This is a genomic window from Paenibacillus sp. Soil766 (assembly GCF_001428105.1).
GTDB lineage: Bacteria > Bacillota > Bacilli > Paenibacillales > NBRC-103111 > Paenibacillus_E.
On the sequence record NZ_LMSJ01000004.1, the window covers coordinates 1 to 52,373 of the forward strand.

Here is a 52,373-nt window from a genome sequence, read left to right on the forward strand (position 1 = left end):
GGGATCCACGCGTTCCCATCTCGAACACGACCGTTAAGCCYTCCAGCGTCGATGGTACTTGAACCGCAGGGTTCTGGGAGAGTAGAACGTTGCCAAGCAGTTTCCTAATATAGGGATCTTTTAGTGGAGCTAAAAGTCTCTCTGCATTAGGTATTTTTTTTGTCCGGGGCCATAGCTCAGCTGGGAGAGCGCCTGCCTTGCAAGCAGGAGGTCAGCGGTTCGATCCCGCTTGGCTCCACCATTATTCCCTGATAGCTCAGTTGGTAGAGCACTCGACTGTTAATCGAGTTGTCACAGGTTCGAGTCCTGTTCGGGGAGCCATTCTTTTAAGGCCCGTTGGTCAAGTGGTTAAGACACCTCCCTTTCACGGAGGTAACAGGGGTTCGAGTCCCCTACGGGTCACCATTAATTCCTTAATCCCATGGAGGCTTAGCTCAGCTGGGAGAGCATCTGCCTTACAAGCAGAGGGTCGGCGGTTCGATCCCGTCAGCCTCCACCATTTAATTTGGTAGAGATAAAGATTTCGGCGCTATAGCCAAGTGGTAAGGCAGAGCTCTGCAAAAGCTTTACCCCCAGTTCGAATCTGGGTAGCGCCTTTATATACAAGCCGGAGTGGCGGAATCGGCAGACGCACAGGACTTAAAATCCTGCGGTAGGTGACTACCGTACCAGTTCAAGTCTGGTCTTCGGCATTATTAACCACATAGATGCGCCCTTAGCTCAGCTGGATAGAGTATTTGACTACGAATCAAAAGGTCGGGAGTTCGAATCTCTCAGGGCGCGCCATTTTTGCTTAAACAACTACGCGGGCGTAGTTTAATGGTAGAACTTCAGCCTTCCAAGCTGATCGCGCGGGTTCGATTCCCGCCGCCCGCTTACAAAGAAAAAGACCACCTTCGGGTGGTCTTTTTCAATGCGCAGGCAGGGAAGAGAACCTGCGGACGTTCGAGCGTCCAAATATATCACTAGTTGCTTCCGAAGGAAGCTTTAAAAATCCGAATTTGGAGTATCCGCGCCGTCTTTTCATCAAGTTTGTTGAGCGCAATTGTTAAAGTAACTAAAGGGTATCACTTTTTGTGCAATTTATTGCGAGGCTCTATTTGTCAATTACAGTATTTACTACTCATTTCGTGATATATTAATAGTGAATATTCGTAAAGTGAAAACGACATTACAAGTTAATAGAGTATGTGCGGGGGGATGTTTAAAATGAAAGATAGCCAACAATCAAATAACACCTTTGAGCTTGTTTTAGTAAATGCTTTGAAGGTACCAGGAGTTAAAGTGAATCGTAAAGAATTTCTTGCTCATACACTAGCAGATTACGCTAACTCTGAACAGTTTGCTGTTGTGTTAGATAAAGGGCCGGTGGAGGCTGGGATTCCACTTAACATAATTAACAAGGTTGCCAAATCATTAATTGAGAAACGTACAATGCAAAGTACAGCTGTCTCATTTGCTGCAGGTCTCCCTGGTGGGCTTGCAATGGCAGCTACAATTCCAGCAGATACACTGCAATTTTTCGGTGTAGCTCTACGTATGGCACAAGAACTAGCGTACTTGTTCGGTTATAAAAATATGTGGGATCAAGACAAACTCGATAGCGAGCGGGTAAAAGGAGAACTTACGATATTCTTAGGTGTGATGTTTGGTGTAGGTGGTTCTGCTTCTGCATTGAAAATTTTATCTGCTAAACTTTCACAGCAGGTGTTAAAGAAACTTCCGCAGCAGGCGTTGACCAAAACAGTTTATTATCCAATCATTAAGAAAGTAGCTGCTGCAATTGGCATCAAGATTACCAAGAAGACTTTTGCACAAGGGATTTCGAAAGCGATTCCGGTAATCGGAGGAATTATCTCTGGTGGACTGACTTATGCTTCGATGAAGCCGATGGGAAATAGATTAAGAGAAACTTTATTCGATGCAATTGGAAACTATTCAAATGAGGACTTTGAGAAAGACTATCAGGACGTCAAAAATGAAGTTATAGATATCACTGCTGATGTCACTGAAGTGATCGAGGAGCCAGTCGAGGAAGCGACAATAACGAAGTCGGAAAAACCAGAATTCAGCGTGGCTGACGAACTACTTAAATTCAAACAACTGCTGGATATGGGTGTGCTGACTCAAGGTGAATTCGATGAGAAGAAATCGGAGTTGTTAAGTTTAAAGAGAAACTAGTTATTATTGTTTACGGATTGAGCAGTATGTAAGGTAACAAGATCTCTAGCGCCCGCTTACAAAGAAAAAGACCACCTTCGGGTGGTCTTTTTCTTTGTATATAGTACATTTCAATGTCATGCAGTCTTTTGATATACTAAAAGATAAGATTTTACGCGTGTAACGGAGGGTTACTATGCAAAAAGGTGAAAGAACTCGCAAGCATATTATCGCTCAGGCCGCGGAGCTGTTTAACCAGAAGGGATACGCAGGTTCATCCTTATCGGATATTACGGAGCTGACGGGTATTAAGAAGGGCGGGATTTATCGCCATTTTGCCAGTAAAGACGAGATTGCTCTGGAAGCCTATGACTATGCAGGCAGCGTAGTTAGTGGAAAAATGAACGAAGCCATTCGTGCCGAGGAAACCGCTTGTGGCAAGCTGATAGCCTATTTGCGGGTGTATGAAAATGTGGTGGAAACGCCGCCTTTTATCGGAGGCTGTCCGCTGCTTAACTTAGCTACGGAGAGCGATGATAGTCATCCTATTTTGCGAGAACGAGCTCAGCGGGGACTGAAGAGTACGCTGCAGGATATGAAAGAGATTATTTCTGAAGGCATTCAAAATGGTGAATTTAAAGCGGACCTCGATAGCGAGGCATTGGCGACTTTCACGCTTTCTGTTATGGAAGGCGGTATTATGATGAGCAAGCTTGAAGGGGACAACCGTCATATTCGTAGGAATATCGAGAGCCTCACCCAGTATCTAAAGGGAGTTTGCACCCGCTGAAGATCGGTTAGAACAGATAGAGATGGTAAGAAGATGAATGGGGATGAACGTATGGCGCGGCAGCGATATAGTAACGTAGATCCAAATGCGAAGACGAAAACATGGAAAGAAGTACGTCGCTGGCAGAAAGAGCGGAAGGGGAAAGTGAAAGACCTCTCCTACCGAATTGGGCAAGCGGAACACAAGCAGCAGGAATTGCTGAGAAATAATCAACATGAGGTCACGATCACTTGGATCGGTCATGCAACCTTTGTACTGCAAGTAGCTGGTATGACGATAGTAACTGATCCGGTCTGGGCCACTCGAATGGGCTTTACACCAAGGCTCGAGGCGCCAGGTTTAACTATAGAAGAGTTACCGCCTGTCGATGTTATATTACTGTCACACGCCCATTACGATCACTTGCATGTGGGGTCGTTGAAAAAGCTGCGAGGTGCGCCATACGTGCTGGTGCCCGAAGGGCTTGGCTCTAAGGTGCGGAAGCTAGGCTTCAGCACGGTCTATGAATTGCCATGGTGGGGGAGTCAGACCATCGGCCAGCTGGAGTTTCATTTCGTTCCTGCGCAGCATTGGACAAGACGTACGTTAACCGATACGAACACCTCGCTTTGGGGTGGATGGGTGATTGAGCGGGCTGGAGCGTCTAGGGCAGTGGAAGGATCGGAACAAGATACGATCTACTTCGCTGGCGATAGCGGGTATTTCGCAGGTTTCCGAGAGATCGGAGCGAGATTTCCGAGTATTCGCTACGCATTGATGCCGATCGGCGCCTATGAGCCGGAGTGGTTCATGGGGATGCAGCACGTTACTCCCGAGGAAGCGGTGCAGGCGTTTCTTGATGTCGGGGCGAGACAGTTCATTCCAATGCATTATGGGGCATTCCGACTTGCCGATGATACGGCCAAGGAGGCGTTGGATCGGTTGCTGGCGGATTGGCAGCGAAGAGGGCTTGACCCAAGCTTGCTGCGCCTTTTAAAGCACGGAGAAACATTGATAGCAGAGTGAACTGAGAGTCTATATAAATTTTCTAGGCGCCAAGTCCAAGTAATCTTTAATTGGAACGGCGCCTTTTTCGATTACCGTGGAATGGAACTTTGAGGTTGGGGGATTCCACCGGTGGGAGATCCTATTGATTAACTATATTAACGAATGACAAAAATCAAATAATGTCATTTGATTTTTGTCATTCGTGATTTTATAATAAAGGTAATAAGGTTCGGGGAAGGCGACGCTGTCTTCTCATCGAAAAGGGGGATTGTGCATGGAGCAGAAATTAACGGGTAAAGTAGCTTTGGTTACTGGTGCATCGAGAGGGATCGGTCAGAAGATTGCAGAAGAGCTGGCGCTGTACGGGGCTAAGGTTGTCGTGAATTACGCGAGCAGTCTAGGTAAAGCAGAAGAAGTTGTTAACGGCATTAAGCAACGAGGCGGGGAAGCAATCGCAATTCTTGCGGATATTAGCCAAGTGGCGGAAGTTAAGCTTTTGTTCCAGAAGACACTGGAGGCGTATGGGCAGGTTGATATTCTAGTCAATAATGCGGGGATTATGATTACGAAGCCGATTCTCGCCATAACAGAAGAGGATTTCGATAAACAGTTTAATATTAATGTAAAAGGGACGTTCTTTGCGATTCAGCAAGCAGCGCTGCATATGAAGGAAAATGGTCGGATTATCAATTTCTCTACTTCGGTTAATGGGCAAATGTTCCCTGGGTACAGCTCCTATGCGGGTACGAAGGGGGCTGTTGAACAGTTCACGCGCCAGCTCGCCAAAGAGTTAGGACCTAAGGGTATTACGATTAATGCCGTTGCACCAGGTCCAGTCAATACCGAATTGTTCACAGTGGGGAAATCCGAGGAACAAATCAAAGCGATCGCGAGCATGAATTCGTTCGGACGCTTGGGCGAAGCGGAAGATATTTCGCGAGTCGTACTGTTCCTAGCAAGTGAGGAATCGCAGTGGGTAACGGGACAAACATTACGTGTGAACGGCGGTTTTGTATAACATGACGAAGAATGAGTTGCCGTTATCGAAGGATGAGATTTTGGATGCTGCGGAGCAAGTACTGCGGCGGTATGGACCGGACAAAACGTCCGTTGTGGACATAGCCAAGATACTACAAGTGAGTCACGGGACATTGTATCGACATTTTGAGAGCAAAGTCGCGTTGAGGGAAGCAGTGACATCGCGTTGGTTGCACAATTGCATCGTTATGCCTCTGGAGGCTATTGCGAGCAAGACTGGTGGGCGTGCCGAAGAACGTTTGCGTTTGTGGGTCGAGACGTTAATTCAAACCAAGCGAAAATTCGCTGCTGAGGATACGGAAATGTTCGCCATGTATGCGACTGTTACGGTCATTGAAGTTGAAATGATTAATACGCATGTGTACCGATTGATTGAGCAGATTGCACAGATTCTTGAACGAGGGATGGCTAACAGGGAATTCAAGCAGGGTGATTCAGATTCGCTTGCCAGAGCCATATTCTTGGCTACTTCGCGCTTTCATCATCCATCGCATGCTGCGGAATGGGGAGTGGGGAGTATGACTGAAGACTTCGAAAGCGTTTGGAAGTTATTGCTAGGAGGGTTAACATGAACATGATCAAACCCAAACGATTAAAGTCCGGATCCAAGATAGCCATTATTTCACTTTCCAATGGATTGCCCTATTTATTTCCGGATATTTATGAGATGGGCTTGAAGAATCTGATGGAGACTTTTGCCCTGGAAGTTGTTGAAATGCCCTCGGCAAGGATGTCACCGGAAGAGTTGTATAAGAATCCGCAGCTGCGTGCTCAGGATCTTAACGATTGTTTTGAGAATGAAGAAATAGATGGGATCATCACTTCAATTGGTGGATATGAATCGGTAAGGATTTTACCTTTTTTAAATAAGGAAGTGATAATTAACAACCCTAAATTCATTATGGGATTTTCGGATGCGACGACATTCTTAACGTACCTAAATAATTTAGGGATGGTAACGTTCTATGGGCCTTCTGTTATGGCTGGATTCGCACAGTTAAGAAATCTACCTGAAGCTTATACCGAGCATCTCAAAGCAATATGGTTTGAAGAGCAGTTCCCTTATCGCTATGCGCCATATCAAGCATGGACGAACGGCTATAAAGATTGGAGTCAACTGGCAACCTTAGGTGAGTGTCAGCCGTTTGTAGAGAACGAGTATGGATGGGTGTTTATACAAGGAGAGGCGATTGAGCATGGGAATCTGTGGGGCGGTTGCATCGAAGTGCTAGAGTTTATGAAATCGACGATCTATTGGCCGAGGGATGATTTCTGGCAGGATAAGGTCTTATTCTTCGAAACATCGGAAGAGAAGCCCTCGCATATGCAAGTAGGCTATATGCTGCGGAATTATGGGATGCAGGGCATCTTTTCACGTATTAAAGGCGTCATATTTGGTAGAGCGAAGGATTATAGCGCAGCTGAGAATGTAGAGCTTAGAGAGATTTTAGTGAGCATTATTGCAAAAGAGTTTGGAGCGAATCATGTGCCGATCGTTGTTGATTTTGACTTTGGGCATACAGATCCGAAATTGATTTTGCCTCTCGGTGGGAGAGTGGAGTTAAATCCGAGGACGAATGAAGTTATTTTGTTGGAGAGTCCTTTTGAATGATTGAAAGGTAGGAGGATTTGCAGAAGTGAGTAAAGTTGAATGTGGCATATATACAATGTGCCTGGTCCAAGATGGGAATAAGGTGCTTCTGATAAATCGTCCCGCGTCCAAAGGATTTCCCGGATATCTTGGTCCAGGCGGTAAGGTGGATTTGGCGGAGAGTTTCACGGAGGGAACCGTCCGAGAAGTATGGGAAGAAACGGGACTCATCGTGAGGCCAGAAGACCTCATCTATAAAGGCGTCGATGAATATTTAGTTCCCGAGAAAAACTATCGATATATGGTGTTTAATTATCTGACTCGGACATTTACCGGGGAGTTGTTAACCGATCCACCTGAAGGGGAATTAGCTTGGGTAGATATTGACGATGCTTTACAGATGCCGATGCAAGATTGGTTTAAGCGGAGGTTTCCTTTATTTTTTAAATCGGGAACTTTTGAAATTTCGGTTGTGTGGGATGAGCATAATCAATGTATAATCGAGGAAAAGGTAAGAAGATTAGGTTGATAGCATAATCCTAAAAACAACATGAGAGGTAGCAGATTACTATGAGCGAAACGGTAAGTTTGAGTCTTGGAGGCTCCTATGTTGTGGCACCAGATAATCCTAGAAAGACTAAGAATCGTGGTCGGAAATGTATGATTCTTTCCTTTGAGCTTAACGAAGAGGAACTAGACATTAGGGTTATCTATCTGGATACGAGTAGGGAAGTATTGCTGAAGTTCAGTGATTTGAAGCCGATTACAGAGAGTAATTCAGTGTGATTGGAAGCATTCCCCATGGATTCGCCTATTGTAGTTGTAGAATACGATCCTAATTGGGTTCTGATTTTTGAACAGATAAGAGATGGCTGCCTATGAGAATACAGTGGTTTCTTTTTGTGGTCATCATGGTAATCATTCTAATATGTTTCGGGTGCGGAAAAGGCGAGGCTTCAGAGAAACCTAGGCTTACAGTAAAGCAATTAGAAGAGTTCTATCCAGGTGACATTTCGAACGTTGATCATATTGAGATAAGAAGCGGTTCGACAGGAGCGCTTAAGATCGTTAATGATAAACAACTGGTTCAAGAGTGGCTGGCCAAAGTTCGTCACATGAAGCTTACGCCGGACCCTAATCAAGAAGGTAGAGTAGGTTATTTATTCTATGTGGATTTGTTCGAAGGACAAGAAAAGAAGCTCCGTTTTCTCCCTAACGAGATTGCAGGGAACTATTATGTGTACTCGGAGGAATTGGCGAGGGAGATAAGCGAGCTTGTTCAATCCAAGTAGTTTGGATAAAAAAATGATCCCTACATACATAAGGATCATCAGAACTATATGAGTTATGCGTTGATATTTCCAGCCATTTTGAGTCTCGCTGCGATTTGTTGGAAGTCTTCGGGCGAAATGCCAGGAGCAAATTCCTCATCGACAGCCGGCGCTTCAGCAATGGGGTAGCCTTGAGGCGTACCCGGGATGACTTCCAAGGCAGAGCCATCTTCGGGATGTGTACCTTTCCAAATCTGGCCAATTGTTGTGAAATCGCTGTCGCTCCATGTGTAAAGCTTAGTATGAACACCTTTCTCTTCATACTTTCTGGTTTCATTAAACGACTTGTTGCTTAAGGAAGGAATGGGAACTAATTTGGTGACATTGACCCCAGTTGCAACTTCCAATGCTTTGGCGTAAGCCACAACATGAACGCCTCCGCGAACGAGGAGGTAACCAATTACAGCCCGTGCTGCAGGGTGGTCGGTCATTTCGTACACTTTCATTTTATGGGTGCGTGCACCGCATTCTAAGAAGAAATTATGCAGTAAATCCTCTACCAAGTTGCCACTGTTAAACACATTCGCGCCTGTCCATGGATTACCCATGGAATCAACCGGCATGGCCCCTTGTGCCCCTGCAAGAAAGTGATACGACAGACGAGCATCTTTGACGACTTCCAGCGGTGTCTGGTCGGGTTCCTTATAGCTCGTTGAGCCTCTTAAACATTTATTGATCGCGTGGGAAACCAACTCTACGTGGCCCAGCTCTTCGGCCGTAATACTCATAATCAAATCGTAAAAGGGCCTTAGTTTTTCTTTCGAACGAAAATTAAAGGATTGATACAGATAATTGTTCAAAGTGGACATTTCACCGAATTTGCCACCTAACAATTCCTGTACAGCTGCTGCGGCATTAGGGTCAGGTTTCTCAATGTCAGGAATCTCAATCGAAATTTCATCCATTCGTTTAAACATGGCTTCAACTCCCTCAGAATTTTCACTCCTGTACATTGTTTACCTTAAGCTCTATAACTAACCATGCCGCAAGATTAAAAATGTGAAATACGAGGCGTTTAGCTCCTAGGTGCTCACAGCGATGGAAACACCAATAACGCAAACCGCAGCACCGATCCAATCGTACGGATCCGGTGTTTTTTTGTCGATGAGTCAGCCCCATAATAAGGCTAGAACATTGAAGACTTCCAATGGCAACTTTCCGTCAGTACTCTACGTCTAATGAATATGGGAAAAATTATAAAATCGAACAAGGATTGGTGGGTGTGATGGTCAGATTATGTTGTTTTGGATTTCTTGTATCCGCCATGCTGCTGCTGAACGCGTGTGAAGACAATAACAAAGGTTCTGCCGTACCCGTATCACCACAAGCAACTTCTCCGGAAGCAACGTCGATCCTTACCACGGCGCCTGTCGCAACTGTTGAATCCTCGACTCGGATTAAGCTTCAAAGTCTCAATTTCGCTGAACACAACAGCGCTGGGGGCAGGATATTGAAAGAATGGAAAGCAGTAGATGTACCTCAGGCACCTTTCCAGGTTATGTATCAGTTAGAGGATGTCGGTGTGAACGCGACTTTTGCCAACTTGAGCGAAGAGGAACGAAAGCAATTAACGGATCGTATTCGTGTTGATGGGAATGTAGAATGGAAGGTCACGGAAAGCACGAATGCTACGAATCAGATAAATATTCAATTTCATCATGCGAGTACCTCGTTTGTTCTCTACGTAGGGGATTTGCCTGCCGTGACGTTTATACGGAAGGAGCCTGTGAGTTTGGCCTTCAGCCCGAGCGCAGATCGCGATGTCCCGCACCTGATACTGTGGGCTCAGGAATATGCACCTAGACTACTGATTCCGGAGAGAGAAAGCTCGGTGGAGTTAGTCTTCTCCGTAGAAATGCGTGGAGACTTACCGACGAGCATGGGAGGTGTGCCGGTAGCAGCTAAATGGGTAGATGCCAAACATCTCTTGGTCCAACTAGACAATATGAGGGCTGGTGAGAATGGAAAGCAGGAGCTGTATCTGCGAATGGATAACTTGAGGGACGTAAGCGGCAATCGCTTGGGTGTGGGCCGCGAGAGTCTCTTGGTGCAACATGTGCCGCCAACTACATGGCATTACGTCCAGTCAGGTGAGATCGCTGGGGGAGGTCCGAGGGATCCATTCTACGATCAATTGGTTGTATCTAACGATAAACAAAGCTATGTAGGAGTTGTTCGCCTTGGCGGGTCCATGGGAGATGGGGACGGAACCAGTTACGCTTTTATTTTGGAGCAAAAAGGGAAGGCACCTGTTGTCATCGAGAATGTGTTCTATTCCACGATAGAACCGGATAACCAGCCCATCCATTGGATGGATGACAAAACTCTCATCTATGCGTCCTACTATGGTGTCTATGCCTATGATATTGAAAAACGTGAGAAACGCACTCTTCATGAGGCGGATCCTCAAGAGGCTCATAATATCAATTACGCTTCGTATGATAGGGCGAGAGGATTGCTTCACCTTTTAACCTATGAGAACCGACATGAAACGAGTCAACTGGAACGACTCACGTTCTCGTCAGGAGATCCCATGCCCCAAAGAACGCAAGCGTACACAACAACCGTTCTCATAGCCAAATACACCGAATTGGATATGACGATTACCCCGACGCCGGATGGGACGTATTGGACACGAATACAAAATTCCATACCTTACACGGATTACGAGAGCAATTCAGGGGCAAAGTTTACCGCCAAAGGAATTGTTCGACTCGTCACGGAGCAAGGCGTCTACCTACAGCAGTTTGAAAAAGGGGAGTTTCAGCTGGAACCCTTAGGGTGGACATTATGGCAACCAGGCCAAACCGCCAAGAAGATCGCTTCGCTGTCAGTGGATAGTTATATCTTCGCTAGTGGAACGGATTTAGTGTCGAAGCAGGATGATAGGTATGTTATTTATGATCTTCCACGCAATAAATGGGTACCATGGCAGCCGGCAAATGGGGAGAAAACAGCCGAGCCTGTACGGGGTAAAGATGGATTGTACCGCTCGAGTGTGGAACCAATCGTGAAACAATAAACGAGGGGGGAATCGTCACTGTTTAATCGACTGTATCGTACACTGTTAGGCATCATCATCATGGGCGGATTCACTTTTTTTATGTATCTGATCGTTGAATCTATTATCTTCGAGAGAGAACGCGAAATCGCGGTGACGATCTCCCCGTTGAACGAGCATGACTATGGCGAGCACTGGCAAGAGATGGCAAGCAAGCTGGAAATAGAGGATGAACTAGCGAAACTTGAAGATTTTCATTTGTTTTATAACCAGCAGGGGGACGTTCAGAAGCTATCGTACGAAGTTGTTGGGCGGCGTAGTAAGGATGATTTTATTTATTATTATGTTGATTATGACCTTGCAGCTAGCAAAGCACTTGTCAAAAAGCAAAGGATTGAGGGGCCATGGATTCAATATAATCGTTCGATTGCAGTAAATTATTTTTTTGAACGATTGGATGAAATGGATTTGACGGTCATTAAACCTAACAATAACGACCCGATACGACAAATGAGGATCCAGGAGAATGGCGGTCGTATAAATTATGCTATGAAAGGCACGTTGAAATACCGTATAGACAAGGGCCAAATCCGAGAAATCTCGGATGCGCAGCTTCCCGTTGAAGGGTATTGGCTAACTGTATGTGGTATGTCGGTGGATGCTGCACCTGATTTCGTTGCATCATGTGAGGATCGGGTCGATTATGTATTGGATGCTCGTACGAGCGATACGAAGTAAAAGGAGGCTGCCGATCGGCAGCCTTTTTCATCGAAAGAAATAGATGAATTTTGAATGCATTCTTTTATTTCTTTACAACTTGGGCATAATATCCAGAAAAAGGTGCAATTATTTACTTTCATGGGAAGTGATTGTATCTAGCGAATTATCATATTTGACACTTTTGTGTAATAAAGCGTAGTTTACGCAACTATTGACGGTTAGATTTGGATTAACTTTAATAAAGTATGTTATCATTAGGTATCATACACAATTTTAAGTTAAAGGCAAGTTTATACTTGGAGGTAATTACCATTAATACCGATACTCTGAATGATGCAATGAAGATGTTGAAGCAAACGAGCCGAACTTTTTATATACCGATTAGCAACTTGGATTTCGGATTAAAAGAGGCTGTTACATCTGCCTATTTATGTATGCGGGCCATCGATGAAATCGAGGATCATGAGGAACTCGCTGACCCTTTGAAAATAGAGCTTTTGTCTGGGGTATATGAAGCTTTCCAGTCCTCAGATATTATCGGTTCGATACAAAACTTGCTTGCACCTCATAAAGCGGCTTTACCGGAAGTTTCGATGCGACTGGATGAATGGTTGATACTCTGTCCACCAACGGCAATGCCAATCATCAAGCAGTATATTGCTAAGATGTCATTGGAAATGTCCGAATGGGTTGAGAATGGCTGGAACATTCATACGGAAGAAGATTTGGATCGCTATACCTATAGCGTCGCTGGAATGGTTGGCGAGATGCTGTCCGAACTGTGGCTATGGCACGATGGGACGCAGTCTGATCGCGATAAGGCTATTGCTTTTGGAAGAGGACTTCAAGCGGTAAATATTCTCCGCAATAAATTGGAGGATGCGAATCGCGGCGTAAACTTCTTCCCGGATGGTTGGGGATTCAAAGAGATGCAGCAATACACGCGTCGCAATTTGCAACTGGCAGATAGTTATATCGCAGACTTGAAGCAGGGGCCAGCCTTGAAATTTTGCAAAGTGCCATTAGCACTAGCGCATGCTACGGTAAATCTACTAGCTGCTGGGGGGAACAAGTTGACGAGGGATGCAGTTCTCAAAATTGTGAGTAAAGTGACGTAGATCAGTGAGATACATAGAGGAGGAGAGGCCTGCAGCGGTGCTGTGGGCTTCTTTTTCGTTTTGGCAAGTTAAGGCACTTCTAGGTAACACAGGAAGACTTCTAAAAGAGGCTGGTCCACTGTCGATTCGTGTTAGATGTATAAACTACAGCTAATACGTTCGAATTTGACGTAATTTTAACGAAAAAAGAGGCTGTTTCATAAAGTCGAATTGACTTTTGAGACAGCCTCTTATCTAAGATCGAACTTCTCTTACACCTTACAATGCCCTCTTAATCACCTTCCGATAATGCTGCACAGACAGCACCCCGAACACAGAGTAGAGTGCCGTGTACAGACCCATCACGATCATCATCGGCGTCCACAGCTCGGTTCCGAAGAAGAACCAGCCTGACTGGATTGCGAAGTAACTATGAACGAGCCCGACAATTAATGGGATACCGAAATTGAAAAGTTGTTTAACCTGAATCCCTTTTAGCAGATCGCTTTGGGTAAAACCGAGTTTGCGTAGAATGGTATACGATGATTTCTCATCTTCGCTCTCATCCATTTGCTTGAAATAAAGAATGCAGCCTGAAGTGATTAGGAAGGTGAGCCCGAGGAAACCGACAATGAACATCATCAAGCCCATGCGATTTTTCGATTCACTAGCCATATCTTGGCGAGAGTCACGGGTATCTCGATCTTCCCATTTTAGGTCATGGAAGAGTTGATTGGCTTTCTCAAGTTGCTTCTCATCCACGATATCCATACCGAAATATAGGGATGATGTTCCTTGAATCTCAGGGTCGAGATCTTGCTTAATCCGCTGAAAAATGGAATCGTCTACGACGGCAACAGGCAGGCTGCTGAAGGAGAAGCGCCTCGAAATGTAGGATTGTTCCTCAATGCCGATATAGGTTAGTGGAATAGTGGCATTAAGGGTGATCAGCTGGGCTTGGCTGTTCGGTTTGAATTGAAGAAATTTCTGCATTTCATCGTTAGCCCCGGTGAAAAAGGTTTGGTCCGCAGCCAAATCCATGCCTATCGAGGTATCGTTAATAACAGCCATTCGATTGACATCTGGGCCTACATACAGTTCATTTTTCGTTTCCATCACTTGGCTAAGATCAGCTTTAATTTGAATAACCTCAATTGTTGTATCACGGTGTTTAATGCCATCCTTGTCTAAGGCTTGCGTAAAACTCTCCGCATAATGACGTTCCGTCACGGAGAAGTGAGCAGGCAAGTTCCTTTCAGCCGTTTTTTCAACTGAATAGTACGTAATATAACTTAAGGACAGCAAGCCAATCGCTAAGGCGGATACCGTTGTGATGACCATCAATAGCAAGGCGTTGGATTTCATCCGATACATGATAGAAGCGAGGGAAAGTACCTCTTGTACGTTCAAATAGCCATTCTTCCGCTTACGAACCCCATTTAAAATCAAGCGGACAGATCCTTTATAGAACAAATAAGTACCGATGATTACAGAAGCAAGAATGAATAGCATGCTGCTCAATAATCCGGTTGCTGTCGTAATACTTCCTGAAAACAACTTAGAAGATACAAAGTAGCCCAATAAAACGAGACAGAGCCCAATGAATCCAAGGATCGCTTCTGTCTTCGACATTTGCTTCACTTTGGCTTCGGTGGAGGTTGCAACACGGAACAGTGAAAGAATCGTCTGTCTTTGGATAAACAAATAATTGACCAGCAGGATTAATAAGTAAACGGCACTAAAAACGACAATGGTTTGAATAAATGCTTGGGCCGAAAAGTGCAGCGTTGCGTTCGCCTTAACCCCTGTAATTTGCAATAAGATCATGAGAATGAGCTTTGACACGGAGAATCCGATAAACGTGCCAACGACTAGCGAACCGAAGTAAAGGATGAAATTCTCAGTACTTAGGATGCGAAATATTTTCCCCTTCGTCATGCCGATGAGCTGCAGAAGACCGATTTCTTTACTGCGTCTTTTCACAAAAATGTTATTCGCATATAAATTGAAGATAGCAACAATGGCGACAAGCAGGATCGAGGCAGACTTCAGCGCAGCAGCGCCTTTAATCGTCCCCTTGGCTGCGTCTAGTGCAGGGTCATACTGCAATGTGACAAAAGCGAAGTAAAGCGCAACGCTAAACATTAAAGCAAATACATAAAGGTAGTAGTGCTTAATATTGGCTTTCAGATTTTGGAAGATAAGCTGATTAATACTCATTGTGCACACCGCCAAGAACGCCTTGGGTCTTCATAATGTCTTGAAAGAAGGCTTGTCTCGTTTCTTGCCCTTTATAGATCTGGGAGTAAATCTGCCCGTCTTTAATGAAGATCACCCTAGAGCTGTAGCTGGCAGCAACGGGGTCATGTGTGACCATCACAATGCTCGCTTGGCGACTTACATTCATTTCACTGAGCTTATTTAGCAAATCTGAGGCAGATTTGGAATCGAGTGCACCCGTAGGTTCATCCGCGAAAATAATATCAGGATCATGAATAAACGCTCTAGCAGCTGACGTTCGCTGTTTCTGTCCACCGGATATTTCGTTCGGATATTTATCCTTTAACTCATAGATGCCGAGCTCAGTCGCAAGGTCATGAAACCGCTGATTAGCTTCAATCTTGGACATCTTCGTAATTGATAACGGGAGCAGGATGTTTTCTTTCACAGTTAGCGTATCCAGCAAATTATAATCCTGAAAAATAAAGCCGAGATGATGCTTCCGGAACTCAGCCAATTGCTTCTCTTTCATGGTCGTCGTTTCTGCCTTGTTAATCTGAATAGAACCATGACTGACCTTGTCGATGGAGGAGAGTACGTTGAGCAACGTTGTTTTCCCGGAACCCGAAGGGCCCATGATGCTGACGAACTCCCCTTTCTCAATGGAGATATCAAGGCCGCGAAGTACCTCTTGTTTGTTATGTTTATTGCCGAAGCTTTTATGAATTTTAACGGCTTGTAAGATAGACATGAATCACACACTCCTTTATACGATTAACTTTATTATAAAAAGCTAAGCCGCATTTATCCTTCGATTGGACGAACAAAGTAGAAAGGCATGTGACATTATTGTCACATGCCTGTTATTCGCACGAGTTCGTTGGGCTGTGGGAAAGTGAGGGTGAACGTACTTCCAACGTCGACCTCGGAGTGCACAGTGATTTGGACGTGCAACGTGTCAGCTGCTTTGCGGGCTAGATATAAGCCCATGCCCGTCGCGGCGCTGTCCTGATGCCAGGTCGTGGAGGTAAAGCCCTTATCGAAGATACGGGGAAGATCCTTGGGATCTATGCCGCGTCCAAAGTCCGTTACTTCTAGGACGGTACGTTCCTGCGCGATGAAGCTCCTCACGATAATATCGGGTGAGAAACTGTCACTATATTTCACAGCATTCGTCAAGAGCTGACGCAAGATGAAAGCCAGCCATTTGGCATCACTGAGGATTTGAGTGGCGTCCAATTGAACGTCAAATCCCATGCCTTTTTGAATACACCAAGATTGCAGGGATTTAATCTCCGAATAGAGGAGATCTTCGAGCTGTACCTTTTCGATATAGAGATCATTCTCAATTGAGGGAAGTCGCAGCTGATGAAGCTGTTGGTCCAGAAGATGATGAATCCGTAGCCATTCAAAGGTGATGGAGGCTTTCGCCCTATCGTTATCCAAACGGCCAATCATCAAATGCATGGCGGTGAGAGGCGTCTTCACTTCATGAATCCAGGCTAACAGTTCGTCTTTCTTTTGTTCTAGCGCTATTTGCTGCCGCGAGGCGGTCTGGGAAAGCTGCTCGGTTTGATTGACCAGGGCTGCTTCCATGATCTTCTCAAATGGACTTGCAGCGTCAGCAAAGGCGGATACATCAAAGCTGGTTTCCCAGTCTTTTAACCGCTTAATGAAGGGCGTCTCCTTGTGATAGCGGATGATCAGGAAGATGGTGAACAGGATCGTAGTTAAGAAAACAATATATAGAACGGATCGGAATGGAATCGAGTGGTCGAGATAGGCGATGAGCAGCAGGAGGGTTTGACTGAATAGGAACATCCCAAGCCAACTTATTCGCTCTGTGAGATACGTTTTAATCATAATGAGCTGTCTCTTCTGTTGCAATGTAGCCTTGCCCGACCTTGGTTTCGATAAAGCGTCCTAAGTCCAGCTCGTCCAGCTTCTTTCTAAGCCGATTCACATTCACCGTCAACGTATTATCACTGACAAAACGCTGATCATTCCACAAGCTATTGATCATGTCTTCCCGGCTGACAATCGTATTCTTATGCTCGATAAGGAGCTTTAATATGTAGATTTCATTCTTGGTCAGTTCAACGGAACCTGACACATGACTAACGATATTTTTCTCAAAATCAATCGTAGCGCCGCACCATGTCTTGAGCTTAATTTGCTCCGTATTGTAGTTGTAGACGCGGCGGAGAATAGCATGAATTTTCGCGATCAGCACGTCAAAATGAAAAGGCTTTTGGATAAAGTCGTCCGCTCCAAGCTGCATAGACATCACCATATCCGTAGGATGGTCGCGCGAAGAGAGAAAGACGATCGGCACATTGGAATGTGTCCGAATCATGCGACACCAATGAAAACCATCGAATTTCGGCAATTGAATATCAATAATGACTAAATCAGGTTTCAATTCAATAAATGTCTCAAGTACTTTATTGAAATCAGGGATGCCATGCACCTCATAGGACCATTGGGCCAAGCGCTCTTTGATCTCTGCGAACAAGGTTGCGTCATCTTCTATAAGTAAGATCTTAAACAACGAAATTCACCCACTTCTGGTCATTCTTTGAGTTTCAAACTCATTGTATTGTAAACTGGTTAACAGAGCTTATACCAATGCCGACAGGGATGGAGAATCCCCTTATGTTCGTCCATTTTAGCAAATCATACCATAAATTCAAATGAGGAGTCATGGAGGCCATGAAACAGAATAAATACGATGAGCTTGGATTTTATGAAAAATATAGCGAGATGCCTCGCTCCATTGGCGGCCTTAATGCTGCTGGGGAATGGCCCGTACTTCGTACGATGCTGCCCACGCTGGAAGGCAAACGTGTTCTTGACCTGGGATGCGGTTACGGTTGGCATTGCAAGTATGCCCGCGAGCAAGGGGCAGCGTCTGTTGTAGGAGTCGATCTCTCGGAGAAGATGCTGGCGTATGCCAGCGCGAATCATAGCGATTCAGGTATCACGTATCAGAGATTGGCGATTGAAGACATCGACTTCGCGGCGGGCGAGTTTGACGTTGTCATCTCCTCATTGGCTCTTCACTATGTTGAGCAATTTGATGCGGTTTGCCGTAAGGTACAGCATTGTCTGGTCGCTGGAGGCACCTTCGTACTCTCAGTGGAGCATCCGGTCTTTACCGCACGTGCTGCGCAAGACTGGCATTACGGCCCCGGAGGCGAGCGTATGCACTGGCCTGTCGACGACTATCAGGAGGAGGGGCAGCGGGTAGCCAGGTTTCTAGATCATGACGTGGTCAAATATCATCGAACGATCGATTCCTATATGAATGCGCTAATTGAAGCGGGATTCCTTATTACGAAGCTCGCGGAGCCTCAACCGACGCAAGAAGCTTTGGAGAAGTACCCCGATATGAAAGACGAAACGCGCCGTCCCATCTTCCTTTTGATTTCAGCGGTTAATAAGTAACTTATGACTTATGTCCTGCTGCCCCTCGGGTAGTAGGATTTTTTTTGTATCTTTAGTCCTATAGGTGAAACATTATTTGGAAATCCACGTCAGTTAGTTTAGGAGATTTTCAATTGAAAGGAAGAAAGCTTGTGAATCGATTTGTAATGGCTCTCTCATTCGTAATCCTACTAAGTTGTATGAGCCTAGTCTTGCCAAGTAAAAGCTATGCTTGTAGCTGCGCGCTGCAAACAGATCCGATAAAGGCTGTGGAACAATCGAAGGCTGTGTTCTCAGGCAAAGTGCTTGCCATCGAACCCAAGGTTCTAGATATCAATGGCATTCTCGATCATAAAATCGCTGTTCATTTCGAGGTAGAGGCAACGTGGAAGGGGATGAATGAGACGCAGGCCATTGTCCTTACCAACTTGGGTGAACCTTCGTGTGGCTATACGTTTCAACTTGGTGAAACCTATCTGGTTTTTGCATATGACTATGACTTTAAGGAGAATATGCTGCAAACAAGCTCTTGCTCATTAACGAAGAAGCTTACCGATGCCACTTCGGAACTGAGTAAGATGGGGCAAGGTGCGGATCCGATAGATGATGTGATTTTAAAAGGCAAGATGGATACGATGACGTATACGAATAAATGGACTATTCTCAAAGCGATCTATCATCGGTTAGTACGGTATCATCTACTAGAATTCGCGCAAGTAGGCGTCATCCTAGTTATTGGAGCAGGGCTGCTGCTGATTAGGGCAAGAAGAAAATCGTAAGTATACGACATTGGCTAAGTCAAAAGATAGGTTCTAGCATTGACAAATGGCTTCGAGAAGGCTACAATATCTCTTGTTGTTTAGTAAAGTAACTGGAGGTGTTTTGACTATGGCAGTTCCTCAACGGAGAACGTCCAAAACACGTCGCGATAAGCGCCGTACTCACTTTAAACTGGCTGTGCCAGGAATGGTGAAGTGTGAACAATGTGCTGAGCTTAAAAAAGCGCATCATGTTTGCAAAAACTGCGGTTCATATAAGGGTAGAGAGATCGTACAAGCTCAATAATCATATGAATCTTGCAATGAAAAAGACACTTCTAATCGAAGTGTCTTTTTCTCATTTAAAATTTGAATGACAGCGTGCTCAATGAACCATGTTCGATGGTGTCGTGCAATACACGGATTTCTCGACCAGTGCTTCCGCTGCCAAGTGCAATGAGCAAAGGCACGAAATGCTCGGCACGAGGGACGCCTAGGACTGCATGGGGGGCTAGCGTTTCGTATTGGCTTAAGGCTTCGATATCTCTGGCGAGCACCTTCTCCCGAATCCAGTCTCTGAATTGCACAGCCCAAGCGCGAGGCGGAGCCTCTTTATTACGGTCAATTTCATTGAAGTTATGCGTCAAGAAACCGCTTCCGATGACGAGAATGCCATCTTGCTCAAGCCCTTGCAGCGCTTCACCGATCGCAATCTGCTGTCTCGCCGGCAGGAAGGGGTTGACCGAAACGGGAAGATAGGAATATCGGCTTCCGGATAAGCATGCATCATGATAGGGAATACACCGTGATCGATGCCGCGATATTTTCTTTGAACCGGAATGTGATTACGACGAAGACGTTCTTCTACCATAGCAGCAACGATTGTTGAGCCTCTTGCGGGATATTGAACCTGGTAAAATGAGGATGGGAATCCATAGTAATCATATTCCATGTCATGAACATCGTCTGTCGCGGCAATGGTCGTTATGTCGCTTTCGAAATGGGCCGAGAAGATGACGATGGCTTTGGGGCGATTCTCTTGGCCGAAGCGGTTCAGGAACGCTGTGAATTCGGATTTTTCGAAAATGGTATAGGGTGAGCCGTGAGGCAAGAAGACAGGGGCAAGCATAGTGAGACCTCCTACTCATATGTGTATTGTGTGGTATTCAACTTACACCTTACCAACGTCCGATAGCTACAAATAGTAATATCGCCAAGAAAATGATGTTCATCCCGATACCTGAGTTTTCATTCCTCTTAGCGTGAAATAGTGCTGCAAGTACCATGATTAAACCTAGTGCAATAGCGGCTATTGGCGTCAAAATAGGAGCAATTCCAGTCGCATACGGCACAATCAAACCGATTCCTCCAAGTAATTCGGATATCCCGATAAATGCAACTAAGCTTGGTGAAGAATCTTTGACCCACGGCATTCCGGCTTTGGCTTTCTCATACTGAAAAGTTTTCATAGAACCTGCCATAATAAACGCTAATGCCATAATTCCTTGTGCGATCCACAATGTGATATTCACGAAATAAAATTACCTCCTTGAATTAAGTAAGTGTATAGTCGTATAATAATCTCTAGGAATGATACTGAGAAGTAGTTACTCAAAATAAACCTAGTATACAAAAAGATACCTATATGAAATTGAGGAGGAAATGGACATGGAGGCACCTCATTGTAAATTTGAAACCGTCTTAGAAATCCTTGTAGGCAAATGGAAGCCCGTCGTTCTATTCCACTTATTCTCCAATGGCACGATGAGATTTAGTGAACTGCAGAAAGCGATCCCAGATATAACTAAAAAAATGCTAACCCAACAATTAAGGGAGCTAGAATATCACGATATTGTTCATCGGAAGATCTATCACCAGATCCCTCCCAAAGTTGAATATTCCATTACAGAACACGGCAAAGGAATGTCTACAGTCTTACAGGCCATGAATGATTGGGGAATGTCGCATCTCACCCATTTGAATGAGTTGTATGGAGAAGAAAGATCTGTGGAATCATTTGAAGGTAGATTGGACGAAGTGATCAAAGGGTGAGGAGTCATGCAGTTGAAATTTCTGTCTTATTTCATAGTAGTAACTTTCATGATAGGGTTGTCCGCGTGCCAAACAGATGAGCTTACAACGTCAGTTCCGAGCACTGTGCCAGAAGAGCCAACGGCTTCAATTCGTGTGAATAAGGAAGAGGTGGCTCCCAAGGTGAGTGAGGCTAGAAATCTGGCAGCCCTTATTCCCGAAGGGTGGCAGCAACTAGTTCGGCAAAGCAGGCCTGAGATGGTTGAAGGCGACTTGAACAAAGACGGTATCCAGGACGTTGCCATGGTCATTGAACAGCTTAGTAATAAAGATCAAGCACCTAAAAGGGCCCTTGTGATTGGTTTCGGCAATTCAGATAACACCTACACACGCTCGATCATCGCAGATAAGGCGATACTGAAAGCCGATGAAGGCGGGATATGGGGCGATCCACTAGCTGGTATTAACATCGATAGAGGCACCGTTGTCATCAGCTTTTATGGGGGAAGTAACGACAGATGGTACGGGAAATACCGATTCAGATTTCAAGATGAGGATTGGTACCTGATAGGAGCCACGGTGGGATCCTACTTTTCGGGGACGATGACGGAAACGACTGGTGACGAAGAAGACTATAACCTGCTTACAGGTGATTATGTCAAAAGAATCGTTGACGATCCGAAGGCCGAGAAGATTACTTCGCATACGATTACTGGCAACATGGGGAAGAAGAAGCTTCTGAAGCTAAGCGATTTTGTGGCGACAGGATCAACGGATCAGTTTTTAAAATAGGTCATGTCCGCGGCGGCTGGATGCGTCGGTTGACGCTGTTGGTGGCTGCTGAGGGGGAGATTCACACATAGATGGATTTCCTCCATCTATTATCGGGGCAAATCGTGCGAAACGCAGTTTAGATGGATTTTCTCCATCTAATTTGAAGCATTCTCCCCCTTTTTGCCTCGAACGGGCATATTTAACTGGAGATTTTCCATCTAATGCTCGATTGTAGTGGAGAAAACCCCGAAATTAGCGGGAGAAAATCCAGTTAGTTGGTTTAGTACGATAACACGTCACCACCCACCCTCTCGCACTACCACCGCCCAATCCCACCGGCTTTCATTCCTCATCACACAGCTCTCACCACACAGCTCTCCTTACTTTGCTCACTCCCCTCTGTTCTCTTCACTCTATATTTTTTTTCGCTCAATCCATCTGCCTTCCTCCCTCTTTTTGCCTCACAAATTCACCCTGAAATTCACCTTATACGCACTTATCCCCAGAATTACCCACAGTATCAACATGTCCACAAACCAGGCTGTGCATAATCTTTTTAATATCTTATGCACATATCCACAGAAAATGTTATCCACAGGTGGAGAATGTGATAGGATTTTAGACGTACCGCTAGTTTGCATTACATCGACATCATGGCATGCTTCTCACCATGATGCCGTAGAAGGTGCTTTTCCGCGTCTGATTTGGTATGCTGTATGAAGTTGTAACATTGTTGTAATATTGTTGTAACAGTACCAATTGGCCGACATTCTGTTAAACTGCTAACTCATATGCCTCCTCAACGCTCAACTTATATGCATCTACGGATGTGGACAACTCCGCCTTTGGTCTAGGTTTTCTTCACGACCTTTGGCTAACGAAAGACAGTACCTTGGTGCGTTTAGCAAATGGCGATCCTCCTTTATGATAGAGATAACATAGAGGAGAGCGAGGATTTGGCATGAGAACAAAAGCTTGGATGTCCTATTTGCTAGCGTGCAGCGGACTACTTATGATCCCGTTAGTAGGGCTCATTTATATACATTTAAATCAAGACCCAGGAAATGCGTACAGCTTAATGACAGATCTGGATCGACAGATACCTTTTATCCAAGGCTTCGTAGTTCCGTATTTATCTTGGTATGTCTTTCTTGCCGTAGGATTCCTATATTTAGCGTATCGAGATCGCTCGAATTATTTCCAGACACTCGTAGAATTTATTATAGGTTTGCTTTTGTGTTATAGCGTCTATGCTATATATCAGACGACAGTACCGCGACCGGACATTGAAGGTAGTGATTGGATGCTGCGGACAGTCCAGTGGGTGTATCGCTCGGATGAACCGTTTAACTGTTTTCCCAGTACACATGTATTAACGGCCTACCTCATGATGAGGGCCTATCTCCGATCGGTACCGATTGCGCTGCGATACAAAATCATAGCGACAAGCATGGCCATTCTAATTATCGTTTCGACACAGTTTGTTAAACAGCATGTGCTTTTGGATATCGTGGGTGCAGTGCTTGTGGCAGAAGGAGTCGTCTATATAGTGGACAGATGTAGAAGAACGTGGTTAACAGGATCGACCGCTGCTAGTGCGCGGCAGGATAAGCTCGAAAGGGGACTGAAGCAATGAGAAGCAAAGGAAAGCTTTTGATACTGACGGGCAGTCTTGGCGATGGGCACAATAAAGCAGCACAAGCTATTCTTGAAGCAGTACGCATGTATAGGCCGGATATGGAAGTAAAGGTAGTCGATTATTTGGCTTGGACGCATCCGTATACGCATGGGTTCAGTAAATACTGTTATATGCAGTGGGTAAAAAGTTTGCCCTCCGTCTACGGTTTTCTCTACAACAAGACCAGACATGATACCGCATTATCCCATTTGTTCAAAAGGATGAAGTCATTCAGCACCGACCGAATGCTGGATTTGTTAGATGAGGAAGCGCCCACGGAAGTCGTGTGTACGTTCCCAGGTGCTGCGGCAGCGATGTCCTATCTAAAATGTAACGGCCTTACAATCGTGCCGACCGTGACGGTTATCACCGATTACACCGATCATAGCTACTGGATTCATCCAGGGACGGATAAGTATCTGGTTGGGGCGGAGCATGTGAAGCAGGCACTTCTTAAATATGCAATCCCTGAGCAGCGTATCGTTGTCACGGGAATACCGCTTCGCATGCCTTTCACACAAACCTACAATCGTGAGGAGCTTCGTGATAAATACGGCTTGCACCGCTACATGCCAACTGTCCTAGTGATGGGCGGAGGACATGGACTAATCGGGAAGTCGTTTAAATCCGTGCTGCAATCGGATGATCTGAAAGCGCCTGTGCAATTTGTTTTCGTCTGTGGTCGTAATGAGAAGCTGAAACAGCATTTGGAAGAGGAGCTAGGCGGCTCGAATACGCATCATCATGTGATGGTGACAGGGTTCGTCGACCATGTGCACGAACTAATGGCACTGTCTGATCTGATCGTGACGAAGCCAGGCGGGCTCACCGTTTCCGAAGCGCTTGCGCTGGATCTGCCGATGATGCTGTACAAGCCAATTCCAGGCCAAGAGCAGGCAAATGCTGCCTATCTCGTTGGAATCGGCGCAGCGGTCGAAGTGAAGAACGCAGCTGAGATGAAGAGCCAGTTGCTAGAGGTCATCGCGAACCAATCCGTTCTGCTCAAGCTGAAAAAGAATGCGCAGATGAGTCACCGCCAACCTGATGTGCTTCGCACGGTGGATGCGATTTTGGAAACGGAACATCATTATCTTCCGATTCAGGATGGCTTACAATTCTCTTATGCCAATATTTAAAGCAGAAGTCAGAATAACCCTATTCCTCCCTCTTTTTGAGGTAGGGGAATAGGGTTATTTATTGTTTCCGCTGCCATGAGTTGGAGGCGAGCTACTTATCCTCCTGCATCGTCACGATGATATCCTGTGCGTAGTTGCCGAATTGCTTGCCAAACAGCGTAACCCCGCCACAATTCGTCGATGTCTCTAAAGACGCAACTCGGAAATGAATATCTTGTGAAAATGAGATGTTCAGGTCATGAATCGTGGTCGTCGATATTTGCGTGCCATCCAGAAAGGAGCCCTGCGGATTCACGGTAATAATTTTCAGCAGACCATGCTGTGTATTGCCATTTCCCCACCAATCGGGGGTGAGTACACCTCTGTGTTTACCGAAATCACCAGGGCAGGTCCATTGGCCGAGTGGCTTATCGTTGACTGAAAAAGAAATATCAGAAGGCCAATTCTCATTAAATCCAGGAGCTTCCGAGCAGATTTCAAATGAAATCTCCAATGAACGAAGTTTCTGATTGCTGTGGAAAAAATTCGGGATGCGGTACTCCACATAGCCGCTGCCGAACCAGAGAATGCCAGCTTGTACATGCTGCGGATCGGCAAAGTACCGAGGGTCATCCAGCACGCCAATCAGCTGCGTCGGTGACGCCAAGCCGCACGTCGGCTTTACGTCGAAGGCCGAGTATTGGCCGATGGGAATCGCAACCGTCGTTGTCGGATGCTCATAAGGCTTCTTTGACCTAAACTGTAACGTGGCTTGTTCAAGCTGCAGGTAGCAGATTTTTTGTGTGCCGCGCACGCCGACCACGTTCTCCGACCGCACGATGCCAGCTTGCTCCAGCTTCTGAATATGCTTCGTCACGATCGCTGATGAAATCTCTAGCCGCTGGGACAGCTGTTTAATATTTAATGGTGCTTCGCCAAGCAGCTCAATCATCTTCACACGAGTTTCCGATGAGAAGCATTCTAGGAAGGGCATGTTTTTGGATGAAACCTCAATTTGCATAGGGGAACCTCAACTTTATAGGCATATTTGTTTCTATTGTATAACCTACAGGTTATTTAAACAACTTGAATGTTTGATTTCCCCACTGCCAACTTGGCAAAAAGGACGTTCTTCGTCTGCGCGGGAGGCAAATGGCAGGTGATACTGGCAGCAGCTGAAGCGGGAGGTCCACACACACTAACTGTCAGCTCAGAGGCGAGGGGAGCGAGCGACTCATTGGCTTCCAAATCGCTGCGGAGGATGGCGACTTCCTGACGGCTGAAACGAGCATTGTTGGTAACACCGTTGAAGTGTGGAATCCGGAGATCATGGAGCCAGCAAGGGTGCGATATGCCTGGACGAATTACACGGAGGCCAATTTAGTTAATGGACTTGGCTTGCCTGCGGGGACATTTCGTACGCACGTTACACGAGAATAGATGAAATTAGGCGTCCACTATATGGAGTGAACGCCTTTTCTGCAACATTAGGGGGGAGTACTCAAGTGCTTGATGACTTCTTATAGAAGAAGCGAGATAACAAGAGGCCGATGAAACCAAGTCCAATGAACAAAATCGCTTTGATTGTCAGTGAGACATTGGGCAAGTCCATGAAGATGACCTTCATTAAAGTTAGGAATAACAAAGCGATACCCGTGAGTCTTATTTGTTTGACTTCTTTCTTCAAACCGTAGGCCATAACACTAATCGCGTAAAGGACCCACGTCGACGAGACACACAGATGTTGGATATTTATACTGAAATCGTGTGTCAATGTTTGTGTTACTTCCGTTATGAAACATAAGAATAGGAAGCCAAGCCCGTACTTCAACGTGATTAATGTGTTCTTAGTTGAGGAACCGACTCCGAAATGGGCAATCATTGTGATCATACCCGTCATGGTTGCTAATAATAATAGCCATATTAACATGGCAACCGACATGATACTGGTCATCCCCTCTAAGACTGCCCCCAATGCAGTTGCAAAAGCGAGTACATAAATGATGACTCCATTGATTTTTTGTAATGACGATTTCACGATGAAACCAAGGAATAGGGCGATCATTCCCTCAACCAATAAGAAACCAGGTAAGGCATCAGCACTGAAGTAGTTTGCCGAATAGAAAAGTAAGGCATAGGATGCGATTGTCATCGTATAGGGTGACTTCTCGTGAGCCTTTCGGCTGAACCAGTAGGAAATCAAGGCATAGGCTATACAAGTTGAAACCATCACAACATTGAATTGCGTATCCGTGTAAGCTACTTTAAACCAAATAGCGGTGAACGCGAAACTTGGAATTAGCAATCGAAGTTGATGATTCATGGTGGGGCTTTTGAAACAGATCGACGCTAACAAAGCTACTTGTTGGGCTAACATCCCAATGGCTGCAACCTTCGTATCCCCATGTACACCAAGGTCAAATAGGAACAATGCGAATGGTAGTAAACTAAATGACGTGTAAAATAAGCCGACAAATTGATTGCGCATCGCATAGAGCATAAAGCTTACAAATAACAACGTCTCGTAACTTACGAAAAATACGGAGGAAGGGTTGTTACTATTTAATAAGAAAGGCGTTAGAACACCTGCTGTACTTGCTATGATTGCTAAGGATTGTGAGTGTAATTTGTGTGAAAACCATAAGCCTAAGCCTACCCATAACACATTCAGGATGAACGCAAGAGGCGCCTCTATGAGTTCATACAATTGATGGCACGCAAAGGTGGTTAGCATGAGCAATCCGATGGAACCACCTAATAAAACCTGTGATAGTAAAGGTCGATTTGCTTTATGTTGTTTGAAACCGATGATGATGAAGGCCCCACCGACCATATAGCCAATCGCACAGCGCATCCACTCTGTGAGGAGTCCGTTGTCAACCGCCGCTTTGAACCCCCATACGATACCGATGAGAAGTACGAACATAAAAACTCTCGGCAGCCATACCCTGGCAATGAGGTGTTCCCAGTCGGTTTCTTTTTTAATGACTTCCTGTTTAGGTGGTGCAATGGGCGGAACTTGAACAGGATTTGGGGTGCGATTAGGAATAGGATGACTTACTTTGTTTTCAGTTGGTTGGCTTTGCTTTAAATGTGCGAGTTCTTTCTCAAGCTCGACAACTCTCTTTTCTAAGTTCTCAAATCGATTATGAATGTCCAAGAAGCAACCTCTCCTTAGCTCGATGATAATTTCGGGCAAATGTTTATACATTCAGGATATCAGTATATGATGGATGAAATAAGTACTATTCTGTTGTAGTACCTTATAAATGGGAGAACTTCATGTAAGGATTGGGAAAAAGACAACGAACGTTACGGACAAAGGATTCTCCTATGTTATTGCTGGAGATTGGTTTAACCATGTTCAGCGAATCAGTGGGTTATCTTGGGAAGTGGACAAGTGGGTGAATGATGCTATAGCTTTTGATATAGAAACAACATATCTTGAAAACAAATAGTGGATTCGTCTTTGAAAAAGATGCCAAAACTACGCGCGGGCAAACAGCGCTGTTGATTAATCAGTTTAAACTTCGTTGCCGCCTTACATCCTATAAGAATCTCGCTCCGCAAGCTGACCGTAAATCGCAACGCTTTTGCGGGTTAGTTAACTTTGAATAAACATAACCATCATCACCAATAATAGGGCTACACCCTTGAGGTACATGATGGAAGGAATACAAGCCATGGATATTGATGCTTTCTTAACTGAAGTCCTCAGCTCTAATGAAGATTGGTATGTAACGACCAAGGATGGCGTATCGGTCATAGATCCGAATCAGGAGCAGGATATTCCTACTTTTGATCAGCATGACGATTATCTGGAATCGGGATTTTAAGTTTCACGAAACGCATAGGACACGCGCGAAAGGGCTGTCTCAAAAGTTCGATGTAGAACTTTGAGACAGCTCTTTTTTGCACTTCTCAACTTAGTTGCCTACATCCTATTAAGCTAGGATAAAGGCAGCTAACTCAGCTTCCCTAGCATCCGATAACGGCTCCGAATTATCCCAGTACAAGAGGGACGACGGTTCCATCTGCCAAGTAACTTCACTACGCTGCAACGATGTACGGAACTGCTGCCAATTGTCCAGCTTCCAGACATCCAGTGCCGATCCTCTTAAGCGAATACGCTCTTGATACGCTTCCTCGCTCGGTAAATGAACATAAATCACCTTAACTCTGACATCCTGTATCGAAGCTCCAATACGAGCCAGCTCCCCTTCCAGCCACAGCGGTTCCCCCTGTTCCCTTGTAAAAGGCCCGATTACGATCGCGTCCTGATCAAGTGTAAGCTGTTCAAGCGCCGCATCCATCGTGATGCGATAGCCCAAATCTCGGCAGTGTTTCTTATAAAATGGTGAATCTCGATCGCTCGGATCTTGCCCAGCAAGGGTCATGATCGCTTCTGCCGCGGGGCGCAGCAACGTATCCATATCCAAGAAAGCCCCGCCATGTCGCTGAACCCAAGCCCTTGCTAGTGTTGTTTTGCCTGCTCCCGCAGGACCGATGAAGAAGATTAATTTGCGCATAGGTAACCTCCGAAGTTAACGGTGTGAGTGACATTTCATCAAATTGTAACATAAGAGCGTTTTCAACGCAGATTTTCAGGAAACTTTCAGCTAGGTTAAGGATTCTTTAAGATTCCCACCACATTTGCTTCACACTTTTTCTGTATATTACAAGAAAAAAGGGGAAAACCAAACTGGAAGGATCGATCTTGTGTTAACAAATGTGATTAGTCCACTACGAAGTAGTATGGAAGCAACATCCCGTCCATCGGCTCAATGGCCCACACATGGCTGGCCAACATCAACGCCTGAGGCACAAGGGTTATACTCAGCTACGTTAGCTAAGACTTTTGACGTTTTCCATGATCATGGCGTGCACAGTATAGCCGTTATACGGAATGGTGTATGGGTGGCAGATGCTAGTAAAGAAGGGATTCAATCTGGAATCCCGCAGGATATGAAATCAGTTACCAAAAGCGTGACATCCGCATTAATCGGGATTGCATTGAAGGAAGGCAAGCTAAAGAGTCCAGAACAGCGTCTGGCTGCATTTTTTCCAGAGTTAGAAAATGATCCTTTAAAATCAAAGATTCGATTGAAGCATCTGCTAAGCATGACTTCAGGACTTTCATGGAATAATGATCAGGAACAATCATCGAATGAGATGATGCATGCATCGGATTGGGTGGCGTATATTCTAAATTGTCCAGCTCAACATGAACCTGGTGCGGTGTTTAACTATTCTAACGGTGATGCACATTTACTCTCGGCAGTCATAGGGAAAGTAACGGGTATGTCCATGTTTGAATATGCAAAGTCACGGTTATTCGAACCGCTTGGTATAACGAATGTGAACTGGAATCATGATCATCAAGGCATTACCATTGGCGCGTGGGCATTAGCTCTATCACTTGCGGACATGGCGAAGATAGGCTTGCTTTACCTGAATGAAGGACAGTGGGAAGGGAAATCAATTATTCCCCAATCTTGGATTCGTACCTCACTCACGAAGCGAATTACCTTGAACTATAGTAATGGTACGCAAGGCTTTTATGGCTATTATTGGTGGACCAAATCACTTGCCAAAGGTTTAAGTAAAGGAAGTCGCAAGGAGATGGATATTTTCTATGCTTCGGGTTCAGGAGGTAGACGTATCTTCGGTATTCCAGAATTGAAGATGGTTGTTGCATTGACAGCGAATACTGGTGATGTGGATTTGCCAGAAAGTCTGTTGCACCACGTGGTGCAGGCTGTAAGGTCGAACAAGCAGCTCTCTGAGAACCGCTTAGCTTTCGAGCAATTGCAGCAATCGATTCAGCGCTTCACAGCCACACCACTTAATTAAACATCGAGGCTAGCATGTCTTGATGCACAGCATAATGTAACAACATGGAGGTCTGTCAATCGTTGACAGGCCTATTCTTTATGTGCTAAATTTTATTTTGATAATGATTCTCATTTTCAAAATTAGAGAGGAGCCTGCTATCTTGTCTGAAGTGTTCACTAAAGATGAAGACATGTTCCTTTGCCTTGATCATACATGGCTTAAATTTCGTACTGCGCAGCTCATTCAAGTAGGGGAGTTAGCGCAGCAGCTTACTTCTTCTTATTGCATGGTGGTTGTTAAGCAAGGCGAAGGCCATTTGAGCATAGATTTGGAAACTTATCGCATGCAACCGGATACGGTACATGTCCTAGTGCCTGGTCAAACGGTGGGGCTTTGCGATGGACAGAAGTCGGAGTTGTATCTCATTGCTTTTGATATGCAGAATGATACTTCGGATGTTGGAGTGAATTTTCCTCTTGTTGGTGAGTTGCCGGTACATATCGAGAGTGCACTAAGTCAGTTGTGTGAGCAGCTTTACTTAAGCTGCCGGAGTGAAAGCGCGGTGGAACGATTTCGAGCACAGTCGCTATTTCTAGAACTGATCTATTGGGTGATGACGCACATTCGTCAGAATCCCAAATCCGACTCACGAGCCGCTATGGATCGAACTAAGAGCTATATTGAAGCCCATTATCGAGAAAGTATGACGATTGAACAGCTCGCGCGTATGGCCGAAATTAGTCCGAAATATTATGTCAGTTTATTCAAAAAAACGTATGGTAAAACCGCCATCGACTACCTAACGGAAGTGAGAGTCAATATGGCGAAGCAGCTTATGCTGCAAACTGAGGTCCGTTTGAAGGATGTTGCCTACCAGGTGGGCTACAATGATGAGTTTTATTTTAGCCGCATATTTAAGAAAGAGGTTGGTGTGTCGCCGACGGTATATTTGAAAAATCGCCGACAACGAATCGTCGCCTATTCTTCGACAGTGCTTGGACAGTTGCTAGCGCTCAAGATTATGCCCTACGCCGCACCCCTCCATCCTAAATGGAGTTCCTACTACTATAATAAGTATCGCACAGATATCCCGTTGCACTTGAGTGGCTACCGGTTTAATGAGGATTGGGAGACGAACGTGGCAGCACTGGAGCACAGTCAGGTGCATTTCATCATTAGCACAGACCAGTTGGCCATCGAGGAGAAGGAGCGTTTGTCTCACATAGCTCCTGTTCATATTGTACCTCTGTATGATAAAAACTGGCAGGAACAACTGCACGCGACCGCGCAAATTGTGGGTGCTTTAGACGAAGCTGTTGTGTGGATGGAGGGCTACAATCGCCACATTCAATTATTACGGGAACGATTGCAGGAAGAACTGCAGAATGACAATGTATTAATGGCCAGCTTATTAGGCGATAGCTTCTACCTACTCCCGACACGGGGAATGCGAGACGTTTTTCGAGATTTAGGCTTGCAACCGCCCTTAGGGGTAGAGAAGTATGCCAAAAACCAAAGCTTGACGCTGGAAGAACTGGCTCAACTCGATGCGGATCATTTGCTTCTTAATATCCGGCAGGAATCAGAGACGTTGCAGCATTGGGAACGAATCAGAACGTCTGCCACGTGGCAGGACTTGAAGGTTGTGCGCAGAAATCGCCTTCATCTCATTTCCTCAGATCCGTGGAGAGAGTACTCCGCTTATGCTATGGAACGCATGGTTCAAGACATTCATGAGCATTTATGTGACAATCGTACATGAGAATTTCCGTATATTGTCCATGTTCGACATGGGCAACTTCTTTTATAATTTGATGAGAATGATTATCATTCGTAGCGGATAGAGAGGGGATTTATTAAAAATGAAAAAGTTAGCAACGATCGGTATTACGACATTGGTGCTATTAGGGTTGACGGCATGTGGCGGGGAGAAAACAGAAACGGCACCTACAGCAGCAGGTACAACAGCTCCAACTGCCACAGTTGCACCTACGGCTGCTCCCGCAGCAACATCATCAGGGCCAAGAGTCATCAAATACGTAGGCAAAGAGTACACAGTTCCTGCGAAAGCGGATAAACTCGTTATTACAGGTGCGCTTGAGTCATTGGAAGATGCTTTACTTCTAGATGTGAAACCAGTTGGTGCACTAACGGTTGGTGGCAAATTCCCAGCAGTATTCGCGCCAATTACGGATAAAGCAGAGGGTGTAGGCGAGAAAACGCAGCCGAACCTCGAAACGATTTTGAAATTGAAACCAGATGTTATTCTAATGAGCACGAAATTCCCGGCGGAGACGATTGAGAAAATTTCCAAAATCGGGCCAACCATTCCGGTATCCCACATCGCTACAGATTGGGAGAATAACTTGATGTTACTTGGTGAGTTGACAGGTAAGCAAGATAAAGCGAAGCAAGTGCTAGATAAGTACAAAGCGGATTCGGCAGCTTTGAAAGCGAAAATCGGTCCTATTTTCAAAGGTAAAAAAGTAGTAGCCCTTCGCGTTCGTTCAGGCAGCTTATTCATCTATCCGGAGGATGTATTCTTCAATCCATCCATCTATGCCGAATTAGGTGCAACGGTTCCAGAAGAAGTAAAAGCAGCGAAATCACAAGCCAATATCTCTCTTGAGAAGCTCTCCGAGATGAACCCGGACTACTTGATCGTGGAATTCTCTGAGGAAGAGAACAAGGATACGCCGAAAGTGTTTGAAGACTTGAAAAACAACCCTATCTTCAAAAATATTAATGCCGTTAAAAATGGTCAACTATATACGAATCTTGTAGATCCGCTCTTACAAGGTGGTACTGCTTACAGCAAAATTAAGTTCCTAGAAGCGATTAATAGCTCTAAAATAGTTGGAGCAAAGTGAGAGTAGAGCTATGAAATGGAGAGTTCCCGCACCAACCCTTATCTTAGTGGCAGCACCTTTTGCGATCGTGTTAACGATCGTGCTGTCCATAACCTATGGGGCGAAAAGCATTGATATCAGCCGTATCATTGAGGCTTTTGTGCATTTTGATTCGGGGAATGTCGATCATCAAATTATTATGCATGCTAGACTCCCTAGGGTTATAGGGGCGCTGCTCGTCGGCGCTTTCCTGGCGGTGTCGGGCGCTCTCATGCAGGGGATGACCAGGAATTATCTGGCATCCCCTTCAATCATGGGCATATCTGATGGCTCGGCATTTGCAGTTACCGTATGTATGGTCATTGCACCTTATTCCTCGATGATGGCTATGATTATGGCCTCTTTTGCTGGCTCGGCGTTAAGCATTGTTATTGTATTCGGGCTAGCTTCACTGCTGCCTGGGGGATTGTCACCTGTACGATTAGCGATTCTAGGCACGTTGATAGGGACATTTCTGAGCAGTGTGTCAGCGGCGATCGCGATGTATTTCCAAGTATCCCAAAATATTAGCTTCTGGTATAACGCACGTCTACATCAATTGGACCCGAAGCTGATTATGCTGGCGGTTCCTTTTGCTGTCGTAGGCTTGGGGCTCGCTTTTTGGATGTCCAAGTCGGTGACGATTTTCTCATTAGGGGATGAAATCGCCGTATCGTTAGGGCAGAAAACGACGCAAGTGAAGCTATTAACGACATTAAGTGTTGTGTTGCTGACAGGTATTTCCGTGGCTATTGCAGGTAAAATAGGATTCGTCGGCCTACTCGTACCTCATATTACTCGTTTTCTAACGGGGATCGATTACAAATGGATTATTCCGTGTTCGGCTGTGATCGGTGCTGTATTCTTAGGGCTGTGTGATGTGCTAAGCCGCTTCCTCAACTATCCATTCGAGATGCCGATCGGCGTCGTTACCGCAATACTCGGTGTTCCGTTCTTCCTCTATCTCATCCGTACGCGAGGAGGGGAGTCTCATCGTTAAAAGAAGTGATCGCTATTACGTGTTCCAGGTATTGTTGGGGATAGGGCTTCTGCTCTTAACGGCTTATATCTCTCTGACGAATGGGGCCTTCGATATCACATTGAAGGATGTGTTTAAGACTCTGTTGCGGATTGATCCGCAGCATGATTATGATCTGGTGATTTTGGAGTTTCGACTCCCACGTATCGTCATTGCCCTGTTGGTGGGGATGGGGTTAGGGATGGCGGGAACCGTTGTGCAGAGCTTGACTAGGAACAACTTGGCCGATCCTGGTATCCTGGGTATCAACGCGGGAGCGGGGATGGCAATGGTCATCTTCTTGTTTTTCTTTCAAGGGAAGGTGAAAGGAACGAGCTGGGGGGCAATACTGGCCATGCCTGTTGTTGGCTTGGTAGGTGGCCTGGGCGCAGCGCTTCTGATCTATGTCTTCTCCCAGAAGAATGGGAGACTAGACTCGCAGCGGCTTCTGCTTACAGGGATTGCGATTGCATCGGGCTTATCCGCAGTGACGGTGTTCATTACGCTCAAAATGAATGCCAAAGATTTCGAGATGGCTGCCGTCTGGGTATCCGGCAGCATCTATAGCGCGAACTGGAAGTATATCCTCTCCATGCTGCCATGGTTGATCGTATTGACGCCAGTTCTGATCTGGCGATCGCTGGTGCTGGATGTGTTCCAGCTAACCGAGGAGAGCGTCCGCGGACTCGGCGCAGCCGTGGACAAAGAGAAAGCGATCCTGCTGCTAAGCAGTATCGGTATTGTTAGTGCCTGCGTATCCGTCTCCGGCGGCATCGGGTTCATTGGCCTCATGGCGCCGCATATCGCACGCCGACTCGTCGGCATCACGCATCGCAGGCTGCTGCCGGTCAGCGCGATTGTTGGCGCGCTCTTGGTGATGATCTCCGATTTCATCGCCAAAATGGCGTTCGCGCCGGTGGAGATGCCCGTCGGCGTCGTCATCGCCATCATTGGCGTGCCGTACTTCGTTTGGCTGCTGTATCGGAATAAGCATCGCCGATAAAAGGGAAGTTGTACCGCCCCTGGGAGGGGGCGGTTTGTGTTGTTTGGGGGCGGAGCTGGGTGAGCGAGTTGGCAGGGAGCAGGGCATGGCAGAGCAGATTAGATGGATTTCCTACAGCTAATGTTTCGGAAAACTACGCTTTCTAGCAAACAGATGGATTTTATGTAGCTAATTTCCGCTGAAATTGCGGATATCACTGAGATCAGCAGAAATAGATGTAGGAAATCCAGTTAAATATGAATATTCTCTTAAGGAAATTCATAGAATTTAAATGGAGTTTTTACAGTTAATCCTCCTCTGCAGGTAAGGGGGAGCAAAACCAAACTAGCTACTTGGACCATATCATCCCACCAACTGAGCACTCAAACGCACCTCATTATCACTAACCAACAAACTAGCTACTAGTGCCTGCCATCCCCACCGTCACAGCCTCCAAACGCACCTTATTCATGCCAACATCAGACAAGCTACTTTGAACTCATGCTCCCACCAACACAGTGTTCCCAAAGTATGCTATTATCGTCAACGGCCAACTAGCTGCCACCCCAACACAGCTTTCCAAATCACCTCTATAGGTGTCCATTGCCTCTAGAGGGATATCGGTCAGATCGGCATAATCCCCACCGAGAGGGGGAATTCAACGCTTTCCACATCTCGATCAACCAACCTCCTTGGTTAACCTGAACATTCTCCATTTCATTATGTGGATATTATTCATGGTCGCTGTGTTTACCATCCTCTATAATCAAAAATGAGAATGATCATCAACTAATTTTCGTAATTGCTCCATAACCAGACGAGATCCAGCCTGATCATTGCCCTGAAACAAGAAAAGAAGAGAGGAAACCTAATGACACGATTACCCGATCCATCCATTGAGACCCCTACACCTTCGAGTGAAGTTGTCCGTCAGTCTTTTACATTACCGAACACAGAACAATATCTTCTTCATAGCGCTACAAGAGAGCAGCCCTATCAAATTTACGTATTCAAGCCTTCGCAAGAAGCACCGCTAGAAGGATTCCCAGTCATCTATTTGCTGGATGCGAATGCGATTTTTGCCACGATGGTTGAAGCGCTGCGTGTACAATCACGAATCCCTGAGAAGACAGGTGTCTATCCAGCAGTCGTGGTAGGAATTGGTTATCCGACGGAGGAGCCGTTCGATTCCTCGCGATTTTATGATTTTACGATGCCAACACCCCAAGAAGTGCTGGATGCTTTACCTGTACGGAACAAAGATGCTGCCCGGCCACAGCTAGGAGGCGCAGATGCATTCCGAGCCTTTATTGAGCAGGAACTCAAACCGCGCATCGAACGCGATTATCCAATTAATACGAAGCAGCAAGCAATTTTTGGTCATTCATTGGGTGGGCTTTTCGTGCTGCAAACGCTGTTCACACAGCCTCAAACGTACCAGACCTACATAGCTGGCAGCCCATCAATTCACTGGAATAAGGTTATTCTGAAAGAACAGGAAGATCAATACACGGCTAATCTCGGCTTCACACAGTCGAACCATAAGCTGCTCATCACCACTGGAGAACTGGAGCAGGGGCACCCAAGTAACATGAATGAGAATGCAAGAGAACTGTATGAGCGCCTCGCGCTTTTACCAAGAGAGAAGCTCCATGCGGACTTTTACGAGTTTGAAGGGGAAGGGCATGTTTCAGTACTTCCTGGGTTGGTCAGTCGTGCTGTTCGCTTTATGCGAAGGGCTTAAGTTAAGGCAAGCATAGCAATGCGGCCCCATCTCGGATCCTGTCCTTCATGCTATGGCAGGAAATATTTCTATTTTCGAAAAAAGCCCGATATCTAGCGCTTAGGCGTGAAGAGATACCGGGCTTTTCAGCTTAAAAATTTCAAAGTTTAGCAGTACCTGTATAACGATCATCTCGTTTTATAATCGCGCATAAATTGATAATGGGAATCATTATCACTAATAAATGTTAAATCAAGGGAAAATAATTGTCAACTACCAATTTTTTCAGGGAGCTGTGTAGGGGGAGGACATTTGGATTGCATCGGGCATGATGGGGGAGTGTTTCACTATTCTAAAAGGTTACGGAAGCTCGAAAAATGAAGGTCACTCCCCGTATGACTGCACACTTTGTTCGGTCATAGGTCAATAAAAAAGAAAAAATATAGGGTTGCATTGATAATGATTATCATTTACAATGGCGATGTAAGTTGTGTAAATTATTACCAACCTCTTCAACAGAATTGAGCAAGTCATTTCATGATCATTTTCCCAAAGGAGGAACAGTCCATTTATGAAGGGCAATGCGATATATCTTGAAAGTCAGAGGAGGAGGGAATCTAATGCACGAACATATCCTCGCAAAATCCCGATTGCAATTACAGAGGCCAGAGGTATTCAGGTAAAAGATGCAGATGGCCGAACCTATTACGATTGTCTGGCAGGAGCAGGAACACTTGCCTTAGGCCACAATCATCCGGTCGTAATCGAGGCGATGAAAGCCGTGTTAACGACAGGTTTGCCGTTGCACACGCTGGATCTGACTACGCCGGTTAAAGAGAATTTTGTAGATGAGCTCTTTGATATACTGCCAGTTGAATTTGCCCAGAATGCCCGTATTCAATTTTGTGGACCCACAGGAGCAGATGCCGTGGAAGCAGCGATGAAGCTGGTTAAGACGGCAACGGGAAGAAGCGGGATGATGTCTTTCCATGGGGGATATCACGGGATGACCAGCGGTGCGCTTAGCTTGACAGGTAACCTGGGTCCGAAACGCCATGTGGGCGGATTGTTGCCAGGTACGCAATTTTTGCCATATCCGTATGATTATCGCTGTCCATTTGGTATTGGAGGAGAGCAAGGCCACCAAATTGGCAGCCGCTATATTGAACACTTGTTAGACGATCCAGAAAGTGGCGTGCTGTCACCTGCAGGCATGATTATGGAGTTAGTGCAGGGTGAGGGCGGTGTGATTCCAGCACCTCATGCATGGGCCAGAGAAATTCGTAGAATGACGAAAGAACGGGAGATTCCTTTAATCATTGACGAAGTACAGTCAGGAATCGGCCGAACTGGCCGGATGTTTGCGTTCGAACATGCGGGCATTATTCCTGATGTGATCGTGATCTCCAAAGCTATAGGTGGAGGTCTGCCGTTGTCGGTCATCGTGTATCGCGAAGAACTGGACAAATGGGAGCCTGGGGCACATGCAGGTACATTCCGTGGCAATCAGTTAGCCATGGCTGCTGGTGCGGCAACGCTGCGGATCATTCGGGAAGAACGGCTGGTTGAACATGCGGCAGTCGTTGGTGAACGGCTCTGCAAGCATTTAGAGCAAACTAGATCGGCTGTGAGATGTATCGGTCAAGTCAGAGGAAGAGGGTTAATGGTCGGTGCTGAGATTGTGGACACCGAACGAGAAGCTGACCGAATCGGCAGCTATCCAGCTAATCCAGAGTTGGCTCGTGAAATTCAACAGCAATGTCTGCGGCGTGGACTCATCCTAGAACTTGGAGGACGTCATGGAAGCGTTGTTCGTTTCCTGCCGCCACTTAATGTAACAGAACAAGAGATTGACCGGATTGCCGAAATTTTCCACGAGGCCGTTATGGCAGCAGAACGTCAGTCGCTAAGTCTTCAGGGGGTACTTGGGTGAACAGGGAATTCGCATCCGACTTTTTAAACATAACGGTGGAGAGTCAAACTCTCTTTCGTAAGCATATGCACGCAACGGTTGAGGTGCTCATTCGCGATTTCGCAGCATCGGAGAAGCCTTACAGCGGGGCTGCGCCACAGGATTTGGCAGCGGCCTTTCGCAATCGTCAGGTGTGTCCCGAGCAGGGCGTTAGCATGGAGGAACTGCTTTATTTCATTGGCACTACCGTGGTGAAACACGCAGCAGTTGTGAATCACCCTGCGTGTGTGGCACACCTTCATTGCCCGCCGCTTCAAGCATCACTAATGGCGGAGACACTGCTGGCAACACTGAATCAATCTATGGATTCTTGGGATCAGAGTATGTCGGCAACCATGCTGGAAGAAGAAATGATTGGTTGGTTATGTGAGCTGTTCGGCTATAACAAGGGCGTTGGCGATGGGGTATTCACCAGCGGGGGAACGCAGTCTAACTTCATGGGCCTACTGCTAGCTAGGGATCATTATGCCTATACGAAATGGAACTGGAATGTGCAACAGTGGGGCTTACCTCCACAGGGTGACCGCCTGCGAATTCTATGTTCGGAAGCGGCCCATTTTACAGTCAAGCAATCGGCGGCTCTGTTAGGTTTGGGACAACATGCGGTCATTACGATCCCTGTAGATTCGCTCGGGCAAATGCAATCTCATGTTCTTGAACATACAATCAATCGTTTGCTTCAAGATGAATTGCTTCCGTTTGCATTAGTGGCTACAGCCGGCACAACGGACTTCGGCAGCATCGATCCACTGCCTGAGCTTGCAGTACTTGCACATAAACACAGTATTTGGTTTCACATCGATGCAGCCTATGGTGGTGCGCTTGCTTTAAGCGATAAACACGCCAACTTGCTAGAGGGAATTGCCTTAGCAGACTCGATTACCGTTGATTTCCATAAAATGTTTTATCAGCCGATCAGCTGCGGAGCATTCTTATTGCGGGATTCGGCGAACTATCGCTATTTACAGCTGAACGCCGACTATTTAAATCCGCAAGAAGACGATCAGGCAGGGGTGCCTAATCTTGTGGGCAAGTCCATTCAGACAACGCGGAGGTTTGATGCTCTGAAGCTGTACATGTCACTGCAGCACCTGGGTCGTAAAAGGTTCGCGGCAATGATAGATTACACGATGCAGCTCGCACGCCACACTGCGGAACAAATACGGCAAGTGAAAGCACTCGAACTGTTGGCGGAACCGACTTTAAATGCTGTCGTTTTCCGTTACATACCCACAACCGAGTTGGCGAGTACTGAGGTGGATGCGTTAAATCATCGTATTCGAGATCGTCTCCTTGAGCGTGGTATTGCCGTTATTGCTCGAACGAAAGCGAAGGAAAAAGCATGTTTGAAGTTTACGCTGCTTAATCCGTTAACCACACCGCAGGATACTGCTGATATTTTGACTCATGTCGTACGCATGGGTATGGAATTAGAACAACAATATGTGATTGAGCAGCATGCTCTGAGGGGAGTTTAATCATGATCCAGGATGGATTACTGGAAAACATACAAACTTTTGAGGAAAAGGGGGGAGACTCGTATCGGACGGCAGCTAGAGCTACGCTGCAAAGCTTACTGAACAGCTTTCTTAGGGAAACTGGATTAGGAGATTGGCGTGAAGTTGATGGTACGTGGGTGCTGGAAGTGCCTTTGGTCAGCCAAGGAGGCTGTATCAAGGTCTCAGTGAAACATAAATCTCTGACAGGAAGACATTTGTTTCAGTTCCCCCTGGACTGGAAGGAAAGCGCGGGGAGTGAAGGAGCTGGGGAAGATGAGCTGGTATTAGCCCGGCGGCTAGTTCTGGAATTAGGTCATTTCGTCAAGGTGGGATCGCCGGATCGTACAGAGGATTTGTTGCAGCAAATCGAAGAAAGCTGTGCCAGCATCGAGCAGTTTGTCGCTGCCCGTGACGGAGATCGCGACCAGTTATATGGCTTTGACGGGGACTTCATCACAGCTGAGCAATCCTTGTTGTTCGGGCACTTGCTCCATCCTACACCGAAATGTCGGGACGGGGTTCCAGCCAGCATGCAAGGGGTATTTTCCCCTGAGTTGAAAGGGCAGTTCCAGCTGCATTATTTCCGTGCACATCGCAGCATTGTACGTGAGGATTCTGCGCTTGAGATAACGGCAACGGAATGGATTAAATCGGATCTCCGTCGCGCCGATGATCAGGCAGCCTACACGGAGAGCGATGAATATACGTTGATTCCACTGCATCCTTTGCAGGCGAACGAAGTATTAGCCAAACCAGCCGTTCAGAAGCTTCTCGAAGAGGGCTTGCTTCAAGATCTAGGTCCAATAGGGCGTTATTACTCGGCAACGTCATCGTTCCGCACGATGTATCATCCGGAGTCGCCATTTATGCCAAAAGGGTCCGTACCTGTGCGAATAACCAATTCGGTACGTGTGAATCTATTCAAAGAATTGGAACGTGGCGTTGAGGTGTCCCGGATGCTGCAAACCAAAGTCGGCGAGGTATCAGAGCGATATCCAGCGTTTGCTATTGTGAAGGATCCTGCCTATGTTTCGATTGGTTTGGATGGGCAGGAAGAGTCTGGATTCGAAGTCGTCCTGCGCGACAATCCGTTTCAGGGGAAACAGGCTCGGCAAGTTTCATTAGTTGCTTCACTCGTGCAGGATCCGCTGCCTGGTTCTGAGTCGCGCCTAAGCACAATCATTCACCGATTGGCTAGGCAGGAGGGCCGCTCAACGGAAGCGGTAAGTCTGGATTGGTTCCGCTTATACTTGAACATTTCGCTGAAGCCAATGATCTGGCTGTATGTCACACATGGCATTGCGCTGGAAGCTCATCAGCAGAACAGTGTTGTCCAGCTGAACAACGGGTACCCACACCGTTATTATTATCGGGACAATCAGGGTTATTATTTCTGCAATTCCATGAAGGAACACTTGAATAAGGAGTTGCCCGGCATTGGAGATAGGAGCCATACGTTTTGCGATGATGCGATTGCTGATGAACGTTTCCGCTATTATGTCATTTTTAATCATTTATTCGGCTTAATTAACGGTTTCGGTACAGCTGGGCTTGCTGATGAACGTGAGCTGCTGCGTGAGTTGCGTTCCGTGCTGGTTGAATTCCTTCCGTTGAATAGGGAGCCTTCTATTTTCCTCCAAAGCTTGTTAACGGAAGCTAAGATCCCATGCAAAGCAAACCTGCTTACTCGACTTTACGATATGGATGAATTAGTCGGTTCTCTCGAAAACCAGTCGGTCTATGTTCTCGTGGACAATCCGCTGGTTCTGGAGGTGTATTGAAAGTGTCGGGGAGTATGAATCGCAATTTGAAGCAAATTTTTGAGGATCCTTCTCTGGTAGCCTATGAGGATCCCACGATTGGCAGGACGATTTCGTTTCGTCCGGTTGATCTGGAACGCGATTTGGTGATGCTGCATAGTTGGCAGCAGGAGCCGCATGTCGTTCCCTTCTGGCAACTGAACATTTCACTGGATGCCTATCGGAGCCACTTGGAGCGTTTCTTGGCCGATCCGCATCAGACGCTTTGCATCGGTGAGCTGGATGGGGAGCCGATGAGCTATTTTGAATCCTATTGGGTGGAATCTGATGTCATTGAACCCTATTATGATTCAGCGCAGGATGATCAAGGCGTACATCTGCTGATTGGTCCGCCAAGCTATCTCGGCCGGGGTTATGCATTACTCCTGTTGAAAGCACTCGTACGTGTGCAGTTTATGCATCCAGGTACTAAGCGAGTCGTGGCCGAGCCCGATATTCGCAATGCGAAGATGCATCATATTTTCGAAAAATGCGGCTTCCGTTTCCAGCAGGAAGTGCAGCTTCCAGATAAGAAGGCTGCGTTGATGTTATGTGACCGAGAAGCTTTTGAAGTGATAACGTTGCAACCGTTACATACGCGAAATGTTGATTGTCAACATAGATAGAGAAACGAGGGAGATTCCTATTGGTTAGGCAAGTTGTTCCGAATCATTCAGATGAATGGGATGTGCTGGGCGTCGGAGTCGGTCCTTTCAATCTCGGTCTTGCTGCGCTGCTTACGCGCGTACCCGAGTTGAAGGCCCAATTCTTGGAACGGAAGCCACAGTTCGAGTGGCATCCGGGTATGTTGATTGAGGGGACGACACTGCAAGTCCCTTTCTTCGCGGATTTGGTGACGATGGCCGATCCGACACATCCGCTTAGCTTTCTAAATTATTTGCATGAGCATGGCAGATTGTATCACTTTTACTTTCTAGAGAAGTTTCAAATACCGCGCAGGGAATATAACCATTACTGTAAATGGGCGGCTGAACGATTAGCCTCCTGCCGTTTCGGCTACGAAGTGAGCGGAATTCGTCTAGAAGAAGGGGATTCCAGTTCCCATTTTGTTGTGGAGGCGAAAGAGCTTCAGACCACGCAAACAAAGACCTATGTTGCCCGTAACTTGGTACTAGGTGTTGGGAGCAGACCACATATTCCGAAACGGTTTCAACACGTAAGCGGATCGAATGTTTTTCACTCAGCCGACTATTTAACGAATCGGGAACGTTGCCTGAAAGCACGGTCGATCACGGTCGTGGGTTCGGGACAAAGTGCAGCGGAAGTCGTGCTGGATTTGCTAAGAGCGCAGAGTGAAAATGGGTATCGGTTGGATTGGTTTACACGTTCATCGGGCTTCTTCCCGATGGAGTATTCCAAGCTCGGACTCGAGCATTTTTCCCCTGAATATACGAAGTACTTCTACGACCTTGCACCCGAGAACAAGGATAGCATCCGAGCAGGGCAGGGCTTGCTGTACAAAGGGATTAGCGCGAACACCATCGCAGATATATACGATACGCTGTACGAGGCTGGAATCGGTGGGGGGGAAGGGCCAGGTGTTAGACTCTTGTCCCTAACTGAAGTGGAGCAGTTGCTTCCGACTTCAGACCGAGGAAACGATGGCTACCAATTACATTGCCGACAATTGCAGCAGGATGCTACTTTCGAACATACGAGCGAGATTGTCATTCTGGCGACAGGTTATGAACATGCCGAACCAGCTTGCTTACGTCCGTTAGAGCCATATATTTGTCGAGATGCGAAAGGACGTTTGGATATCGCTGAGAATTACTCGCTGAAGCTGCAAACCAACGGGGATAATCAGATCTTTATTCAAAATGGGGAATTGCATACGCATGGTGTGGGTGCACCTGATCTTGGGCTGGGCGCTCATCGGAATAGCGTAATTATTAAGCATTTGGCAGGACGTGAGGTATATCCGCTCAGAAATCGAAATGTGTTTCAACAGTTCGGAGTTAACCGATGAAGACGCTGAAACCTCAAGCGCTGAGTCGTAGAACGCGAACAGGCATGCAGGCCGCACTTCTTGGCTGCATGTTTCTAGGACTGTTTACAGAAGTGCTGCTGTCACCTTATTATCCCCAGTTTTTCCATCAGGTTTTCGGAATTGAGGACTACAGTTACACAGGTTTATATTTGTTTGTCTGCCGATTAACGGTCGTGCTCTGCTCTCCATTATGGGGGTGGCTGACCCGCAAATGGGAAGCTAAGCGGCTGCTGCTCATCGGTCAGGCAGGGACTGCCTTATCGACGGCGCTGCTGGCGCAGGCGGATAGTGCGACAGAATTCCTGATTCTGACGATCTGTTTGCTCATTTTTAAAAGCAGCTATATGTTGATTTACCCCATTATTATGGAACTTAGTGATAACGGAGCTCAAGCGGGATCTGCGGCAAAGTTTCATGCGGTTCATCATACAGCGGTTCTAATCGCTGCGTTGGCGGGGGCTCATATGCTTCAGATGGAACATCCATTAACGTTGTTCTATGGGGCAGCAGCTGCCGATGTCATTCAATTGTGCGTATGCGTTGTGGTTCTTTGGGGATGGAACAGCGCTTCTAAGAAGGAAGAGCGACGTGAATCTAGAGGTTCAAAGGGGCTGTTAAGCAACTTGCTCCATGATAGAACGATTGTGATGCTTGGCTTGTTGTTTCTTACACTCACGATTTCGAATCAAGTGGTCAGACCCTTTTTTACCCCCTATGTCGAAAAGGACTTTGGCTTATCCATAGAACTAGCGGGTATGTTGTTTCTTCTGCCCCACGTCTGTGCGTTAATCCTTCTGCCGTTTCTTCGCAGTTTAGCCAAGCCAGGCAGGCTGCCTATCGCGTATATGGTTGGCGTTGGAGCCATGGCTATCGGCTTGGTCACGCAAGGGATGACGGAAAGTATAGGTGGATTGATCGCAGGACGTATACTGTACGGAATGTTTCTAGCCATTACGATGGCAGTTCTCGATGTTATTTTGTTTGGGCGGCAACAAGGAGCTTCAGCAGCAATAGCGTTTAGTGTCATGGTGTCCTTTCAGACAGCGGGAGAGTTATTATCTCCGCTGCTATCATCATTTTTGTCGATCCAAGTTGGATTGAATTCACCGTTGCTGGCAGCCGCCTTGCTGTGCCTTGTGAATGGCATGCTGTTTAAATGGTCCAATATTTATAGCTCACCGAAGGAGGCAACCACATGGCAAGTACATGGCAGCAAGACCTCATAGCGCTTGAAGCGCTGAAATCCGAGAGCTGCGTACAAGTGCGTAGAAGAATTTTCCGACAATTAGTTGAATCGGTCATTTATGAAGGTATCGTCTTGCCGCTAACGGAACCAGCTGGAGATGCTCTGCGATTCAGTCTGCAGGGTCAGGATGCCGAAGGTCTGAAGGTGACACATTGGTGCCTAGGACAGCGCAAACTTACATTTGGTCGTATTCGATTACAAGAAGACGTTCCGCTGATTCGGCTTGGAAGCGATGGTGAGGCCGAAGCGGTATCCCTTCGACTATTTATTCAGGAAGTGCTGAATGTGCCGGGAACAGATGTGAACAAGCTAGGTTCGTTCACAGAGGAGCTGGAGCACACGCTCCTCAAAGATTCGATGGCACAGTATGTTCGGATGCTGGGAGATACGGATTTGCATCAACTGAGCGGCGAAGAGTTGGAATCGGCTGTGATGGACGGACATCGTTATCACCCCAGCTATAAGTCTCGGATCGGGTTTGACTACGGGGATCATCTTACGTATGGTCCTGAATTTGCCCAAGATGTGCAGCCTTTATGGCTGGCTGTAAGTAAAGTGGAGAGCCGGATTGCTGTGCTGCCTCATCTTACATTTGATGGCATGTTGCGTGAAGAGTTGGGAAATGATGTGGTAGATTCTTTTCGTGCATGCTTACAAAGCGAAGGTTTGGACCCAGAGGCTTACACGTTCGTGCCCGTACATCCCTGGCAGTGGCGCCGGATTATCGCACCTGCGTATGCAGAGGAGTTTAACAAGAAGCGCATGATGCTGCTATGGCCTTCTAAAGATGTATATCGCGCTCAGCAGTCTATTCGAACACTATCTAACCGCACATCGCCACAGAAAACATATGTCAAACTTTCCATGAATTTATTGAACACATCGAGTTCCCGTCAATTGCTTCCGCACTATACGGTAACGGCGCCAGTTTTATCGGCTTGGCTGCAAACTCTCGTGGATGAAGATCCTTATTTAAAGGATGAAGCCAAGCTTATTTTACTTCGTGAAATCGCGGCCCTCTCGTATGATCCACAAGGGAGTACGCCATCCCCTTTGTACGCAGCAGTGGGCTGCATTTGGCGAGAGAGCTTGCAAGGTTATTTACGAACCGGAGAGGAAACAGTCCCTTTCTATGCGCTTTGCACGTTGGAAAGGGATGGGACTCCCTTCATTGAGCCTTGGCTGCAAACTTATGGGATCGAGGTATGGTTGAACCGACTTCTTGAGCGGTGTGTGCTGCCTGTTCTCCATTTGGCTGCTGTTCATGGCGTGGCTACAGAATCACACGCGCAAAATATGGTGATGATCCATCGTGATGGCTTGCCTGAGCGATTGGCATTAAAAGATTTCCACGAGGATGTCCTGTATAATCGCTCCTTCCTGAGCAGACCAGATTTGTGTCCGGACTTAACACAAGTACACGAACGCTACATGCTGAAAGAGGAACGGGCCAACTTCGAAGTGGAGGATGTAGCACCGTTGCGTTATTTGACACTAGGTGCGTTATTCTTTGTTAATCTTGGGGAGCTGGCGATGATGCTGCACGATCGTTACGGTTTTGAAGAAGGGCAGTTCTGGCAAATGACAGCTGCCTGCATTCATCGCCATATCGAACGAGATTCGCACCTCCAGGAGCGCTTTGACACGTTGGACTTATTTGCTCCGACAACGCGTGTCGAGCAGTTGACGCATAAGCGGCTTGCCTTGCAAACCAAAGGGTTGTCGCATGAAGTACCCAATCCACTGTCGGCCTTCCTTTATTCTTCGTACCGTACAAACAGAGAGGAGATTCGTCTTTGAATAAGAAATTGTTTGCATATAATCAAACGTATTTCGGCCAGGATGATCTAGAAGCTCGCTGGAAAGCATGGGGGCTTTTGCCGCACACGCGGGAAGCATGGAAATCGGGTAGAAGGATTGCCGTATGCATCGCGAATGCTGCAGAGCTGATTCCGCTAGTGCTTTATCTGAAGGAACTCAGGGTATCCGCACTGCTGCTTCACGGAGAGACACCGCTCGAAACGGCGAAGTTGCTCGGCAAGGAAGCAGGCTGCATTGGACTTGTGTACCAGTCTGTGGAGGACGGATTCCTGCCTATTGCTGGAAGTGAAACAAATATCATCTCCTCGCAGGAGCCTTCTATCTGTATGTTCAGTTCAGGTACGACAGGCAAGCCGAAGCTGATAAGCAGAACCTGGTCGGCTATTGAGGCTGAAATTACCGCATATAATGTAGAAATTAGTTTGGACACCTCGATTACACCGATTGTGATTTCCCCCGTGAGTCATTCTTACGGTCTTATTAGCGGTGTGCTCTCCGCCATAGCGAGACACGTTGTACCTCACGTTGCTTCATATACCAACCCTAAGCTGACACTCGCCATTCTACGGGATACACCGAAACATATTGTTTATGGCGTCCCTATGACGCTGCATGTTCTGACCTCGTTTCCTTCGGATGTACGTTTCTATCAGTTCATGAGTTCTGGTGCGCCGATGCCGCAAGGATTAATTGATAAGCTAGCCCCCATGGCGGCGGATCGTTTGCTCCAGCAGTATGGCTGCTCGGAAGCGGGATGTATTAGTATAAACCGTTCCCTTCGGAACAGTGCCGATATTGGCAAGCTGCTAGGGCACATTCAGTTGGTGGGAGCAGGGGCATCATCTGATGAGCCACGGGAGTTAATCATTACCGTGCAGAATCAGGTGATCCATACGGGCGATCTTGCTTATCAAGATCAAGGGGCTTTACATCTTTTAGCCAGAGCGGACGATGTCATCAATGTATCGGGCCTAAAAGTATACCCCCTTGAAGTGGAAAATGTGATTTCCCAATTGCCTGGTATTCACGAATGTGTCGTCTACCGTGGTAGTCACCCCGTGATGGGAGAGATCGCTTGTTGCATGGTCGTGGCAGATCCTGAGATCATGTCGGAGACCATTCGTGAGTGGTGTATGCAGAAATTGCCTCCTTATAAAGTGCCATCCAAAGTAGCCTGTGTGACGAAACTTCCACGAACCGCTACAGGGAAAATTAGTCGTAAATTGCTGGAGGAGGCCGAATTAAGCTAATGACAAGAGAACAACGCATGGATAAGCTACGCGTCATTATGGCAACGAAGTTGCTGCTGACACAGCTGCCTATTCTAGAAGAATCACACAGACTGAACGAGGACCTTCGAATTGATTCGGTCATGATGATGCAGTTGCTGGTCTGGATTGAGGTTGAATTTGGCCTAGGCATTCCAGAGGAAGAAGTCGATCCGAGAGTGTTTCACACAGTAGGAACGCTGCTAGATTTCATGGATAGGTTGACTCCTGTAGGCATAACCGAGGAACTAAGGGAGTGAAGGAAGGAGGCACGGCCATGTTCGGTTGGAAAGACCAACGCATCAAAGTTCATTGTGTGCTCAGCTGCATGTGCGAAGTGGTCAAAAGACATAGCAACGTCGATTATCGCCCTTTTTATTTCAACGTGTGGGAAGAGCAGTTCGGGTGGCATGCATCGGGCTTATCCTATTATTCAGACTCGTTTCAGCCTACTCGATTAATGGAGTGGAACGAACGTTTGTTTGGTATTCGAAGTGTGCAATGGCATGATCCTCATCAAGATCCGGCAACGAATGCGGCCAAACTGGTGGAGCTAGTTGAGCAAGCACCTCGTCATCGACACGTCGTGGTTCAGATCGATATGTCCCTTATGCCAGAACGGGAAAATAAGTTTAATTTGAATCCATTCCCTCATTATGTGATCGTTTCCGCCACTGATCGTGAAGATGAATGGTTCATGCTGGATGCAGACATGAAATGGGAGGGGACTGTTAGCCGCGAGCAGTTGCTCCTAGCCTTTGTTCACAATGCGTACCCTGACGGGTTTTATATGGATGCCACGACCATTCAAGCGCCGACGCCGGAGAATATTATCGCGTACTTCTATGATGCATTTCATCTTGATAAAAATGAACTGGTAACTGGACTTCGGACACTTGTCGCTAGGTTAACGGAAGATCCGGCCAAGATTGCTTCTCTAGGGGATGCATTGAAGCATCTCTATGTCATTGTGATTCGCAAATATGGGTATGACTATGCGCTGATGTTTTTCCACGATGAACTACAACTACCTAGGGATAATTATGAGTATTGGGCCCAGCAAATTCGTGATTTGGTTCAAGCCTTTAATACGCTGCAATTCCAAGCCGTTAAGATGTCGTTGACCGGAAGTACGGGGCAGCTTACCTCCATTCTGGAGACATTGGATAAGGCAGAAGCCATTGAACGAGGCATTAAGTCTGAATTGAAACGTGAGCTTACTTTATGGTCCGCGGCTCAGTATGCAAATGTGAAAGGGGGGACTTTTTAATGTCAGAATTGTCTAGACTACGATGCTCGCTCTGCACCATTACCTTTCGCCACACGTTAATTTCATTCGAGGAGCTGGTCCAATTCGCCAAAGCTCAAGGCTTCGACGGGCTAGAGGTATGGGGAGCTCACGCCCGTCACTTGTATAAGGAACGGGAAGGTTTGGAGAAAGCACTCCTTGAAGGGGCTGGTTTGACGGTTTCAATGATCAGCGACTATTTGGATGTGGGCACTCAGGTTAATTTCGTAGAAACGATTGCTAAGTGCAAAGAATTGCTTGTTGTCGCGGATTGGCTTGGAACAAGCAAAATTCGTACGTTTGCGGGCATGCGCGGAAGCAGAGAGGTGGACACGGCTGAGTTCGAAGAAACGGTCCGTCAATTACGAATTCTTGGCGATCTGTGTATGAATCAAGGCATGGAATTGCTTGTGGAAACACACCCTGGAACACTGGCCGATCATATGGAGGCTGCTTATAAGCTAATGATGGAGGTTAACCATGAAGCAGTCAGGTTGAACTTGGACTTTCTGCACATGTGGGAAGCGGGTGACGATCCCTTAGAAAGTTACGAGTTGTTGGCGCCTTGGGTAGCCTATTTCCATTTGAAAAATGTGACTTCCTTGTCCCACTGCAGCGTGTTTCAACCTCATCAAGTATATGCAGCGAACGGCAGCCGGAAAGGTATGGTATCATTGGAAAATGGGGCGGTAAATTATCGTCCGATTATTGATCGAATAAGTCAAAGCGGTAAATTCGCTTCTCTGGAATGGTTTGGCGCAGATCCTATGCGCGTACTGAAAGAGGAGATCGGCTGGCTGCATCACAGACTGAATCGATTGCACTCGGTGTTAGACTAAGTCGGTAAAGCATACATTTGGAGGATGACTGGACATGAGCAGCGACATGGTAACTTCGCTTAAACACTATCATTTACTACTCGATTCCTCAGAGAGCACAGAGCTTATCAGGGAATATAGGCTGGACGACGAGAAAGGGATCGCAGAGCTGCTTGAACAGTTCGCTCAGCAAATTGGTGCCCCTAATCGTAAAGTAGCGAGTTCTTTGTTCGTTAAGCGGTACAGTCATTTCATTACCGGTGCATGGGACGCTTGGGTACGCTATGGACGATGTTTGAATGTATCTCCCCATAATGTTGTGATTTCTCTTAAAAACAAGCATCTGTACTACCGTCTGCTGTTTCCATACTCCCTGGAGAATTGGGCGGGAAGTGGCCCTTATGCTGTGGAAAGAGAGAACTATGCCCGCCACCTATTTACGGATCATGCCGTTCCCTTTTTGAAGCAAATCGTGGACTGGAGCGGGATCGATGTCAAAACATTGTGGGCAACGATTTCTTATAATTTAGTGTATTATCGAGATGAATGGCGCGCAGAAGCTGAAACATCCTCGGAGAAAGCGTATATTGAGGACAACTTTCGCTATTTACTAGCTGAGGCGGATACTCTCCAGGTGTTCGGATCCAGGGAGAACCCGTTAACGGGTGAATTCCGCTGTGTAGATATACCAGGAGCCGACGAGGACAAGATTATGATCCGCTCGAAATGCTGTCTGCATTTCCGCATGCCGGGTGAAGATAATTATTGCTACACATGCCCTACGATCAAAGAGGATCGTAGAATAGATAAGTATTTTGCGCATATGGCGCACCATCACTAATACAAAGGCACCCTAGCCAAATATGTGGAAAGGGTTCCACGCGTTTAGCTCGTGCTCAAGCCAAAAGCTCCCTATTCCTGCAAAAGTGCAGGAATTAGGGAGCTTTTTTATAATAATAGGAAGTATAACATTCAAAGAGCAGTGCCCGGCCGYCAGCRGCACGCTAGCGCACAAAAATTGTGCGCAAGAGCGGTGCCCGGCCGCCAGCAGCACGCTAGCGCACAAAAATTGTGCGCAAGAGCGGTGCCCGGCCGYCAGCRGCACGCTAGCGCACATAAATTGTGCGCAAGAGCGGTGCCNCGCCAGCAGCACGCTAGCGCACAAAAATTGTGCGCAAGAGCGGTGCCCGGCCGTCAGCGGCACGCTAGCGCACATAAATTGTGCGCAAGAGCGGTGCCTGGCCGTCAGCGGCACGCTAGCGCACGTAAATTGTGCGCAAGAGCGGTGCCTGGCCGTCAGCGGCACGCTAGCGCACATAAATTGTGCGCAAGAGCRGTGCCYGGCCGTCAGCGGCACGCTAGCGCACAAAAATTGTGCGCAAGAGCRGTGCCCGGCCGTCAGCGGCACRCTAGCGCACAAAAATTGTGCGCAAGAGCAGTGCCCGGCCGTCAGCGGCACGCTAGCGCACAAAAATTGTGCGCAAGAGC

General features: G+C 46.6%; 50 protein-coding genes, 8 tRNA genes, 1 rRNA gene and 1 pseudogene. 48 read left to right on the plus strand and 12 right to left on the minus strand.

Annotation, left to right across the window (positions count from 1 at the left end):
• The 18 genes from rrf to ASG89_RS03920 all read left to right on the plus strand — a co-directional run.
• Positions 1 to 98: ribosomal RNA gene (rrf, locus tag ASG89_RS03835) — 5S ribosomal RNA — on the plus strand; the annotation flags it as partial.
• 67 nt (positions 99 to 165) lie between these two features.
• Positions 166 to 241, plus strand: a tRNA-Ala gene (locus tag ASG89_RS03840).
• A 4-nt stretch (positions 242 to 245) separates the two neighbouring features.
• A tRNA-Asn gene (locus ASG89_RS03845) sits at positions 246 to 321 on the plus strand.
• A 9-nt stretch (positions 322 to 330) separates the two neighbouring features.
• Positions 331 to 405: transfer RNA gene (locus ASG89_RS03850), tRNA-Glu, on the plus strand.
• Positions 406 to 423: 18 nt separating this feature from the next.
• Positions 424 to 499: transfer RNA gene (locus ASG89_RS03855), tRNA-Val, on the plus strand.
• 26 nt (positions 500 to 525) lie between these two features.
• Positions 526 to 596, plus strand: a tRNA-Cys gene (locus tag ASG89_RS03860).
• Between the two features lie 10 nt (positions 597 to 606).
• A tRNA-Leu gene (locus tag ASG89_RS03865) sits at positions 607 to 692 on the plus strand.
• Positions 693 to 709: 17 nt separating this feature from the next.
• Positions 710 to 786: transfer RNA gene (locus ASG89_RS03870), tRNA-Arg, on the plus strand.
• Positions 787 to 805: 19 nt separating this feature from the next.
• Positions 806 to 876 (plus strand) — tRNA-Gly (locus tag ASG89_RS03875).
• Between the two features lie 333 nt (positions 877 to 1,209).
• Positions 1,210 to 2,181 carry an SHOCT domain-containing protein gene (locus ASG89_RS37440; protein ID WP_157276509.1) on the plus strand — a complete coding sequence of 324 codons (972 nt, stop codon included), beginning with the start codon at positions 1,210 to 1,212 and terminating at the stop codon, positions 2,179 to 2,181.
• 175 nt (positions 2,182 to 2,356) lie between these two features.
• Entirely contained in the window at positions 2,357 to 2,950 is a 594-nt protein-coding gene (locus ASG89_RS03885) for a TetR/AcrR family transcriptional regulator (RefSeq protein WP_057308993.1), read from the plus strand.
• Between the two features lie 33 nt (positions 2,951 to 2,983).
• Positions 2,984 to 3,955: an MBL fold metallo-hydrolase gene (locus ASG89_RS03890; protein WP_414813241.1), complete on the plus strand. Its 972-nt coding sequence runs from the start codon at positions 2,984 to 2,986 to the stop codon at positions 3,953 to 3,955.
• A 256-nt stretch (positions 3,956 to 4,211) separates the two neighbouring features.
• Positions 4,212 to 4,955 (plus strand): SDR family oxidoreductase, encoded by a 744-nt coding sequence (locus tag ASG89_RS03895; protein ID WP_057308994.1) that lies wholly within the window; start codon positions 4,212 to 4,214, stop codon positions 4,953 to 4,955.
• Position 4,956: 1 nt separating this feature from the next.
• Positions 4,957 to 5,547, plus strand: coding sequence for a TetR family transcriptional regulator (locus ASG89_RS03900; protein ID WP_057308995.1), 591 nt, complete (start codon positions 4,957 to 4,959; stop codon positions 5,545 to 5,547).
• A complete protein-coding gene (locus tag ASG89_RS03905) occupies positions 5,544 to 6,587 on the plus strand; it encodes a S66 peptidase family protein (RefSeq protein ID WP_235549586.1) in 1,044 nt (347 codons plus the stop codon). The genes ASG89_RS03900 and ASG89_RS03905 overlap by 4 nt, the downstream gene beginning before the upstream one ends.
• A gap of 55 nt (positions 6,588 to 6,642) precedes the next feature.
• Positions 6,643 to 7,095, plus strand: a complete 453-nt coding sequence (locus ASG89_RS03910) for an 8-oxo-dGTP diphosphatase (RefSeq protein WP_057309200.1) — start codon at positions 6,643 to 6,645, stop codon at positions 7,093 to 7,095.
• A gap of 41 nt (positions 7,096 to 7,136) precedes the next feature.
• A complete protein-coding gene (locus ASG89_RS03915; protein WP_057308996.1) occupies positions 7,137 to 7,352 on the plus strand; it encodes a hypothetical protein in 216 nt (71 codons plus the stop codon).
• A gap of 92 nt (positions 7,353 to 7,444) precedes the next feature.
• Positions 7,445 to 7,858, plus strand: coding sequence for a hypothetical protein (locus tag ASG89_RS03920; protein ID WP_057308997.1), 414 nt, complete (start codon positions 7,445 to 7,447; stop codon positions 7,856 to 7,858).
• A gap of 53 nt (positions 7,859 to 7,911) precedes the next feature.
• Here ASG89_RS03920 and ASG89_RS03925 read toward each other — a convergent pair whose 3' ends face one another.
• Complete coding sequence (locus tag ASG89_RS03925) at positions 7,912 to 8,814, minus strand: manganese catalase family protein (protein ID WP_057308998.1); 903 nt, start codon at positions 8,812 to 8,814, stop codon at positions 7,912 to 7,914.
• 105 nt (positions 8,815 to 8,919) lie between these two features.
• Positions 8,920 to 9,039: pseudogene (locus ASG89_RS38550) on the minus strand (hypothetical protein); the annotation flags it as partial.
• Positions 9,040 to 9,044: 5 nt separating this feature from the next.
• On the opposite strand from ASG89_RS38550, the gene ASG89_RS03930 reads away from it, so the two are divergent.
• The 3 genes from ASG89_RS03930 to ASG89_RS03940 all read left to right on the plus strand — a co-directional run bounded on the left by ASG89_RS03930 (position 9,045) and on the right by ASG89_RS03940 (position 12,736).
• Positions 9,045 to 10,919, plus strand: coding sequence for a hypothetical protein (locus tag ASG89_RS03930; RefSeq protein WP_057308999.1), 1,875 nt, complete (start codon positions 9,045 to 9,047; stop codon positions 10,917 to 10,919).
• A gap of 81 nt (positions 10,920 to 11,000) precedes the next feature.
• Positions 11,001 to 11,636 carry a hypothetical protein gene (locus tag ASG89_RS03935; RefSeq protein ID WP_057309000.1) on the plus strand — a complete coding sequence of 212 codons (636 nt, stop codon included), beginning with the start codon at positions 11,001 to 11,003 and terminating at the stop codon, positions 11,634 to 11,636.
• A 320-nt stretch (positions 11,637 to 11,956) separates the two neighbouring features.
• Positions 11,957 to 12,736 carry a squalene/phytoene synthase family protein gene (locus ASG89_RS03940; protein ID WP_057309201.1) on the plus strand — a complete coding sequence of 260 codons (780 nt, stop codon included), beginning with the start codon at positions 11,957 to 11,959 and terminating at the stop codon, positions 12,734 to 12,736.
• Between the two features lie 258 nt (positions 12,737 to 12,994).
• On the opposite strand, the gene ASG89_RS03945 is transcribed toward ASG89_RS03940, so the two are convergent.
• The 4 genes from ASG89_RS03945 to ASG89_RS03960 form a co-directional block, all read right to left on the minus strand.
• Positions 12,995 to 14,935, minus strand: a complete 1,941-nt coding sequence (locus ASG89_RS03945) for an ABC transporter permease (protein WP_057309001.1) — start codon at positions 14,933 to 14,935, stop codon at positions 12,995 to 12,997.
• Positions 14,925 to 15,686 (minus strand): ABC transporter ATP-binding protein, encoded by a 762-nt coding sequence (locus ASG89_RS03950; protein ID WP_057309002.1) that lies wholly within the window; start codon positions 15,684 to 15,686, stop codon positions 14,925 to 14,927. The genes ASG89_RS03945 and ASG89_RS03950 overlap by 11 nt, the downstream gene beginning before the upstream one ends.
• A gap of 101 nt (positions 15,687 to 15,787) precedes the next feature.
• Positions 15,788 to 16,798 (minus strand): sensor histidine kinase, encoded by a 1,011-nt coding sequence (locus ASG89_RS03955; RefSeq protein ID WP_057309003.1) that lies wholly within the window; start codon positions 16,796 to 16,798, stop codon positions 15,788 to 15,790.
• Positions 16,791 to 17,486, minus strand: coding sequence for a response regulator transcription factor (locus tag ASG89_RS03960; protein ID WP_057309004.1), 696 nt, complete (start codon positions 17,484 to 17,486; stop codon positions 16,791 to 16,793). Before ASG89_RS03960 ends, ASG89_RS03955 begins: the two co-directional genes overlap by 8 nt.
• A 161-nt stretch (positions 17,487 to 17,647) precedes the next feature.
• Here ASG89_RS03960 and ASG89_RS03965 point away from each other — a divergent pair, with 161 nt between their 5' ends.
• The 3 genes from ASG89_RS03965 (at position 17,648) to rpmF (ending at position 19,426) form a co-directional block, all read left to right on the plus strand.
• Positions 17,648 to 18,382 (plus strand): class I SAM-dependent methyltransferase, encoded by a 735-nt coding sequence (locus ASG89_RS03965; protein ID WP_057309005.1) that lies wholly within the window; start codon positions 17,648 to 17,650, stop codon positions 18,380 to 18,382.
• A 113-nt stretch (positions 18,383 to 18,495) separates the two neighbouring features.
• Complete coding sequence (locus ASG89_RS03970; RefSeq protein ID WP_057309006.1) at positions 18,496 to 19,140, plus strand: hypothetical protein; 645 nt, start codon at positions 18,496 to 18,498, stop codon at positions 19,138 to 19,140.
• A gap of 109 nt (positions 19,141 to 19,249) precedes the next feature.
• Positions 19,250 to 19,426, plus strand: coding sequence for a 50S ribosomal protein L32 (rpmF, locus tag ASG89_RS03975; RefSeq protein ID WP_047680282.1), 177 nt, complete (start codon positions 19,250 to 19,252; stop codon positions 19,424 to 19,426).
• A gap of 55 nt (positions 19,427 to 19,481) precedes the next feature.
• Here the strand turns inward: rpmF and ASG89_RS37105 are convergent, their stop codons facing one another.
• Genes ASG89_RS37105 through ASG89_RS03990 form a run of 3 tightly spaced genes read right to left on the minus strand, consistent with a single transcriptional unit; the run spans position 19,482 to position 20,651 of the window.
• Positions 19,482 to 19,850 carry a class III extradiol ring-cleavage dioxygenase gene (locus tag ASG89_RS37105; RefSeq protein ID WP_321166470.1) on the minus strand — a complete coding sequence of 123 codons (369 nt, stop codon included), beginning with the start codon at positions 19,848 to 19,850 and terminating at the stop codon, positions 19,482 to 19,484.
• Positions 19,763 to 20,248: a DODA-type extradiol aromatic ring-opening family dioxygenase gene (locus tag ASG89_RS35370; protein ID WP_057309008.1), complete on the minus strand. Its 486-nt coding sequence runs from the start codon at positions 20,246 to 20,248 to the stop codon at positions 19,763 to 19,765. Before ASG89_RS35370 ends, ASG89_RS37105 begins: the two co-directional genes overlap by 88 nt.
• 49 nt (positions 20,249 to 20,297) lie before the next feature.
• Positions 20,298 to 20,651 (minus strand): DoxX family protein, encoded by a 354-nt coding sequence (locus ASG89_RS03990; RefSeq protein WP_057309009.1) that lies wholly within the window; start codon positions 20,649 to 20,651, stop codon positions 20,298 to 20,300.
• 130 nt (positions 20,652 to 20,781) lie between these two features.
• On the opposite strand from ASG89_RS03990, the gene ASG89_RS03995 reads away from it, so the two are divergent.
• The 4 genes from ASG89_RS03995 to ASG89_RS04010 all read left to right on the plus strand — a co-directional run bounded on the left by ASG89_RS03995 (position 20,782) and on the right by ASG89_RS04010 (position 24,738).
• Positions 20,782 to 21,171 carry a winged helix-turn-helix transcriptional regulator gene (locus ASG89_RS03995; protein WP_414813242.1) on the plus strand — a complete coding sequence of 130 codons (390 nt, stop codon included), beginning with the start codon at positions 20,782 to 20,784 and terminating at the stop codon, positions 21,169 to 21,171.
• A gap of 6 nt (positions 21,172 to 21,177) precedes the next feature.
• Positions 21,178 to 21,942, plus strand: coding sequence for a hypothetical protein (locus tag ASG89_RS04000; RefSeq protein WP_157276511.1), 765 nt, complete (start codon positions 21,178 to 21,180; stop codon positions 21,940 to 21,942).
• A gap of 943 nt (positions 21,943 to 22,885) precedes the next feature.
• Positions 22,886 to 23,560, plus strand: coding sequence for a phosphatase PAP2 family protein (locus ASG89_RS04005; protein WP_057309012.1), 675 nt, complete (start codon positions 22,886 to 22,888; stop codon positions 23,558 to 23,560).
• Positions 23,557 to 24,738, plus strand: coding sequence for an MGDG synthase family glycosyltransferase (locus ASG89_RS04010; protein WP_057309013.1), 1,182 nt, complete (start codon positions 23,557 to 23,559; stop codon positions 24,736 to 24,738). Before ASG89_RS04005 ends, ASG89_RS04010 begins: the two co-directional genes overlap by 4 nt.
• Positions 24,739 to 24,829: 91 nt before the next feature.
• Here ASG89_RS04010 and ASG89_RS04015 read toward each other — a convergent pair whose 3' ends face one another.
• On the minus strand, positions 24,830 to 25,738 hold the full coding sequence (locus ASG89_RS04015) for an ArsR/SmtB family transcription factor (RefSeq protein ID WP_057309014.1): 909 nt from the start codon (positions 25,736 to 25,738) through the stop codon (positions 24,830 to 24,832).
• Between the two features lie 480 nt (positions 25,739 to 26,218).
• The gene (locus ASG89_RS04020) at positions 26,219 to 27,877 is read right to left on the minus strand and encodes a DUF2339 domain-containing protein (RefSeq protein WP_057309015.1); all 1,659 of its coding nucleotides are present in this window, start codon (positions 27,875 to 27,877) and stop codon (positions 26,219 to 26,221) included.
• Positions 27,878 to 27,986: 109 nt separating this feature from the next.
• Between ASG89_RS04020 and ASG89_RS37445 the strand changes: the two genes are divergently transcribed.
• Positions 27,987 to 28,175 carry a hypothetical protein gene (locus ASG89_RS37445; RefSeq protein WP_057309016.1) on the plus strand — a complete coding sequence of 63 codons (189 nt, stop codon included), beginning with the start codon at positions 27,987 to 27,989 and terminating at the stop codon, positions 28,173 to 28,175.
• A 204-nt stretch (positions 28,176 to 28,379) separates the two neighbouring features.
• Positions 28,380 to 28,553: a hypothetical protein gene (locus ASG89_RS36125; RefSeq protein ID WP_157276513.1), complete on the plus strand. Its 174-nt coding sequence runs from the start codon at positions 28,380 to 28,382 to the stop codon at positions 28,551 to 28,553.
• 108 nt (positions 28,554 to 28,661) lie between these two features.
• On the opposite strand, the gene ASG89_RS04030 is transcribed toward ASG89_RS36125, so the two are convergent.
• Positions 28,662 to 29,246 carry an AAA family ATPase gene (locus ASG89_RS04030; RefSeq protein WP_057309017.1) on the minus strand — a complete coding sequence of 195 codons (585 nt, stop codon included), beginning with the start codon at positions 29,244 to 29,246 and terminating at the stop codon, positions 28,662 to 28,664.
• A 226-nt stretch (positions 29,247 to 29,472) separates the two neighbouring features.
• Here ASG89_RS04030 and ASG89_RS04035 point away from each other — a divergent pair, with 226 nt between their 5' ends.
• The 18 genes from ASG89_RS04035 to ASG89_RS04120 all read left to right on the plus strand — a co-directional run bounded on the left by ASG89_RS04035 (position 29,473) and on the right by ASG89_RS04120 (position 51,726).
• Positions 29,473 to 30,570, plus strand: a complete 1,098-nt coding sequence (locus ASG89_RS04035; protein ID WP_157276514.1) for a serine hydrolase domain-containing protein — start codon at positions 29,473 to 29,475, stop codon at positions 30,568 to 30,570.
• Between the two features lie 151 nt (positions 30,571 to 30,721).
• Positions 30,722 to 32,314: an AraC family transcriptional regulator gene (locus tag ASG89_RS04040; protein ID WP_235549599.1), complete on the plus strand. Its 1,593-nt coding sequence runs from the start codon at positions 30,722 to 30,724 to the stop codon at positions 32,312 to 32,314.
• Positions 32,315 to 32,414: 100 nt separating this feature from the next.
• Positions 32,415 to 33,422 carry an ABC transporter substrate-binding protein gene (locus ASG89_RS04045; protein WP_057309019.1) on the plus strand — a complete coding sequence of 336 codons (1,008 nt, stop codon included), beginning with the start codon at positions 32,415 to 32,417 and terminating at the stop codon, positions 33,420 to 33,422.
• A gap of 10 nt (positions 33,423 to 33,432) precedes the next feature.
• Positions 33,433 to 34,440, plus strand: a complete 1,008-nt coding sequence (locus ASG89_RS04050; RefSeq protein ID WP_057309020.1) for a FecCD family ABC transporter permease — start codon at positions 33,433 to 33,435, stop codon at positions 34,438 to 34,440.
• Complete coding sequence (locus tag ASG89_RS04055; RefSeq protein WP_057309206.1) at positions 34,433 to 35,461, plus strand: FecCD family ABC transporter permease; 1,029 nt, start codon at positions 34,433 to 34,435, stop codon at positions 35,459 to 35,461. Before ASG89_RS04050 ends, ASG89_RS04055 begins: the two co-directional genes overlap by 8 nt.
• Positions 35,462 to 36,311: 850 nt before the next feature.
• Positions 36,312 to 37,184: an alpha/beta hydrolase gene (locus ASG89_RS04060; protein ID WP_082592715.1), complete on the plus strand. Its 873-nt coding sequence runs from the start codon at positions 36,312 to 36,314 to the stop codon at positions 37,182 to 37,184.
• Between the two features lie 550 nt (positions 37,185 to 37,734).
• Positions 37,735 to 39,096 (plus strand): aspartate aminotransferase family protein, encoded by a 1,362-nt coding sequence (locus ASG89_RS04065; protein ID WP_057309021.1) that lies wholly within the window; start codon positions 37,735 to 37,737, stop codon positions 39,094 to 39,096.
• Positions 39,093 to 40,613, plus strand: a complete 1,521-nt coding sequence (locus ASG89_RS04070) for a pyridoxal phosphate-dependent decarboxylase family protein (protein ID WP_057309022.1) — start codon at positions 39,093 to 39,095, stop codon at positions 40,611 to 40,613. Before ASG89_RS04065 ends, ASG89_RS04070 begins: the two co-directional genes overlap by 4 nt.
• Positions 40,614 to 40,615: 2 nt before the next feature.
• Positions 40,616 to 42,415: an IucA/IucC family protein gene (locus tag ASG89_RS04075; protein WP_057309023.1), complete on the plus strand. Its 1,800-nt coding sequence runs from the start codon at positions 40,616 to 40,618 to the stop codon at positions 42,413 to 42,415.
• A gap of 77 nt (positions 42,416 to 42,492) precedes the next feature.
• Positions 42,493 to 43,059: a GNAT family N-acetyltransferase gene (locus ASG89_RS04080; RefSeq protein WP_235549600.1), complete on the plus strand. Its 567-nt coding sequence runs from the start codon at positions 42,493 to 42,495 to the stop codon at positions 43,057 to 43,059.
• A 20-nt stretch (positions 43,060 to 43,079) separates the two neighbouring features.
• Entirely contained in the window at positions 43,080 to 44,423 is a 1,344-nt protein-coding gene (locus ASG89_RS04085) for a lysine N(6)-hydroxylase/L-ornithine N(5)-oxygenase family protein (protein ID WP_057309024.1), read from the plus strand.
• On the plus strand, positions 44,420 to 45,670 hold the full coding sequence (locus ASG89_RS04090) for an MFS transporter (RefSeq protein WP_082592716.1): 1,251 nt from the start codon (positions 44,420 to 44,422) through the stop codon (positions 45,668 to 45,670). Before ASG89_RS04085 ends, ASG89_RS04090 begins: the two co-directional genes overlap by 4 nt.
• On the plus strand, positions 45,640 to 47,490 hold the full coding sequence (locus tag ASG89_RS04095; RefSeq protein ID WP_057309025.1) for an IucA/IucC family protein: 1,851 nt from the start codon (positions 45,640 to 45,642) through the stop codon (positions 47,488 to 47,490). The genes ASG89_RS04090 and ASG89_RS04095 overlap by 31 nt, the downstream gene beginning before the upstream one ends.
• On the plus strand, positions 47,487 to 48,761 hold the full coding sequence (locus ASG89_RS04100) for an AMP-binding enzyme (RefSeq protein ID WP_057309026.1): 1,275 nt from the start codon (positions 47,487 to 47,489) through the stop codon (positions 48,759 to 48,761). Before ASG89_RS04095 ends, ASG89_RS04100 begins: the two co-directional genes overlap by 4 nt.
• Positions 48,761 to 49,039: a petrobactin biosynthesis protein AsbD gene (asbD, locus tag ASG89_RS04105; RefSeq protein WP_057309027.1), complete on the plus strand. Its 279-nt coding sequence runs from the start codon at positions 48,761 to 48,763 to the stop codon at positions 49,037 to 49,039. Before ASG89_RS04100 ends, asbD begins: the two co-directional genes overlap by 1 nt.
• A 17-nt stretch (positions 49,040 to 49,056) precedes the next feature.
• The gene (locus tag ASG89_RS04110; protein ID WP_057309028.1) at positions 49,057 to 50,049 is read left to right on the plus strand and encodes a DUF6005 family protein; all 993 of its coding nucleotides are present in this window, start codon (positions 49,057 to 49,059) and stop codon (positions 50,047 to 50,049) included.
• Entirely contained in the window at positions 50,049 to 50,906 is an 858-nt protein-coding gene (locus tag ASG89_RS04115; RefSeq protein WP_057309029.1) for a sugar phosphate isomerase/epimerase family protein, read from the plus strand. The genes ASG89_RS04110 and ASG89_RS04115 overlap by 1 nt, the downstream gene beginning before the upstream one ends.
• Before the next feature lie 34 nt (positions 50,907 to 50,940).
• Complete coding sequence (locus ASG89_RS04120) at positions 50,941 to 51,726, plus strand: IucA/IucC family C-terminal-domain containing protein (protein ID WP_057309030.1); 786 nt, start codon at positions 50,941 to 50,943, stop codon at positions 51,724 to 51,726.
• Positions 51,727 to 52,373: the final 647 nt, after the last annotated feature.

Coding starts and splice junctions, on each gene's coding strand:
- ASG89_RS37440 (WP_157276509.1), top strand. CDS start 1,210: ATGAAAGATAGCCAACAATCAAATAACACCTTTGAGCTTGTTTTAGTA.
- ASG89_RS03965 (WP_057309005.1), top strand. CDS start 17,648: ATGAAACAGAATAAATACGATGAGCTTGGATTTTATGAAAAATATAGC.
- ASG89_RS03890 (WP_414813241.1), top strand. CDS start 2,984: ATGAATGGGGATGAACGTATGGCGCGGCAGCGATATAGTAACGTAGAT.
- ASG89_RS04120 (WP_057309030.1), top strand. CDS start 50,941: ATGAGCAGCGACATGGTAACTTCGCTTAAACACTATCATTTACTACTC.
- ASG89_RS03910 (WP_057309200.1), top strand. CDS start 6,643: ATGTGCCTGGTCCAAGATGGGAATAAGGTGCTTCTGATAAATCGTCCC.
- ASG89_RS03935 (WP_057309000.1), top strand. CDS start 11,001: ATGTATCTGATCGTTGAATCTATTATCTTCGAGAGAGAACGCGAAATC.
- ASG89_RS36125 (WP_157276513.1), top strand. CDS start 28,380: ATGATGGAAGGAATACAAGCCATGGATATTGATGCTTTCTTAACTGAA.
- ASG89_RS03930 (WP_057308999.1), top strand. CDS start 9,045: ATGGCAACTTTCCGTCAGTACTCTACGTCTAATGAATATGGGAAAAAT.
- ASG89_RS03900 (WP_057308995.1), top strand. CDS start 4,957: ATGACGAAGAATGAGTTGCCGTTATCGAAGGATGAGATTTTGGATGCT.
- ASG89_RS03920 (WP_057308997.1), top strand. CDS start 7,445: ATGAGAATACAGTGGTTTCTTTTTGTGGTCATCATGGTAATCATTCTA.
- ASG89_RS04035 (WP_157276514.1), top strand. CDS start 29,473: ATGGAAGCAACATCCCGTCCATCGGCTCAATGGCCCACACATGGCTGG.
- ASG89_RS03885 (WP_057308993.1), top strand. CDS start 2,357: ATGCAAAAAGGTGAAAGAACTCGCAAGCATATTATCGCTCAGGCCGCG.
- ASG89_RS03950 (WP_057309002.1), bottom strand. CDS start 15,686: ATGTCTATCTTACAAGCCGTTAAAATTCATAAAAGCTTCGGCAATAAA.
- ASG89_RS03905 (WP_235549586.1), top strand. CDS start 5,544: ATGAACATGATCAAACCCAAACGATTAAAGTCCGGATCCAAGATAGCC.
- rpmF (WP_047680282.1), top strand. CDS start 19,250: ATGGCAGTTCCTCAACGGAGAACGTCCAAAACACGTCGCGATAAGCGC.
- ASG89_RS04115 (WP_057309029.1), top strand. CDS start 50,049: ATGTCAGAATTGTCTAGACTACGATGCTCGCTCTGCACCATTACCTTT.
- asbD (WP_057309027.1), top strand. CDS start 48,761: ATGACAAGAGAACAACGCATGGATAAGCTACGCGTCATTATGGCAACG.
- ASG89_RS04015 (WP_057309014.1), bottom strand. CDS start 25,738: ATGCAAATTGAGGTTTCATCCAAAAACATGCCCTTCCTAGAATGCTTC.
- ASG89_RS37445 (WP_057309016.1), top strand. CDS start 27,987: ATGGGAGAACTTCATGTAAGGATTGGGAAAAAGACAACGAACGTTACG.
- ASG89_RS04030 (WP_057309017.1), bottom strand. CDS start 29,246: ATGCGCAAATTAATCTTCTTCATCGGTCCTGCGGGAGCAGGCAAAACA.
- ASG89_RS04000 (WP_157276511.1), top strand. CDS start 21,178: ATGCAGTTGAAATTTCTGTCTTATTTCATAGTAGTAACTTTCATGATA.
- ASG89_RS03925 (WP_057308998.1), bottom strand. CDS start 8,814: ATGTTTAAACGAATGGATGAAATTTCGATTGAGATTCCTGACATTGAG.
- ASG89_RS04045 (WP_057309019.1), top strand. CDS start 32,415: ATGAAAAAGTTAGCAACGATCGGTATTACGACATTGGTGCTATTAGGG.
- ASG89_RS04075 (WP_057309023.1), top strand. CDS start 40,616: ATGATCCAGGATGGATTACTGGAAAACATACAAACTTTTGAGGAAAAG.
- ASG89_RS03955 (WP_057309003.1), bottom strand. CDS start 16,798: ATGATTAAAACGTATCTCACAGAGCGAATAAGTTGGCTTGGGATGTTC.
- ASG89_RS04110 (WP_057309028.1), top strand. CDS start 49,057: ATGTTCGGTTGGAAAGACCAACGCATCAAAGTTCATTGTGTGCTCAGC.
- ASG89_RS03915 (WP_057308996.1), top strand. CDS start 7,137: ATGAGCGAAACGGTAAGTTTGAGTCTTGGAGGCTCCTATGTTGTGGCA.
- ASG89_RS04065 (WP_057309021.1), top strand. CDS start 37,735: ATGAAGGGCAATGCGATATATCTTGAAAGTCAGAGGAGGAGGGAATCT.
- ASG89_RS35370 (WP_057309008.1), bottom strand. CDS start 20,248: ATGCTTGCCCCTGTCTTCTTGCCTCACGGCTCACCCTATACCATTTTC.
- ASG89_RS04010 (WP_057309013.1), top strand. CDS start 23,557: ATGAGAAGCAAAGGAAAGCTTTTGATACTGACGGGCAGTCTTGGCGAT.
- ASG89_RS04095 (WP_057309025.1), top strand. CDS start 45,640: ATGGCAAGTACATGGCAGCAAGACCTCATAGCGCTTGAAGCGCTGAAA.
- ASG89_RS04060 (WP_082592715.1), top strand. CDS start 36,312: ATGACACGATTACCCGATCCATCCATTGAGACCCCTACACCTTCGAGT.
- ASG89_RS04005 (WP_057309012.1), top strand. CDS start 22,886: ATGAGAACAAAAGCTTGGATGTCCTATTTGCTAGCGTGCAGCGGACTA.
- ASG89_RS03995 (WP_414813242.1), top strand. CDS start 20,782: ATGGACATGGAGGCACCTCATTGTAAATTTGAAACCGTCTTAGAAATC.
- ASG89_RS04090 (WP_082592716.1), top strand. CDS start 44,420: ATGAAGACGCTGAAACCTCAAGCGCTGAGTCGTAGAACGCGAACAGGC.
- ASG89_RS03945 (WP_057309001.1), bottom strand. CDS start 14,935: ATGAGTATTAATCAGCTTATCTTCCAAAATCTGAAAGCCAATATTAAG.
- ASG89_RS03940 (WP_057309201.1), top strand. CDS start 11,957: ATGAAGATGTTGAAGCAAACGAGCCGAACTTTTTATATACCGATTAGC.
- ASG89_RS04050 (WP_057309020.1), top strand. CDS start 33,433: ATGAAATGGAGAGTTCCCGCACCAACCCTTATCTTAGTGGCAGCACCT.
- ASG89_RS03895 (WP_057308994.1), top strand. CDS start 4,212: ATGGAGCAGAAATTAACGGGTAAAGTAGCTTTGGTTACTGGTGCATCG.